Here is a 57,671-nt window from a genome sequence, read left to right on the forward strand (position 1 = left end):
ATGGAGGTTACAGAGGAGAAGTCATAGAACAGGTAAAAAATAAGTTTGGTTATCTAATAAATGTGGTGATGAGAAACGATGGAAAGAAAAAAGATTTTAAGCCTATTTCCAAAAGATGGATTATTGAGAGAACTTTCGCTTGGTTTGATAATGATAGAAGATTGTGTCGGAATTATGAACTCCTGATGGAAAATTCAGAAAACATGGTCAAATTATCCGCTTTAAAAAATTTATTGAATAAAATTTAAACAGGCTCTTAGTTTTTTTCTGTTTTTTTCCAAGTCTCTGGGATAATCTACGTTTTCCTTTTTTTTCCTTTCGTAGTATTCTGTTGTACTGCAGATGTATTTTGCAGGAACACCTCCATATACCGAATTATCCGGTACAGAACTACTTACTACGGCGCCTACAGCTATGATGCAATTGTTGCCAATAGTGACATTGTGGGTGATGGTAGAGTTGGCTCCAATAAACGTATTATTACCCACTTTTATCCGTCCGAAAACCCGTACATCGTCGTAGCCTTCTATTTTTTTCATTATCGTAGATCCGCCGATATGTGTAATAAATAAAACAGAAGAAGAAATCCTGGAGTAATCACCAATTTCTACTAAAAAAGGTTCACTTCCAAAATTGACACCATTCTGGAGAGAGACTCCGGTTCCCAATTTCAGTCCTTTCTTCTTGCAGGTTTTATAATAGCTTTGCCATTTTAGCTTTTCTATCCCTGAAAAAAGTTTTGTTAACAAGCGATTGTGCATAAGGTGTGTTTTTTAATTAAGTTTTGTCAGTATTTCAAACAATATAAAAATAAGAGAGCTTTTTAGATTTTTTTACGAGGTTTGTCTGTTTTAGATAAGGTCTCCGTAAAATGCGTCTGTAAAGTTTTCATTTTTTTCACTCATCATTCTTTTGTCTTACAAGAATGCTTTAGGTTTTGTATTCTCCATTGTAAACAAGAAAAGGAAAATTAATTGATTTGTGGATTCGTTTTTTTATATAAATAGATGTTTATTGGTGTTAATTTTTCAGTATTTCTTCTTGTGAGACCATCATATAAGTGAGGTCAGATGTGCTTTTTTAAGCGGTTTTACAAATCAAAAAAAAGCGTTTTTCTGTTGCATCCCTTTCTATCAGTCTTTTTGTGCTGATCCTTTTTTTCTTTTCATACATTTGTATGCATATTTAAAAAAAAATATGAAAAAACAAATATAGCGTAGTTTGTTGAGTTATGTTGTGTTTTTTAACCGTAAAACAGTTTTTAATGAGTGTATTTTCAGAAATTACCATTAAACACGTAGTTTATCTAAGACGATCAGACCTTGCATGATCCATTATGAGAAGGAAAATTAAGAGATTCATTGTGAATCCTTCTTAATGATGTCTTATGGAAGATGTTTAAAAAATAATTTTTACAGCTTTCGAAAAGAGGTTAATCGACATTTTGGAACAGCCCTACAGATCTGGAAAGTCGCTTGCCAGAATTGTGCATTTTTTTTGAATTTGAAAGGAATAATTTCGTAAAGATGACTTAGATATCAATAGAGATTTGTGTTTTTTACCGTGTAATTTTTTACTTATTTACGGAATAATTTTCTAATGATTTTCGATACCAAGGTATTCTGTTTCCTATTTATAAATTCTGGAAGGTGATCTATAGTTTCTATTTTTTCACCATAAAGCAAGCTGATATTTCTTCTCTTTAGTGTTTCCAGAAGAACCTGATGCCAGTTTTGCTTTTTTATGTTTTCTTTTTGAGGATCGTGAGACAGTCCTTTTTTGTGGACTCTGTAGAAATATAAAGGGGAGGAGATGTAATCAATTTTTCCAATGTCGTACAGCTGAAGGTACAAATCCATATCCTCGGCCACATTCAGCTCAGGATTAATGCCTCGGATCTTTTTGTAGGCTTCTTTCCGGAAGGTGAAAAAGTGTGAAATTTCAAATCTAATATTAAAGAAAAGTGGATTGCCGCTTTTGATGTGCCGCGTGTTTTCGAAAATCTTCTGCGGCCTGAGCGATTCATCACAGATGTTAATTTGAGAATAAGTGGCGATGGTCTCTGGATTATGGTATTTTTCCGTGCAGATTTCCAGTGCATTGGGTGTTATCGCATCATCTGGATCTACAAAACCGCAGATCTCACCAGTTGCCAGTGTGACACATTTCTTTTTGGTAAAACCAACCCCTTTGTTCTCTTCATTTTGAAATAATTTGACCTTTGGATTGTTCATCACCTCGGTTTTGATTTTTTCAAATGAACCATCTGTGGAACAATCGTCCAAAATAATAACTTCAAAATCTTGGTATGACTGCTTAAGAATAGAGGCATAACAGGCTCTGAAATAGTCATAGTTATTATAATGCGCAATAAGAATGGAAAACATCATTGTTTTAAGTTTTTGAGAGCGTTAGCAATCGTGTATTTTTTTGAGGCGAGTTTTTTGACTACACGTTCAGTATTTTGTGATTTTGATTGTTGATGATGATGGCATTGTCCGGAACATCTTTGTGGATCACACATCCTGCACCCAAAATCACATTGTTGCCGATGGTGACATCTTTTAGAATGATCACATTGGCTCCGGTCCAAACGTTGTTGCCCATCTTTACTTTTCCAATGTTAAAATTGGTTTTAGAAACCGAGAACGGATCTTTTGTATACTGGTGGTTATGGTCAAAAATCTTCATCCCTTCTCCCAAAATACAGTTTTTACCAATTTCTATTTCTCCAAGACAGGAAATGGTAGCTCTGGTAATGTAGGTGTCATCACCTATCGTGAGCTTCGCATTTGGTTTGACGGTGATATAATTGGATTGGTTGATAAGCACATTTTTACCTATCTGGAATTGCGCAGCGGGCGATATGTCTAAAAAATTATGAGCGCCTATGCGGAAAGATGAATGGATGTTGCTCTTGTCTGTGAAAAAAATAGCTCTGTTTTTTTCTGCAATACATTGGTCAGCGATTTTTTTGAGTTGCAGGATAAAATAACCTAATATCTTTTTCATCTAAAATTTTTTTTCATTCAAAAGTATTAAATATTCTTTATAAGTTTGCAAATTATTATCATTAAAAATAACTTGATGACTGTCAGCATGGATCCTCTAGTAAGTATAAACATTCCGGTTTATAAATGTGAAAAATATTTTGCCAGATGTCTAGATTCTGTAAAAAAACAGACGTATAAGAATCTGGAAATCATCTTGGTGAATGACTGTACCCCGGATCACAGTGTGGGTATTGCGGAGGGATTTATGCTGGAAAATCCAGAGCTGGATATCAAATTGATCCACCACGACAGCAATCAGGGTCTTTCTATCACTAGAAACTCTGGCATAGAGGCGTCATCAGGAGAGTATATTTATATGCTGGACAGTGATGATTATATTCCTGAAAAATGCATCGAGACGCTATTGAATCTAGCCTTGGAGACCGGTGCTGATGTCACCATCGGACAGACGATGTGTTTCGATTCCAAAACCAACGAGGAAAAACTTATCTTCCCCATCAGTACGAATAAAAAAGTCATAGAAAATGCAGCGGTTTTTGAATCATTTGTAAGAGGAGAGTGGCCTATTATTGCGCCTAACAAATTGTACAAGAAAAGCTTCATCAATGGAAACCGAGTCCGCTTTGTAAAGGATCTCTTTTCCCAAGATGAACTTTGGGCGTTCCACTGGTCGCTAAAAGCCAATAGAATAGCACTCACTTTAGATACAACCTATATCTATTATCTACACGGCGAATCAATTATTTTTAACAGAACCAAAGTTAATTTTGAAAATTATATGACCATTTTGGAGCATTTTTCTTCAGAGTTTGATCAGAATGTATCAGCAGAAAAAAAACCTTTGCTGAAAGAAAAAATTATCAAATTCAAAGAAATGGTTCTGGCTGTACAATGGAAAACTATTAAAGACAAGGATTACCTGGAGCAGAATATTGCGAGAATGGGCACCATGCCGAAACTCTCATTGCTGGACTACTTTTCCAACCGGTATACGACAGATCTCAAGAAGAAAAACTTTTTTCAGAATCTACCTGTAAGCCTTAGCTCCAGATTGTTTATCTGGCGTTTTGAAAGATAATACTACTTGTTTTTGTACTGATAAAAAGTGATCAATGCAGAAAAATGAGAAAGCAAAAATGTATTGTAGATTTTTGTGATGCCTTTGTACTGAGAAAGAACCATTTTTTTATCAAGCTCAGCATAGGAGTCGAGGAGCCTTTTGCGCTGAGACATTTGTTCTTCGGCTGTCATCTTGCCAGAAAAAAGGTGAAAGATCTTGATGGCGTTTACCAGATTCTTGTAGGCCGTCAATTCAAAGATGTATTTTCTGTTCTCATAGATCCGTTTTTCTTTGAAAAGCTGTCTGAGAATGACGTCTGTTCTCACCACATCTATGATCTTGGGAGATGGTAACTTGGCGGAAGAATCTGGGTGGATGTAGTGCGTGTAGACGGCATTGCAAGTCCCAATATATTTGGCGTTTTCAAAAATAAGACGTTCAACGATCTCGTCTGCGTTCAGAAGAGGTTCTGAGAATTGGAAAGAGTGGGACTTAAAAACATGACTTTTATAGAGCCCTCTGATGTGGATATCATACCTGCCAACCGTTTTCTCTATCGCTTCTTTTCCTGATATTTTTCTTAAAGAATAATCTGAAATGTTATTGATGTAATGGTCTAGATTTGCTGTGTACTTTGGTTTGCCGTTGGTAAATTTCGTATCAACAATTGGGGCTACAATATCTAAAGACGGATCTGTCGCAAAGGCTTGTAAGCACTTCTGTATTGTTTCGAGATCGATCGTATCATCATGGTCAAAAAGAAAGATGAATTCCCCGCTACTTTTCTCCTGCCCATAAGCTTTGGAATACTGCGCGTATTTCTGATTTTCTTTCGTGTAGATTCTGATTCTGGAATCGATCTTTGCAAATTCTTCCAATTCCTGCAGGGTGGAGTCTGTAGAACCGTCGTTGACACAGATGAATTCGATATTTCTATACGTCTGATTCAGCAGGCACTCCATAGATGATTTTACGAAGCCGCCCAGCTGTACAGAATTGTAATAAGTTGTGATGATAGAAACTAAAGGATTTGCAGCCATCTTTATAATCTTGTCACACAGTGATCTTGATCCAAAATTCCTTTTACATCATAGATGATGCCGTTTTCAGAGAGCAGATTTTTGATGTTTAATGTTTCAAATTCTTTGTGGGAAACCGCTAATACCACCGCTTCGTATTTTTTGAAAGGCATTTTTGTAGAGGTCTCAAGGCCATATTCGTGCATTACCTCTTCAGGATTGGCCCAAGGGTCAAAAATGCTAACATGGATACCATAATCTTCAAGATTTTTCACAACATCTACCACTTTTGTATTTCTTACATCAGGACAGTTTTCTTTGAAGGTGAAGCCCAAAACCAATACTTCTGATCCATTTACTTTTAGATCTTTCTTCAGCATCTGTTTTACTGTTTGGCTTGCCACATATTGTCCCATAGAGTCATTCATTCTTCGGCCAGCCAGGATGATCTCTGGATGATAACCAAATTCCTGTGCTTTCTGAGCAAGATAATAAGGGTCGACACCAATGCAATGACCGCCAACCAAACCTGGTTTGAAGGGTAAGAAATTCCATTTGGTGCCTGCCGCTTTCAGAACTTCGTGCGTATCAATATTCATCAGGTTGAAAATCTTTGCCAGCTCATTGACGAAGGCAATATTAATATCACGCTGAGAATTCTCAATCACTTTTGCCGCTTCTGCTACTTTGATGGTTGGCGCAAGATAAGTACCTGCTTCAATCACAGAATTATATAGATCATCAACTATTTTTCCGATTTCAGGATTGGAACCGGCAGTTACTTTCAGGATTTTTTCAACGGTATGCAACTTATCGCCCGGATTGATTCTTTCCGGGGAGTAGCCTGCAAAAAAATCCACATTGAATTTCATTCCTGTGTTTTTTTCCAAAACAGGAACACACTCTTCTTCTGTTACACCTGGGTAAACTGTTGATTCATAGATGACAATATCGCCTTTTTTCAAAACTTTCGCAACCGTTTCGCTGGCTTTGTAAAGTGGAGTAAGATCCGGACGGTTATTTTTATCAACTGGCGTTGGCACAGTTACGACATAAATCGTTGAGTCTGCAATATCTTCTAATTGATTGGAACAGAAAAGTCCTGTTTCTCCTTGTTTTGGATTAGTGGCAACCAAAGCAGATTTTAGGAGTTCGTCTGAAACTTCTAAAGTATCATCTTTTCCTGAATTGAGTTCAGCAATTCTTTTTTCATTAATATCAAATCCGACAACAGGATATTTGGTCGAGAATAATCTGGCGAGTGGCAAACCCACATAACCCAATCCGATGATTGTAATTTTATGATTCATTTTTTTTATTTTAAATTTTCCCAATACCAATTAACCGCTTGTTTCAGGCCTTCTTTCATAGAGTGTTTTGGCTCATAGTTCAAAAGATGTTTGGCTTTCTCAATGCTTGCAAGAGAATGTGGAACGTCTCCTTTTCTATAATCGCCATAGATGATTTCTACATCTGCAATTTTAGGGTCAAAATCTGACAAATACTGTTTCAGGTATTTTACGAGATCGTTAAGTGTTGTTCTTTCGCCAAAGGCTGTATTGTAAACCTGATTCAAAGAGTCTGTATGATCTGAAGTTAATGCCAGAAGATTCATTAGAATCACATTATCTATGTAGGTGAAGTCTCTAGAGTACTCTCCACCACCGTTGATGACAGGCGATTCGTGATTCATTAGCTGCATCACGAATTTTGGAATGACTGCTGCATAAGCACCATTTGGGTTCTGCTTTCTTCCAAATACATTAAAATACCGAAGCCCTACGGTGTCAAAATCATAAGTTCTTTTGAATACATCAGCATAGAGCTCATTCACGTATTTTGTAATGGCATAAGGCGAAAGGGGTTTTCCGATCACATCCTCCACTTTTGGCAAATTTTCGGAGTCACCATAAGTAGAAGAACTTGCCGCATATACCAATCTTTTGACTTTGCAATCTCTTGCTGCAACTAGCATATTAAGAAAGCCGCCCACATTGACGTCATTGCTTGTTATGGGATCATTGATAGATCTTGGAACAGATCCTAGAGCGGCCTCGTGCAGTACAAAATCCTGATTTTCACAGGCTTTTTGACAGGTGTCAAGATCGCGGATGTCGCCTTCTATCAGTCTGAAGTTTGGATGGTCTTTGATGGCCTCCAGGTTTTCTCTTAAACCAGTAGAAAAGTTATCAAGACAGGTAACATTAGCGCCGAGACCAATCAGTTCTTCGCAAAGGTTGGAGCCGATAAAGCCAGCTCCGCCAGTGACCAATATGTTTTTGTTATTCAGTTTTTCTTTGATGTTGCTCATATGTTTAAGAGTAATATTTCTCTAAGATGTTACAAAGATAAGATTCTTTGTTTGTAAGACCATTATTTCTGAAATAATCTTCTACATCCGGTACGTTGATGTCGTATCCTGAGCCACTTTTTATTAAATTGAGATCAAGCTTTGTTTTATAAAAACGCTCTATGATTTCTAGAATTTCTATGATCGCATAATTGTGAATGTAGGCAACATTGACAATCTTATTAAAGATCTTATTCTCTAAAAGCATAAAGGTGATCTGCCTGATGTCATCTGCGTCTATAAGGTTTCTGGTTGCTTTTGTATGAACATTGATTGTCTCCTTACTTTTGATAGAGCGTACCAGGTAGTTCATCAGCAAGTTAGGATTTCCACCTTTTCCAACTGCATTGCTGACCCGTAGGATCAAATACTTTTCGCATAGATTCTTGATCAGCTGCTCCATTTTCAGTTTATGAAGAACATAATCACTGGCTGTTTTGGATGAGTCGTAAATGCTACACGTGGAAAAGTAGATAAAGATCTTATCCGGATTTTCTGAGATTGTCTTTCTAATGAGCGTTTCTTCCCTGAGAAATTCTTCCGGTCTGTTTTCTAAAGAATTAGAAACGCCGGACGCAAAGAAGACCGTATCTTCTCTATCGCTGTCTATGAATAATGATGCTAAAAGTCCTCTACCTATTATCATTTTCTATGGTTTTAATTATTTCTTTTGAGATGAGTTCACTTGCCAAGGCATTCCAATGAGAGTCATCATAGTGATACAACATTCTACGATCCATTTTTCTGAAATGATTATAAAACTCAATCGTTGGATAATAAGGAATGTTTTTTTGTTTCAGAATATGTCCTAATTTGAAGAGATAATCTGGCTGTTTTTCTATAGGAATTTTGTCAAAATAAACAGTTTCTTTGTTCGGCATTGGAAGATAGATGAACTTTGAACCTATAGAGTCGCAGTATTTTTTATAAGACACAAGGGAGTTGATGTTCATATTCATCCACTGGTCAGAAGGATTCAGATGATTGGGGTCATAAAAAAATAACTTTTCATCTACCTTTGATTGGGTCCCTACCATCTTAACTTTTTTTAAGTTTGCTTTGGCATAGTTGTTAACATAAGCACGGAAAATTTTATCTAAAAATACATTCGCATTCCCCACATTCCATAGATTGTTATATTTATACTTCAATCTATTTGAGAAAGAGTTTTCAAAATAATCAAATTTCGGGATGTCACCTCTCTCCACACGTTCGTAGATGATGTATTTCGGTTTTATAATCACATTCATTTTCAGAAGCTTGTCCAATAATGAGAAATCTACAGGAGCCATTCCGTAAACCGAATATTTGTAACCAGAATTTTTCATGATTTGATTCGCCAGAAGCTGTGACTGGTTAAGGGCTGCACCCATTGTATAAGAGTCTCCGATGATAAGTATGTCGGGATTTTCTATAAATTTGTCGTTTCGAAATCCCAACTCGTCTGTGATATAACTTTCATCCTTTGGGATCTGATATTTTGTTTTATAACAAAGCTCACCGTAGCCTGTCAGGTTTCCTTTTTGGTTGGCGTAGATAGGATAGTTATGAGGTATGATACTGCTTTTGTAAAGTGGTGATTCATAAAACTTATGCGTGTATGCATCTATCGGCTGAAAACCCTGTAATGTGTAAATCAACAGAAACGGGCTCAGAAATAAAAGTGTTCTTGTAATAAATTTTTTCATCGCTCTAAAATTGAAAGTAAATAAACTCGGCCTGCTCCCCTGCAAACAGAATAACCAAAATTACCAATAAGAAATAAATGATCCACCTTGCAAAAGTAGGCAAATTGGTAAACGGTTTTCTAAGTGGATGAAGTTGTTCTCTCATAAACCATTCGAATATCAGCATGATTAATATGAAAACCAATACTTTCAAATCGCCGTTCAGCAATTTGTACGGATAACCAATTCCTGTTCCCAAAGTAGAAAACATGCGGCCTATGTATGCAAAAGCATCAGTGACAGAATTTGAGCGGAAAAAGATCCACGCAAAACACGCTAAGGAAAAAGTGATCATCACCTGGAAAATCTCTTTGATGTTTGGGAATAGTCTACCTTCTGCAACGATGTCTAGATTATTTCTGTTCGTCTTTAAAACAATCGACGGCATAATAAATAATGCATTCAGAAATCCCCAAATAATAAATGTCCAGTTGGATCCGTGCCAGAAACCACTGACAATGAAAATGATAAAGGTGTTCCGGATGCGCATCCAGTTGCCTCCCTTGCTGCCACCTAGCGGGATGTACAAATAATCCCGAAACCAGGACGACAGAGAAATATGCCATCTTCTCCAAAACTCCGCAATATCACGGGAAAAATAGGGATAAGCAAAATTCCTCAAAAGATCAAAACCGAATAATCTGGCAGTTCCCAAAGCGATATCAGAATAGCCGGAAAAATCACCGTAGATCTGGAAAGCAAACAAGATTGCCCCAAATACCAGTGTTGTTCCCGTGTACTGATGGTAATCGTTAAAGATCATATTGGCATAATAGGCACAATTATCTGCGACCACCATTTTTTTGAAAAGTCCCCAAAGGATTTGCCTCAAACCATCTACAGCATTATCGTAATTGAAAGTTCTGTTCTTCTTGATCTGAGGAAGCAGGTGAGTAGCCCTTTCGATAGGTCCAGCGACCAATAATGGGAAGAAACTCACGAATAATGTATAGTCGATCCATGATCTTTCTGCTTTGATGCGCTCTTTGTATATATCAATAACATACGATAAACCATGGAAGGTATAAAAGGAAATCCCCACCGGCAAAATAATCTGCAAAACCCAAGGGCTTGTATGGAATCCGAAACCGCCTACAAATTCTGCAAATGATTCTGCAAAGAAATTATAGTATTTGAAAAATCCCAGGAACCCCAGATTCACGCTGATGCTGAGCCAAAACCAAAACTTCTTAGAGGATTTTTTTTCAGAATTTTCTATTTTAAGACCGGTGTAATAATCCAGAAATGTAGAAAAAGCCAATAGAAACAGAAACCGCCAATCCCAGCAGGCGTAGAAATAATAACTCGCCAGCATCAGAAGAATATTCTGATTTCTTTTTGTTTTTATCATCCAGTATAATGCAAAAACAATTGGCAGAAATATCGCAAAACTAATAGAGTTGAACAGCATATACTATATTTTTACATTATAAAATTTTGCGACGGTAGGGTGTCCAACATGCAAAATGACTTCATTGCCCAAGCCTTCATTCCCGCGGCAAACGCAAAACTCCTTTGGTATAAAATATGGGTAAACACCGCTTTTCCAAGCAGCTTTCCACATGACTATAGAGGCACGGGAGGGTTCTTTTTCCATGATTTCACAACATTTTTCAAAGAATAGCTTTCCGGCTTCAGATTTTTTGGAAAGAGTCATTGGTGTAATATTGGATGTCGTTCCAAAACCGTTACTCTCATCTGTTACAGGTATCGCATCTAGAGAAGTTTCAACTTCAAAATTCATACTTTGGGCAGAACTGTTTGGTACACAAAAACCAAACTTCTCTGTAAGATAGATCAGGCTATAGACATTCTCATTTAAAACAAACATATCAGAATCAATGGAAATGGAAATGTCGGCCTCGGACTCCAGCATTCCTTTGAATTTATAATAATCCGCTAGATGGTAAAAATGTCTTTTTAGATTTTTTTTGTCTTGTAAAATAGGGGTATCTATTTTTTTTAAATCTACACCGTCTATCCTTAGGTCAAAATCGGAATAAACGGTATACTTTGCATTTGGAAAATATTTTCTTAAAGTGCTGAGACTCGGATCTAATCTTAAATGAAGACTAAGATCTGCGCCGCCAGCATTGACTCTTTCTTCATTGAACTCACTAAAGATAAATTCAATAGACAAACTGGACAAAAAAGAATTAAGTTTTTCGTCTTTTGAATGAAAGGGTGTCATGTTTTTTATATTCTTTTGCGGGAAGTTTTGTTTTGGAAGCTCTCTTTGGGTTTTCTTTTTCCCCAATAAAACAGCGGTTGCTTCTTGTATTCTCCAGATAAGTGTTCCTAGCATTGATGTGTTTTTTAGCTAAATAAAATTTTTAAATTTTTGATGGAAATTTCATTGTCCAAAACTTTCAAATAATCTTGTTTTATTTTTTCAGAGAATGATTTCAAAAGTGCGCGATCGTCATAGAGTCTGATGATCGCGTTTTTCATTTCGTTAATATCCCGGTTGATTAAAAGGCCATTTTTTCCATCCACAACAACCATTTTTGGGAAGCCAATTTTAGTCGAGATTGCAGGAACTTTTGACAAACTTGCTTCCGCAAATAGAGAAGGACCCGTATCTGCATCAGACGCAATAGCGATGAGATCCACATCGGTATAAAAACTGAGAAGGTCGTGATATGGTCCGGAGAATGTTGTTTTCAAAACCACTGTCCTTCCGGTTTTGTTTACTTCTTCCACAGCAGGTTCTATTACTTCCCGGAAGCCTTTCATCGGGCGATTAGGGTTTCCTGTCCAACCAATCGTAAGATAGTCACGGTCTCCAATGTTTTTGTTTTCTGCAAAATCATCTTGAAGATAAATGCCGTTTGCAAACGTAATATGATCTGTAAGATGTTTATAATCGTTATATAAACCAGAGCTTCCAACAATAACGCCGGTGTAAGATCTCAGATATTGATTGAAGAATTCCTTTCTTGAAAGCTGTTTTAAATCAGTTTTTGTTTTCTCATCATAACTAGGGCCTTCGTGCGGAAAAGAATCTGTATAAATCCCAACAAATTTTTTGTCGGCTGTGAATGGTAAAACCGACATGAACTGAAAATAAAAGGCGCATTCATAGATTACATCAAAATGTGTTTTCTTTGTTTTTGTTCCAGCAATAACCTCATAAACGGGCGGTATATTATATTTGGGATAAGAAAACCGAGAAGAAGCGTCTATGACAAATTTTTTCTCCTTATTTTTAAAGAAATTGATTGTTCTGGTAATCACTTTTTCCGATGAAGTAAATGCCTTCGCTTTGATGTTAAAATCCTCTTCGAAAGCAACATAACAATCAAAATCTGTTAAACCATTTGCCCAGGTTTTGATCAGATTATGATAGGCCCACTCCGGTCTGTCGGCGATAAATAGTATCGATTTTTTCCTCAATTTCATATTGTTTTTTTTATAGTGGCAGGAACACCTGCTGCCATTGCATTTTCTGGAATGTGATTTCTTACGACCGCTCCAGAAGCAATCACCGCATGATCTCCAATGTTCACGTCTGGGAAAATAATTGCGCCAGCGCCTATGCTTACAAAGTTTCCGACCCTGCATCGTCCCAAAAGTGTTGCGCCAGGTGATATTTCACAAAACTCTCCGATAGAAACATCGTGAGTCACAATGGCGTTGTAGTAAATAATTGTTCCTCTGCCAACTTTCACATCGTTGCTTATTTTCACGCCACTGAGAATGTTGCAACCATCTCCAATTTCAACCCCGAAACTCCCAATTTCTGCAAAACGACTGATGGACGAAGTGAACTTCCCATTTAAATTAATGAATTTCTGGGATAATTTATTTCTCAGTTTTGGATTCCCAATTCCTAAGGTGAATTCCTTTGAGATGGTTTCGAAGATCGTTTGTGCTTGCTTTTCGCTTTTTACGACTTCAAATTGATCATAAAGACAATCAGCAATTTCAGGAGAGATATCATCATAGAAGAATAAGTTTTCTGTTTCATCTTTCTGATGAAAAATTTCTAAAACTTCTTTCGCAAAACCTTTTGCACCGATAATCAGCATAGTTTAGTTATTTTGGATTCTCAACATTAATCTTGAAATCATATCGACTTCTTCCAAGGTGAGATCGTAGTAAAGAGGGAGACAAAGCACACGTCTAGCAATGTCTTCTGTTATTGCAAGATGAGCTGCGCCGGACTTTACATAAGGCAAAGAGGTAGCGAGCGACGGGTAAAAGTAGCGCCTCGTGTAGATCTCATGAAGCTTTAGATTTGCAATGATGTTCAGCATCAGCTCTTCACTATCGAAAACGATGGGGTAATACGAGAAATTGTTTTCCGAAGCTGAATGCCAGAGTGGTCTGGATGCTTTCAGATTTTTGAGTTTCTCATCGTATCTTTCCGTAATTTCTTTTCTTTTTCTGTGAATCGAGTCTATGTATTTGAGATTGGCAAGTCCCATGGCAGCGTGGAATTCGGAATTTTTCCCGTTGAGTCCAAGTTCTGCAAAACTTTCAGGACCATCAAATCCAAAATTGCGGATGTAAGCTAATTTTTTAAGAAGGTTCGCATCTTTCGTAAAAATTAATCCACCTTCTGTAGAATGATAAAGTTTGGTAGCATGCAGAGAACAAGTAGAAATGTCGCCATATTCAAAAACAGACTTTCCGTTTATTTCTACACCGAAAGCGTGCGCTGCATCATAGATTACCTTTAGATTGTGTCTTTTTGCAATGTCCTCTATTTTTTCTACATCACACGGGTTTCCATAAACGTGTGTTGCAAGAATTGCGGAGGTCTTATCGCTAATTGAAGCTTCAATTTTGTCCGCATCAATATTCAAAGTATTTTTATCAATATCCACAAAAACAGGCTCGCAATTTTCCCAGACAATAGAGCTTGTAGTAGCGACAAAAGAAAAAGGCGTTGTAATGATTTCTCCTTTGAGTTGTAATGCTTTGATGGCCATCTGAATTGCTATCGTACCGTTTGTGACAAACAACAAATGGTCTACTTTTAGATGCTCCTTCAACTTCATTTCCAGATCATTGGCAAGCGGGCCCATATTTGTAAGCCATTGTCTTTTCCAGATTCCTTCAAGATAATGTTGATAAACTTGCTGCGGAGGCAAAAATGGTTTTGTTACTGGGATCATGGTGTTTTTTTGGTTAAATTATTTAAAAAGACCTTTTGCTTTCATTTCTTCCAATGATTCATTCAGTTTGTTTTCCTGGATGTCTTGTTGAAGAACCCAATCTGTAAATCTCTTGATGCCTTGGGTGAAATCAAATTTCGGTTCAAAACCAAGTTTTGATTTGATTTTAGTAATGTCAGCAAAATTATGTCTGATATCTCCCAATCGGAAATTACCGGTAATGCTTACGGGGACGTCTATTCCGTAGGACGAGATCAATGTTTTTGCTACAGTTAGTACATCTGTTGCAACACCAGTTCCTACGTTGAAAACTTCTCCGTCGGCCGCACTGTTCTCGATGCCGGCAATAGTAGCATCCACCACATCATCAATGTAAACAAAATCACGAGATTCTTTTCCGTCTTCAAAAATTTTGATGCCGTCGTTGTTTCTGATCTGATTGGAAAATATGGACAAAATCCCCGTATAAGGATTGGATAAAGATTGTCCCGGGCCATAAACATTCTGATACCGGAACGCAACAGGTGCAATGTTGATAGTAGGGCAGACAGCCATTATCATCTGCTCCTGATTTTGTTTAGTAATCCCATAAACAGAAGAAGGATGGATTTTAGAATCCTCTGATGTCGGCAGTAATTTTAAGATTTGATGGTCATTGAATTTAACATTAAAATCTCCCGCCAGCATGTCGTCTTCCTTTCTGTGGGACGGATAAACCAAACCTAATTCCGGATGTTCGTATTTACCTTCTCCATAAATTGATCTTGAAGAGGCGATGATCACTTTTTTGACATTGTTTTTTTGATTGACCAAGATATCCAGCATCAAAGCGGTTCCTTGGACATTTACTTCCGCATATTTTTCGATACAGTACATAGATTGTCCTGTGCCGGTTTCCGCAGCATAATGAACAATCACATCTTGATCTTTGATCGATTTTTCAAGATCTTCACGAGAAGTCACAGTGCCGTGTATGAATCTGACTTTATCTTTGATGCTCTGGTAGAGCGGTGAAGTGTTTTCGGGATCAGAGCCGTGGATCTGTGTTGACAGATTGTCGAGAACGGTTATTTGGTAGCCTTTATCAATGAGCTTAAGAGCCATATTGCTGCCTATAAAACCAGCGCCGCCTGTGATGAGTATTTTTTTTATCATTTGTGAAAGTTTCCTTAATAAAGAGCGTATTTCAATTTGTAAAAGTACAAAAAAAGCATAATTTAGCGCTTAATATTATCAATGCCCTGTTAAATTTGTTTAATGAAGCTATTATACATCAATAAAAATATTAATCTTTCCCAACCTATCGTTGCTCAGCTACAAAAGATGGGTTTTGAAGTGGATGTCCTGATAGATTCTTTGCCTCCGGGTGTCGATAGTTCATCTGTGATTCATCGAGTTAAGAATATATTGTATCGTCTTTTTCTGAAAGATAAAAATTACTTTCTCAAAAAAGAAAAGCAACTTTTTCAGACATTTGCAGAGAAAAGACTGAAGGACAAAAAATATGACATTGCCTTTTTTATCCGCGCCGATATGTTTTCTGAAGATCTTATCAAAAAAGTCAGGAAGCAAAGCGAAAAAATGGTCAGTTACCAGTGGGACGGACTGGAGATGTACCCAAGGATTTTTGATTATTACAAATATTTTGACAGAAAACTGGTTTTTGATGGCAATGATATCCGGAAGTTTCCTCAATATGATCTGCTACCTTTGCCAATTTATCATTATACAGAAGGCATCTTGCACGATCCTTCAAAAGAAGAGTTCGATCTTTTCTACATCGGTGTAGGTTTGGAAGAGCGTATTGCGATGTCTTACAATATTGAGAAATATTCTAAAGAAAACCACCTTACGTTAAAGGCTATTTTGACAATACCAGTATTCCGGGAGGAGAAAAAAACTGATTTTGTAAGTCTTCAGCATCAAGGTATTTCATTGGACGAAAATGAAAAATACACCTCGAAAGCCAAAGCTGTTGTCGATTTTAAAATGAATACCCATAACGGTGTTGCTTTCCGCTTTTTTGAGTGTCTGAATCAGGAGCAAAAATTTGTGTCTAATAATTTTAATCTCAAAAACTACGATTTCTACCATCCGGATAATATTTTCTTAACAGATTTTGAGGATCTTTCTGGCTTGAAAGAATTTCTGCAAAAACCCTATCAGAAAATTGACAGAAAACTGGTTGAAAAATATGGCATCAAAAACTGGCTGAATTATGCCTTGGATTATGGTGATTATGAACCGTTAAATTTGCCCTAATGCAGAAATTCATTACCATTTGTACACCAACTTACAATAGGGCGTACATCTTGCCGAAGTTGTATGAAAGCCTTGTTAAACAGTCAGATAAAAACTTTATTTGGTTGGTTATAGACGATGGTTCCTCAGATAATACAAAAAATGTGATTGATGTTTTTAAGAAAGAAAACAAGCTAGAGATCCAGTATATTTTTCAGGAAAATAAGGGGAAACACTTTGCCGTCAATAACGGACTTAGAAATACGAAAACAGCTTTTTTCTCTGTGATAGACAGTGATGATTTTCTTGCAGAGCGCGCCATTGCGGAAATGCAGATTCTTTCAGAAAAAATAAAGGAGAAGCCGGAAGTTGCAGGTTTTACTTTTATTAGGTTTTCAGAAAAAACAGAGTTTGACAGAGAAAAATACGGAATGAAAGAATGGTTGGTTTCAGGAAGTGCAACTTATGACTGGGAGTTTCCAGGAGAAATGGTATATTGTTTAAAAACAGAAATTCACAAAAAGTTTCTTTTTCCAGAATTTGATGGTGAGAAATTCTGTCCAGAATCTTTGGTTTTCAGAAGAATAGAAAGACAATTCAAAATTCTGTTTACAGACAAGGTTTTGGCTTTTGGTGATTATCTGCCAGATGGTTTGATGAGCAATTATTACCATTTACTGATCAAAAATCCTAAAAGTAGCTTACTTAATATCAAAGAAAAACTTCAGGATAAATTGACACCTGATCAGAAAATGGATCTGGCGAAAACTTATTGGGATATTGCTTCCAAATCTCAATTGCCGGTCAAAGAAAAAATTTTCGGAATTGGTCCTTTTTTGATTCTGAAAGTTTTGATTAATAAATACACAAAATGAAAAAAATATCAATCATCATCCCGCTCTATAATGCGGAGAAATATATCGTAAAATGTCTGGATTCTATCAAAGATCAGTCTTATAAAAATTTTGAGATCATTGTGATCAATGATCAAAGTAAAGATGATTCCTGGAATATTTTGAATCAATATGTGGCGGAAAATCTGAAGATTAATTTCATTGTCATTAGTAATGAAGTTAATCTGGGACTCAGCAAAACCAGAAATAAGGGAATAGATCGTGCTACAGGCGACTATATTCTTTTTATGGATAATGATGATACTCTGGTAGATAATCTGTCTTTGCAGCATTTTATAGAGGCCACAGAGAATGATCCGGATATTGTGATCGGGAAAACGCACTTTCTGCAAAATGATGTACCAAAGGAAAGCAGGTATCACCAACTGAAAAATACAAAAAAGACCTACTCAAACGCAGAAATTTTGGAAGGGTTTTTGGCCGGACAATGGGCCGTGACGGCTTGGAATAAGCTGTACAAAACATCTTTCTTGATAGATAATAAACTCAGGTTTTTGGATGATCTTCTTCACGAGGACGAACTGTGGGCTTTCGAAACGGCCATTCCTGCAAAGACAGTTAATTTTTTGGATTTTGAAACCTATAATTATTACTCCCTTTCTAATCCGGAATCTATGACGGCAACGATGGGTCTGAAAAATATCGAACATTATCTCATCATCCTTACCAAAAAACTGGAAATAGCAAAGAAAAAAGATCTTTACAGCAACACAGGTTTGATTGAAAAATACCTCAAAAATTTTGCAAATATGGTGATACTGAGTCAGGTTTGTAAAATGGATCAGCAGATCTTCCAACGGTTTTATGAAAAAATAAAGTTAGAATTTGATGCTAATTATCCACAGAAAGCTGGGTTTAATCTGAACCCGATGATTGCTTTTTACCTTTATAAAATGAAATATGATGAAGGTTTTTTCTTATACAGAAAACTGCCCAAGTACGTGAATCAAATCATCAAAGCTTAATCGACAAATTTGCGTTCATAATTTCTTTTTCGGTAAATCATCCTGTAGATCCTGTCCTTAAAATTCCTCAGCATCGTTCCCGGTTTCCCGTTATAGAACTGGGCATATTGGTCAAAGTTTTTTGCCATTCTCTGCAGTTCATCAGAAACATTCTCGGTTAGGTATTTTTTTTGTTCTGCGAAACTGAGATCGGTATTGGTATTACTGATGCCGGTTTTCTCAAAAATACTGATAAACTCGTTGACATATGTTTGAGAGAGATTATGATGGATAAAAAGATCCATCATAAAAGTCCAGTCAGAAGCTATTTTATTAGCCTCGTCATACATCCCAAATTTGGTAAACAGGTCCTTTTTAAAAAAAGCAGATTGGTGACAGATGGGTTCTTTCAGCAGAGAACCGATGGTGATTTTTGAAGGGATTCTGTATTCGTATTTCTTTCGGTTTTCCAGCTCATAGTATGCATTTCCGTAGATGATATCGTCATCACCAAAAGCGGGACTTATTTTTTCTAAAATCTGTGAAGATGAGAAGCGGTCTCCACTGTTCATAAAGATGAGGTATTTTCCACTGGCCTTTGCAATGCCTTTATTCATCGCATTGTAGATCCCTTTATCCGGCTCGCTTACCCAATAATCAATTTTTGAGGAATAACCTTCCAGCAATTCCCTGCTGCCATCACTAGAACCGCCGTCGATAATGATAAACTCAAAGTCTCTGTAAGATTGGCTGGTAACACTTTTGATGGTTTCTTCCAAACCAAACCTGTTGTTGTAGGCGACGGTGATAATAGAAATAAGAGGTCGTTTTTTCATAGAATTAATTAGAATGTTTCAGAACATCATTAGAGAAGGGAATGCTCTGTGTAATTCTTAATTTTTTAAATCAATTTAAGATCTTCCTGTACCATTTCTTTTACAAGAGCAGGTAAGTCATATTCCGGCTTCCAGCCTAGTTGTGTTTTGGATTTTGTAGGATCCCCTATCAACACATCCACTTCCGTAGGTCTGTAATATTGCGGATCTATTTTGACTACTGTTTTTCCGATTTCCAACTGGTAATCCGGATGGTTACATTTTGCCACTGTTGCCACTTCATTTTCATTTTCACCGGTGAACGTCAATTCTATACCTGCTTCTTCAAAAGCCATTCTTACAAAATCTCTGATGTATGTGGTTTTTCCTGTAGCGATGACATAATCTTCTGCAACATCCTGCTGCAAGATTCGCCACATGGCTTCTACATAATCTTTGGCGTGGCCCCAATCTCTTTGAGAATTAAGATTTCCTAAGTACAGAACGTCTTGTTTTCCTTTGGCGATGGCTGCAGTGGCCATTGTTATTTTTCTGGTGACGAATGTTTCCCCTCTTCTTGGGGATTCGTGGTTGAAAAGGATCCCGTTGCAGGCATACATATTGTAAGCTTCACGGTAATTCTTCGTGATCCAGAATCCGTAGATTTTTGCTACGCCATACGGAGATCTTGGATAGAAAGGTGACTGCTCATCGTAAAAACCTGCCGCATTTTTATTTTCTTCCAATCCACCATACAGTTCTGATGTAGAAGCCTGATAGATTCTGGTTTTCTTTTCCAAACCAAGGATTCTCACAGCCTCAAGAATCCTAAGAGTTCCTATACCGTCAACGTTGGCAACATATTCCGGAGAGTCAAAACTAACTTTCACGTGGGACATAGCGCCAAGATTATAGATCTCATCCGGCTGTACTTCCTGGATGATTCTGATGATATTGGTAGAATCTGTCAAATCACCATAATGCAATTTGAAATTAACGTGATTCTCGTGCTGATCTACATATAAATGATCAATTCTTTGTGTATTGAAAGAAGATGCTCTTCTCTTAATCCCATGTACTTGATAGCCTTTTTCTAAAAGTAATTCTGCCAGATATGAGCCGTCTTGTCCTGTAACTCCTGTTATTAATGCCGTTTTCATCTTATTTTTGTTTGTATTTGTAACCTCTTATTTCTTTGATTATTTTGTCTTCAGTAATCGTTTCTTCTGGTTTGTAAATATGATAGTAAGGTACTTCTCCCATCACACTTGCCCATTGTGAAAATGTTGAAGGAGCACCCAGAAGATAATTGGTTTGAGAAATCAGATATTGATCTTCCACTGGTCCTTCTTCTGACTGTATCACCTCCCCGAATTCTTTCTTATACCTTTCCAAATCTAGATTGTCATCATTGGTACAGATCAGGAATTTGTAATTGCCTTTCGGAATTGATTTTAAGAATTCTTTTATTTTTTTGATATAAAGATCATCATCGAAGAAATATTTACCGTTCATAAATTCTCTGTAATCGCCTCTTCTGATGTGAACGCTAATGATTTTTTCATCCGCGTTGTGTTGAAGGTATTTGTTTTTTAAAGCTTCTTTATCAACTTTTGGTTCAAACAGTTTTTGATAATGTCTGATATCTTCTTCTCTGTAAAGATCATTATTGAAAAACCAGCCATAACAGAAATTGACCAAGTAATCTTTTTTAATTTGTGCTCTGTATTTCGGGATCTCATTCTCATCCGTAAAACCAATGATACAATTTGGATTCAGTTTTTTGTAATATCTATTATACAAAAATTTCTTTGCTAGATAGGGCGTTTTTGGAGATTCCGGAAGGTTGGGAAAATCTTTGGTGTATTTTTCAGTAAAAGTCGGGGAATAATAGCGCACTCCATTTCTTCTGCAGAATGCATCTGCATGCATAAATTGGAAAAGATCATTACCACGACCACCACCTAATATTGAGAGACAGATCAGCATTTAGTTTTTGAATTTTTTTTCATAAACATCTCTAATGCCTTCTTCCAGTCCTATTTTCGCTTTCCAGCCTAGGTCATTGATTTTGGTAACATCCATCAGTTTTCTCGGTGTTCCGTCTGGTTTTGAGGTGTCCCAGATCAAGTTGCCTTCATAGCCAACTATTTTCTTAACTAATAGTGCCAAGTCTTTGATACTTAGGTCTTCACCAATGCCAACATTCACGTGGCCAAAATCATCATAGTTCTGCATCAGGAAAATGCAGGCTTCTGCCAAATCATCGGAATGAAGAAATTCTCTTAAAGGTGTTCCTGTTCCCCAAACGGTCACATCCGGCAGATTCTGCTCTTTCGCCTCGTGGAATTTTCTTAGTAAAGCAGGTAAAACGTGAGAATTATTAAGGTCATAGTTATCGTTAGGGCCATACATATTGGTAGGCATTGCCGAAATAAAATTGGAATTGTACTGGCTTCTGTACGCATCGCACATTTTGATCCCTGCTATTTTTGCAATGGCATAAGGTTCGTTTGTCGGTTCCAGAGTACCTGTCAGCAGAGAATCTTCTTTCAAAGGCTGAGGCGCCATTTTTGGGTAGATGCAGCTGGATCCCAGGAACAAAAGTTTTTTGACATCATTGGTATGAGCCTGATGGATCACGTTGTTCTGGATCATCATATTGTCATAAAGAAACTCTGCTCTGTAAGTGTTATTGGCCTGTATGCCGCCTACTTTTGCTGCCGCAAGAAAGACATACTCCGGCTTTTCTTCTGCGAAAAATTCTGCGGTCTGTCTGTAATCCCGAAGGTCTACCTGGTCAGAAGTTTTTGTGATAAGATTTGTGAAGCCCTGTTTTTCCAAAGCTCTCAGAATGGCACTTCCCACAAGACCTCTGTGGCCGGCTACGTATATTTTGGAGTTTTTATCCATTATTTTTTTATTTTGTAATAGGTCTTTTTTAAAAAAGATTTAATCGTATTTTTTTCTGATTTATCTACTCTTCTGGTGGCTTTTACGATCTGACCGAGATAGTCTCCTTCGCTCTCCTCATCACTGATTTCTATGTTGATTTTCTTATCATAATATCTTACGATTGCTGATAAGAGCGTCTGATCATAGCGGTGAGATGCGAAACCTTCGATTTGATCATCTTTTTCAAAAATCAAAGGATCTGTTACCAGATCTGGTCTGTAGATCATTACATCCAGCCAGTCTTTTACAAGCTGCGCGATTTCCGGCGTCTTCTTCAGAATGATAAAGCCCGCCCAAAGTTTATTTTTTCCCAGCCATTCATTATCATCTTCAAATAGATTCTGAAACGTGTCTATGACTGATTTTTTTGTCCAGTACTTCAGTTTCGGATCGTCTGTCAAATTAGGATTGAATGTTTTCCATCCATAGTCCTTATCATCGCGGTACTGGAAAAAAAGAGCGTCAGAATGTTTTAATCTTTCCAACTGCAGTTGCCATCCCGATGGGTTTTTGACTTCGCTGCCACAATCTACATAGACTAAAATGTCGCCATTATCAAGCTTTGACAGGCTTTCATAAATTACGTAAGCTTTCCAGATCCAATGTCCACCTTTCTTTTTGTCCAAGAAAAGGGGAGAAGATTTCAAGGCATACGGTAAATCTGAATACTCGTAACGCTGTGTTTCGTCAAAAATATTCAAAGATTTTGCTTCCTCAATAATCCTTTTGGCAGATTGAAGAAAGGCATTGCTTCCGTATGTGATGAATTTTTTTTTCAAGATTTATTTCAAATAAATGATTCCTTCTCCATCTATATGGAACACCCAGCCAGTTTGCATCCTAGTCCCTTCAAAATCGATTTTTATTTTGTTTTTGAAATCTGTGTACATTTTCTTCCCAGGATCTGCAAGATAAGCGTGCATGTAAAGGTTTCCTTTATTGATTCCTTTTGGTAATGTGATTGTTCTTTCTAAAACAAATTTTCCTTTAGGGAATTTTTTAGGACCATCATAATGCCCAGGTGCATAAAATATCATTGGGATATCAAAATTATTGAATAGTCGTGCTTCTAATTCAAATTCTGCTTCTTGAGTTAATTTTCCTTCAATTCTTACATTGAGTTTGTTGTCGTCAAAATCCATTGGAATGGTAGATCCGTCTATTCCGTTGACAGAAAAATGAGATATGCTTAGATTAGGAGATTTTACATTAGTATTCTCCAGAATAGATGCGTCGGAAGATATATTATCATTTGAATAAAGATTAATGCATTTATCGATATTTCCATCATATCTTACTGTTCCTTTTTCTAAAAAAATACCTTTGTTACAAAGCTGCTTGATGGATGCCATATTGTGACTAACGAAAAGAACTGTTCTTCCTTCTCCATTACTTACATCGCCCATTTTTCCAAGACATTTCTTTTGGAATTCCAAATCTCCAACTGCAAGGACTTCGTCCACAATTAATATTTCCGATTCCAAATGTGCAGCAACTGCAAATGCCAAACGAACGTACATTCCAGAACTGTAACGTTTTACAGGAGTATCAATGTATTTTTCAACACCGGAAAAATCAACTATTTCATCAAATTTTCTTGTGATTTCTTTTCTTGTCATTCCAAGGATAGCTCCATTCAGAAAAACGTTTTCACGTCCTGTCATTTCTGGGTGGAAACCTGTTCCTACTTCCAGTAATGATGCAATTCTTCCCTGTGTACGGATTGTTCCGGTTGTTGGTTTTGTAACCTTGCTTAGTAATTTTAATAACGTAGATTTACCAGCGCCGTTTCTTCCAATGATACCTACTGCATCGCCTTGTTCTACTTCAAAGTTTATGTCTTTAAGTGACCAGACATAATCACTCTGGCCTTTGGCTGTTCTGTCGTTTACTTCGCCAATTCTAAGATATGGATCTTCTTTACCTCTCATTCTGTGCCAAAAGCGGTTGAGATCGTGAGATAAAGTTCCTGTACCTACTTGTCCTAGTCGGTATTGTTTAGAAATATCTTCTGCTTTAATTACGATGGGTTTCGTCATTCTTTGTGTTTAAATGATTTGCCGGAATCCCAGCATTTTTAGATTTTAATCAATAGGATGATTGGGTAATCATTGTGATTATATTCCGTTGATCTAATTTATGTGTCGGATTATACTGTATCCATAAAGCCTTTCTCCACTTTGTTGAAAATCACAGTTCCGATGGCTAATATTGCCAGAATAATAGCAGTACTGATACCTAACATCATCGGACTGAAATCACCAACGCCTAACCATGCATATTTGAAACATTCAAAAATTCCAGTTAATGGATTATAAAAAGCAATGGTTTTGAATATTCCCTTCAAGCTGGATGCTGGATAAATTACTGGTGTTGCATACATATACAAACTGATTCCGAATGATAAAAGCATCTGAAGATCACGGTACTTTGTAGTAAGAGATGAGAAAATCATTCCTAGTCCCAATGCGAAAATAGCCATTAAAGCAATCAAAAAAGGAGTTGCCAAAATCCACCAGTTGGGTTGTACTTCTCCTTTGAAAAGATAATAGAAAAATACAACTAAAAACAAAAGCATCTGTACACCAAGCTTCATCAGATTTGAAAATACAATTGAGATTGGCATAATCAATCTTGGAAAATAGACTTTTCCAAATATACTTGCATTCGCCGTAAAAACATTGGATGTTGAATTAAGACAAGTAGAGAAATAATTCCATAATGTGATTCCTGCCAAATAGAACAATATTTTTGGAGCACCATCAGTAGATAATTTGGCAATATTTCCAAAAACAACAATGTAAACAACAGTTGTAAAAATGGGATTGATAAAAAACCAGATAGGTCCTAAAATGGTTTGTTTGAAACTGGAGACAAAGTCCCGCTTTACAAACATATAGACCAGATCCTTATAACGCCAAACCTCTTTCAGATTAAGATCGAGAAGGGAATGGCTGGCGCCTATGGTTTCTGTCCATTGATGATCTTTGGAATCACTCATTTGTGTTTGTGTTTTTGATTTTATTTGATAAGATTTTTCAGGTATTGTCCATAGCCACTTTTGCCATATTTAGCAGCGGTTTCAAGAAGTTTTTCCTCATTGATAAATCCGTTTCTGAAAGCAATTTCCTCGATACATCCGATTTTGAAGCCCTGCCTTTTTTCGATGACACTTACAAATTCTGAAGCGTCCTGCAGAGAGTCAAAAGTTCCGGTATCCAACCAAGCTGTTCCTCTGTCAAGAACACCAACTTCGAGTTTTCCTTTGCTAAGATAAACATTATTAATATCCGTAATTTCCAATTCGCCTCTTGGAGATGGTTTTATATTTTTTGCGATTTCCACGACTTCGTTATCATAGAAGTACAGACCAGGAACGGCATAATTTGATTTTGGTTCAGCAGGCTTTTCTTCAATAGAAAGCGCTTTGAAATCTTTATCAAATTCTACAACGCCATATCTCTCCGGATCAGAAACGTGGTAAGCGAATACAACACCACCGTCTGGACTGGTTTTATTCTTTAGTAAAGTTCCCATTTCGGAACCATAGAAGATATTGTCACCCAACACCAAAGCGGCAGAATCATCTCCGATGAATTGATCACCCAAAATGAAAGCCTGTGCTAATCCATCAGGACTTGGCTGTACAACATATTCTATATGACAGCCCAGTTGAGATCCATCACCCAAAAGTTTGATAAATCCGGCCTGATCGTGAGGCGTTGTGATGATCAAAATATCTTTGATCCCGGCCAATAGTAATGTTGACAGTGGATAATAGATCATTGGCTTGTCATAGACTGGCATCAACTGTTTGCTGACAGCTATCGTCAATGGGAATAGTCTGGTTCCGGATCCTCCGGCTAATATAATTCCTTTCATAATGGGTTTTTAGTTTGTGTTTTTATGAATATTGACCGTCGTAATATTTTTGATAATCACCAGAAGTGACATTCTCCAGCCATTCTTTATTTTCCAGGAACCAGTCGATGGTTTTGCCCAAACCTTGTTCGAAAGTCACAGATGGTTTCCATCCCAGATCTTGGTTCAGCTTTGTAGCATCAATGGCGTAACGTTTGTCGTGGCCCGGTCTGTCTTTCACATAAGTGATCAGTTTTTCAGAATGTCCGGCAGGATTTCCTAATTTCTCATCCATTTGTTTGATGAGTTCTTTCACAAGATCAATGTTTTGCCATTCGTTGAAACCGCCGATGTTGTACGTTTCTCCCGTTTTAGACTCGTTGAAGATCTGATGAATCGCTTTAGCATGATCAATGACGAATAACCAGTCTCTGGTATATTTACCGTCACCATAGATTGGTAAAGGTTTTTCATTGATGATATTAGAAATACAAAGCGGGATCAATTTCTCCGGGAAATGATTGGGTCCGTAATTGTTGGAACAGTTTGATAAAATGAATGGCATTCCGTAAGTGTTTCCGTAAGCTCTTACCAAATGGTCAGAAGCTGCTTTGCTTGCAGAATAGGGCGATTGTGGATCGTAAGGTGTGGTTTCCAGAAAGAAGCCTGTTTCTCCCAAACTTCCGTAGACTTCGTCCGTAGAAACGTGATAAAACAAATTTTGTCTCGGTTCATTCGGGAATCTGCCGTGTGTGTGATCTGGGTTCAAGGTCCAAAATTCGATACAAAGATTAAGAAGATTGGCTGTGCCGTTTACATTCGTATTAATGAAGGCATTAGGATCTGTTATGCTTCTGTCAACATGGCTTTCTGCAGCCAGATGGACGATAGCATCCGGATTATATTTTTCAAAAACTTTTCTAAGTTCTTCAGGTTTTGTGATGTCGGCTTTTTCGAATACGTAGTTTGGTTCGTTTTCGATGTCTTTTAGGTTTTCAAGATTTCCGGCGTAAGTCAAAGCATCCAGATTGATGATTTTTGAATCTGGGTTGTTTTTTACAAATTCTCTCACAACGTGAGAACCGATGAATCCGGCACCGCCGGTGATGATGATATTTTTCATTTGTGTTATATTAATTGATTAGTTTACGTCCGATACTTTTATAGAAAAATTTATTTTGCTCTGCCAATTCCAGAGGGAACATATTTCGACCATCAAAAATAGCTTTGTTGTTCATTTTTTCTGCCATCAATCCAAAATTGGGATTTTTGAATTCTGGCCATTCTGTAGCGATCAACAGTGCGTCTGCGCCGTCTAAGGCAGAGTACATGTCTTTTGCGTAGGTAATTTTGTCGCCCAAAATTTTCTTCACATTTTCTTCAGCAATGGTATCATAAGCCACAATTTCTGCTCCTTTTTCTAAAAGCAATATGATATTATCAAGAGAAGATGCTTCGCGGATATCATCTGTATTAGCTTTGAAAGCCAATCCCCAGACGGCAATCTTTTTACCCTGAAGGTTGCCTGCGAAATATTTTTCCAGTTCCGGGACCAAGATGACTTTCTGAGTTTTATTAACATTCTCTGTTGCATCAAGCAATTGGAAATCATAGCCTTCCTGTTTTCCGCTGTTTAGTAGAGCTTTTACATCTTTCGGGAAACAGCTTCCGCCGTATCCGATTCCTGGGAAAAGGAATCTGTGACCTATTCTATCATCACTGCCCATTCCTAGTCTCACAAGATCTACATCTGCGCCCACTTTTTCACAGAAGTTAGCAATCTCGTTCATGAAAGTAATTTTTACTGCAAGGAAAGAGTTGGCAGCATATTTTGTAAGCTCAGAAGATCTTTCGTCCATATTGATAATAGGAACACCGATATTTGTAAATGGCTGATAAAGTTTGGCCATTATATGTCTGGCTTTTTCAGAGGAAGAACCAATAATCACTCTGCTTGGATTCATACAATCTTCGACTGCAAAACCTTCTCTTAGGAATTCTGGGTTAGAGACCACATCAAAAGGAATGTCCGTTTTTGCGGCAATCGTGTCTCTTACTCTGTCAGCTGTTCCTACGGGTACGGTACTTTTATTGACAATGACTTTATAATCCGTCATCAGTTCACCAATGTCATTAGCAACCTTCAGTACATAGGAAAGGTCAGCGGAGCCGTCTTCCCCAGGAGGCGTAGGCAATGCCAGAAAGATGACTTCACTTTTTTCTAAAGCTTCCTTCAGATTGGTCGTGAAAAAGATGCGCTCTGCTTGGATGTTTCTAAGAAACATTTCCTCCAAACCTGGTTCGTAGATAGGGACTACGCCATTTTTCATTGCTTCTACCTTCTTTTCATCTATATCCACACAGAATACAGAGTTTCCTATTTCTGCAAGTGTAGTTCCAGTAACTAGGCCGACGTAGCCGGTGCCAACAATTGTAATATTCACAAAGAATAATTTTAAAATTCAGGCAAAAATAAGAAAATTTACTTGAAGTAGATGTAAATGAATTGTTAGGTTTTTGTTTGTTAGAATAAATTTGATTATCTTTGCAAGAGATTTACGGGAAAATGGGAAGGCTTTCGCAAGAATGCCTTTTTTCGTAGATGTAATTACGAGGTAATATTATGGAATTTAAAACAGAATTAAGTCGATTGCTTAATGAGTTTCTAGTAACAAGACCAGATCTTTTTTTAGTAGAGCTGAAAGTTTCTGCAACGTCTGATGTGACGGTGATTCTGGATGGTGACAATGGTGTTACGCTTCAGGATTGTCTGGATGCAAGCAGAGCGATAGAGTTTAATATGGATCGTGAGATTCATGACTTTAGTTTGCAGGTGATGTCATCTGGGCTGAGTGAGCCGCTAGGATATCCAAGACAGTTCAGGAAAAACATTGGAAGAGAGATTGAGGTGATGTTCGGAGATTCTACAAAGGTTGAAGGCGAACTTTTATCGGTTGACGATGAAAAAATCGTTCTGAAATTGGAGTACAGACAGCCAAAATCAGTCGGAAAAGGAAAAGAAGATGTAGTGGAAGAGAGAGGGATTTCTTACGCTGATATCAAAAAAGCATTAGTAGTAATAAAATTTTAACATAACGATGGATTGGTGTTTTTGTCAATCATCATTTACAATTATATAATAGGATATGGATAATTTAGCTTTAATAGAAGCCTTTGGTGATTTTAAAGAAATAAAGAATATCAGCAAAATAGACTTAATGGCTATTATCGAAGATTCTCTTAAGACTCTTCTTAGAAAAAGATATGATTCTGATGACCATTTTGATGTGATCGTGAATCCTGATAAAGGGGATTTTCAAATCTTCTTGAACAAAGTAATTGTTGAAGACGATATGTCAGAAGATGATGATTTGGAAATCGAAATTTCTGAGGTTAGAAAAATAGATTCTACTTTTGAAGTAGGTGAAGAGTACACGCAAGAGATTCCGGTTGCTAAACTGGGAAGAAGAAGTATCCTGACACTGAAGCAGATCTTGGCTACAAAAATCCAAGAGCATTTTAATGCTTCCTTGTATGAGCAGTTCAAAGACAGAATTGGAGAGATCATCATTGGTGAAGTGCACCACATCCGTCACAAACATGTGATCCTTTTGGATGACGAAGATAACGAATTCATCTTGCCGAAAGAAAATCAAATTCCTTCCGATTTCTTCAAAAAAGGAGAAACGGTGAAAGGTATCGTAGAAAGCGTTGACTTCCGAGGTTCCAAACCACAGATCATCGTTTCCAGAACAGCACCTAAGTTTTTGGAAGAATTATTGGAACTTGAAATTCCTGAGATCCAGGACGGAACTATTATCCTTAAAAAAGTGGTAAGAATTCCCGGAGAGAAAGCGAAGATTGCTGTGGACGCTTATGATGACAGAATAGATCCAGTTGGAGCTTGTGTAGGTGTGAAAGGTTCCAGAATCCACGGTGTGGTAAGAGAGCTTAAAAATGAAAATATTGATGTGATCCAATGGTCAAAAAATCCGGAGATTTTTGTGAAAAGAGCTTTAGGAAATATCATCATCAATAAAATAGAAATCAACGAGGAGTCCAACTACGCATTGGTCTACACACCAGTAGAAGAGATTTCTAAAGTGATTGGTAAACAAGGACAAAATATCAAGTTGGCATCATGGTTGACGGGTTATGAGATAGACGTTTACAGAGAAACTTCTGATGACGATGATGTTGAATTGAGAGAATTCTCAGATGAGATCGAAGCTTGGATCATCGATGAGTTCAAAAAAGTGGGCCTTACCACAGCAAGAAGCGTCTTGGATAAAGACACAGAAGCATTACTGAAAATCGTAGATCTCGAAGAAGAGACGATTGATGATGTGAAAAATATCTTGAGAGAAGAGCTGGAAGGCTAATAAAAATGAAAGACAATTGTGCGGATGATTTCCGGACAATCTAAAATTTAATAAAAAGAAAAAATAAAGCAAAAGCTTAACACGCTAAAGCCAAAAGCAAATTTATATTTATGCCAAAAATAAGATTAAATAAAGCCGTTAAAGAACTTAACATTTCTATACCAAGAGCTGTGGAATATCTCCAAGGCAAAGGAATAGAAGTGGATAGTAATCCTAACGCTCTATTAGAAGAACAGGCATTTTCTGCATTGGAAGCTGAGTTCCGAAAAGATGGAGAACAGAGAAAAGCTTCTCATGAGGTGGTGATTTCTAAAGTTCCTGACGAAAAATTAGCGATCGAAGAAAAAGCACCTGAGGTTATAAGAGCCAAATCAAGCACAAGACCCGAAACAAGGATCTTGGGCAAAATCGACCTTAATCCAACAGCTAAGCCTGTGGAAGAAGTTGCCCCTGTTGCCCCTCCAGTCGTAGCAGAGGAAAAGAAAGAAGTGCAGCCAGAGGTTGTAAAAAAGGAGGAAAAACAAGAGTTCAAAGTTTTAGATAAAATCGATCTTTCTACGATTGATAAAGGCAGATCAAAAGTTTCCGAGAAACCTAAAGAGGAACCAAAACCTGTCGTTAAAGAAGAACCGAAACCAGAACCGACACCAGAGCCAAAGGTACAAGAGCCGCCAGTGAAAGCAATGGAGATAGTCCAAGGACCAGATTCTGAAGATTCTCAAAAAATAGAAACCGTTTACCAAAAATTAGACGGTCCTAAAATAGTTGGCGAAAAAATTGACCTGACGCAGTTCAATAAAAAACCATCATCCAACTCAAACAACGCTGCCAAAAAGAAAAGAAAACGTATTACCAAAGATGTGCCTGGCCAAACCAATACCAACCAAGGTAATAATACCACAGGTGGAGCCAACAGACCAGCGGGACAGGGTAATAATACGGGCAATCGCCCACCAGGACAAGGCGGCAACCGTCCTGGAGGTAACAACAACCGCCCTGGAGGCAACAACAACCGTCCTGGAGGTAACAACAGAGGTGGACAGGGACAAGCCCGTACCATGCCAGTTGAACTGACAGACGAGCAGGTAAAAAATCAAATTAAAGAAACTCTTGAAAAACTGACCAACAAAGGAGGTAAGTCTAAAGGGTCTAAACACAGAAAAGATAAAAGGTCTTGGAGAAGAGAGCAGGATGAGATCCAGCAGGAAATCGACGCTCAAGACAGAACTCTTAAAGTGACCGAGTTCATTACTGTTAGCGACTTAGCTAGTTTGATGAACGTAAGTGCAACAGAGGTGATCTCTGCTTGTTTCTCTTTAGGTGTTATGGTAACGATGAACCAGCGTCTGGAAGCCGATACATTGATGTTGGTAGCTGATGAATTTGGTTTTAAAATCGAATTCTCTGACGCCGACGTAGAAGAAGCTGCAGCAGACGATGTAGAAGATTTGGCAGAAGATCTATTACCAAGAGCACCTATCGTGACCGTAATGGGGCACGTAGATCACGGTAAAACATCATTGCTGGATTATATTAGAAAAACCAATGTCATCGCAGGTGAATCCGGAGGGATCACACAGCACATTGGCGCGTACAATGTGAAACTGGAAAGCGGACAGAGAATTACATTCCTGGATACACCGGGTCACGAGGCATTTACCGCAATGAGAGCCAGAGGGGCACAGGTGACAGATATCGCAATTATCGTGGTAGCAGCAGATGATGATGTAATGCCACAGACGAAGGAAGCCATTGCTCACGCACAGGCGGCCGGCGTTCCAATGATCATTGCCATCAATAAAGTAGATAAAGTAGGTGCTAATCCTGATAAAATCAGAGAGCAGCTTTCCGCAATGAACATTCTTGTAGAAGAATGGGGTGGAAATGTACAGGCTCAGGAGATCTCGGCTAAGTTTGGTAACAACGTAGAATTGCTATTAGAAAAAGTATTGCTGCAGGCAGAGATGTTGGAGTTGAAATCCAATCCTAACAAGCAGGCAAGCGGAGTAGTGATAGAAGCAGCCTTGGATAAAGGCCGTGGATACGTTGCAACAATGTTGGTTCAAAACGGAACCCTATCCGTTGGAGACTATGTTCTTGCGGGTAAAAATCACGGTAAAGTCAAAGCAATGCTGGACGAACGTGGTAAAGCTATGGAAAAAGCAGGACCATCAATCCCAGTTACTATTCTTGGTTTGGACGGTGCCCCAACAGCTGGAGATAAATTCAGAGTTTTTGCTGATGAAAAAGAAGCGAAAACGATCGCAAATAAAAGAGAACAGCTGCAAAGAGAGCAGTCTATCAGAACTAAGAAACATTTGACACTTGATGAGATCGGACGTCGTATCGCTTTAGGTGATTTCAAAGAACTTAATATCATCCTGAAAGGTGACGTGGATGGATCTGTGGAAGCATTGGCAGATCAGTTGCAGAGATTGTCTACAGAAGAGATCCAGGTCAACATTCTTCACAAAGGTGTTGGTCAGATTACGGAATCCGATGTATTGCTAGCTGCAGCTTCTGACGCAATTATGATTGGTTTCAACGTAAGAGCTAGTGTGAATGCAAAAGATATCGCGGACAAAGAAGAAGTAGAGATCAGAACTTATTCTATCATTTACCGAGCTATCGATGAAGTGAAAGAAGCGATGGAGGGAATGCTTTCTCCGGAGATCCAGGAGCAGGTGATCGGTAATGTGGAGATCAGAGAAGTATTCAGGATTTCTAAAGTGGGCTCCATTGCAGGTTGTATGGTTCTTACAGGTAAAGTGACCAGAAACTCCAAAATCAGATTGCTGAGAGATGGCATTGTGAAATTTGATGGAGAACTGGAAAGTCTTAAGCGTTTCAAAGACGACGTGAAAGAAGTGACCAAAGGTTACGAATGTGGTCTTAATATCAGAGGTTACAATGATATTGAAGAAAGAGATATTCTTGAAGTCTACGAAGAAGTAGCTGTTAAGAAGAAATTAAAATAATCTTTTAGATACTAATAAGTTAAGCCGTCCCATAGTGACGGCTTTTTTATGGTTTCGTTTATTATTTGTAATGATTCTAAATAAATAAATCACAATTATTTATTTTTGTCACACTTGGCTTATTACTATTGTGGTATATGTAATTATATGGTTTAATTTTGGTTTAATTGTAAAAAAAAAGATTTATTTACTATTGAATATTTAAACATTCTCTTATATTGATTATAATGTGTTATTGCGTTTTTTGCTGTGTTAAAATTTTTTAACATATTTGCAGATTATAATTAAATAGTGTTAATATGAATGTAAAATTACGATTGTTATCCGTTGGCGTATTGTTCTTTACGGGACAGGCATTAATGGCACAAAAAACAAAGAAAACTGATACCACATCTAAAACCAAAGAGATTGAAGAGGTGGTATTAATTGGAGGTGTGAAATTAGATCCTGCACAGAAAGTAGGTTCTTATAGTGTTGTTTCAAAAGCCAATTTTGAATCTACTCCGTTTTCGACTATTGACGAAGTTCTTAACGGTAGAGTTGCGGGTCTTAACTTTTCTTCTGCAAGTGGCGATCCTGGATCTTCAAATATGGTTATTGTAAGGGGGGTTAGTTCATTGATTGGAACTCCAAATCCTCTTTATGTTATCGATGGTATTGTTATCGGTAAAGGAGCAGATAATGCCCAGATGATGGAGTCTTGGAATCCATTGGCTTCGTTAGATCCTAATTCAATAGAGTCTGTAAACGTACTAAAAGATGCCTCTTCTACTGCGTTATATGGTTCTAGAGGAGCTAATGGAGTTATCATTATTAAAACCAAAAAGGGGAAATTTAATCAAAAAACAAGGTTTGAGTTCTCTTCAGAAACAGGTATTCAGGATCGAGCTTACGACAAACTAAAATTGATGAATGGTGACGAGTATATCAAATACGGAGGTATTTTGATGTGGAATAGCCAAGGCATTGGTGCAATTCCTACTTTTCCGAGTCTAGAATTAGCGACGCAGTACTATCTTAATACTTACATTCCTACTTTAACTACTGCTGAAAACATTAAAGATACAAGAAACTATACCAATTGGACAGATGTTGTAAACAGAAATTCTTCCATTGTTAATACTTATAATTTTGGAGCATCTGGAGGGGGTGAGAATACCTCGTTTAGATTAGGCGGATCTTATTATCAGAATGAGCCTTTAGTAAAGTCTGCGAAGTTTGACAGGATAAGTTTAAATGCTGCAATAGATCACAAAGCATCAGATAAATTAAAGTTCGGTGTTAACTTGAACTATTCCAATGTAAAAAGAAATACATATCTGGGAGGACGAGCTTCCGCAAATCCTGTTACCAATTCCATTATGTTGTCTCCTTTACGTCCCGTGTATAATAATGATGGGACATTTAACCAGGAGGCTTGGGAAGAGACTGATATGACGACAGGATTCAATCCGGCATCTATCTTAGAAAATGCAAGTCAGACCTCTTGGATCAATACGTTCTTAGCATCTGCTAATATGGATTATCAGTTTATGAAAAATGTTTCTTTCAATTCATTATTTGGTACTCAGTATCAAACTATGAGAGAGTTACAGGTCATTGCTCCTGATCATCCAATTTATACTGCTATGGCACCTGGTTACGGTATGTTGCAAGATGCAAGAACTAATATATGGGATTATAACTGGTCAAACAGTTTTTCATATCGAAATGTTTTCGCTGAAAAACATAATTTGGAGGTTCTTGCAGGAATGGAATACCAAAACCACAGTTACAGTAATACCACTAATCTTTCATACCGTATGACAGATATAAGACCTTATTTCCAATTTGCAGAAGAAGGGTCTCTTTTAAACTATGGAGATGACTACTACTGGACTCAGATAGGTTACTTTGGTAGGGTGAATTATACCTATGATAACAAATATACAATATCAGGTCAATTGAGAAGAGATGGTAACTCTACCTTAGGAACAGAAAAATTTGGAAATTTCTGGTCTGTCGGAGGCTCATGGAATGTTAAAAACGAATCATTTGCGCCAGACCTTTTTTCATCTCTGACACTTCGCGCAAGCTATGGTGTGTTAGGGAATATTCCTTACGCAGATCAGTGGGGATTGCAGTATAATGCTTATGCTCTAGTTGGCTACAACTCTGCTCAAGGAGGTTGGGGAGGAAACGGTGGTTACGGTGGGATTATTAATCCAGGTAATCCAGCATTACAATGGGAAGAAGCAAAGCATTTGGACATTGGTACAGACATGGGATTCTTTAACGATCGTCTAAAATTAACAGCTGCATACTATCATAAAATTACAGATAAGGCAATTGATGAAAATTTTCCAGCATCTGAAAGTGGTGGTCCAACTTCTTTCTATGACAATGTTGGAACCATTGACAATAAAGGTTTCGAATTGACAATTGAGGCGACCCCAGTTCAAACAAAAGACTTCAGATGGTCAATTAATGCTAATGGAGCATATTCTAGAACAATGTTGGATAAATATAATCTAGAGTTGAAGCAGTATGGATCGGACGATCCTGGAGATGCGGATAATGCATTTGTTGCATTGTCCCCAGGTCATATTTTTGGTGAATATTATTCGGTTTTATGGGCAGGAATTGCTCAGGTCGATGATCCTACAAAAGGTATTAAGGCAGGTGATGCTTTATTTTATACAGACGGATCTAAAACAGACGTAACAAATGATAGAACAGCAGCTCTGCCAGCTTGGATGGGGAAAAGTGCTTTTCCTGTTTATAACATTGGAATTACCAATGAATTTAAATACAAAAATTTAACTTTAAGTTTTATGCTTTCCGGTCAGTTTGATTTCTATGTACAGAATGGAGTACACTCTTACACACTTCACGATGGTGCATTCCCAACGAGAAATCAAGTCAATGATGCGTTGTATGATAGTTGGACTGATGCACCCGGAGCAGAGAATTTTGGTGCGTCAAACCCCAAAGCAATTGTAGGGAATCCAAGTACTTCTAGATTAGAATCTTCTCGATTTATTAATAAAGGAGATCATATTCGTTTGAAAGAGATGAAAATTGCTTACTCATTTGGAAGTCAATTTAAAGAAAGTGTGGGAATTAATAATTTGACAATATACCTAAGGGGAACTAACCTTCTAACATATGTATTTGATAAAGATTTGGATTATGATCCAGAGTCTAATTCTAATGCTTGGTCATGGCTAGGAAAAGGCAGATATTGGTACGCGTCTCCAGTATTGAGAACAATGTCAATGGGTATTCAAATTGGTTTTTAATTGATAAACAAATAATTAGAATGAAAAAATTTTTTATAATATTATCATCTTTATTGGTTATTACAGCAAATAATTCTTGTAGTGATAAAGAATTGGAACTGTACCCAACAAGTCTAGATGATATACAAGATATAGATACAGAGGATAAGCTTCAAAAATTCCTAAATGCAGGTTATTTAACGATAGGTTCGGTGAATGTTTTTGGAACAGATGCTATGGCAATTGCTGATGTTTTATCAGACAATGCTTATATAACTAGTGCCAAAGCGTATAATTTTACTTCTAACATGAATTATAGCGCGCTCAATAATGATACCGGTGGTCTTTATCGTTCATTATATGATGCTATTATGAACTGTAATATGGTGATCAATAACACGAAAGTTGCTAATAGCGCAAATGTTAGCCGTATCAAAGGAGAAGCGAAGATCATGAGAGCATTTTCCTATTTTACGCTGCTTAACTATTTCTCGCCAGCACCTACTTCTGGAATAAATCAGGAGTATGGAGTTCCATTAGTTTTAGAAAATTATGATTCTTCAATCCAGCCAGCTAGAGCAACGGTTGCTGAGGTGTATGCTCAGATTATTTCTGATTTGAATGCAGGATTAGCAGATGCAGATGCAGAACCTGCAGGTCCAGATGGTCCAAATAAAGTTTTCATGAGTAAGGCTGCGGCTAAGTTGATTCTTTCGCGAGTGTATCTTACGAGAAGAGCTCCTGGAGATGCGCAATTAGCACTTCAATATTCTACAGAAATCGTAAATTTGAAAAATACAACGGGTTCTAATTTTGCTCCAATATCAAAAGATAACTATGTTGCATACTTTGCAGGATCGCCAGAGGAAGGAGCTGAAAATCAGCCAGAAACAATCTGGGAGTTAGATATGAACCCAAGCTCAAACCTAATAACAGGAGTTGGTTCAAATTTGGCTTTGCCAACACTTTACAATAGAGTGACAACTGATCGCCGTGCAATTCTTTTCACAAAGGCTTTCTTTGATAGTTTTCCACATATAGATTTGACACCTTTGGCAAATGGGACACCTCAAAGTACATCCCCTGATGTTAGAAGGGGAAATACCAAAACTAGTGCACCTACTTTACCGGCTGGGTTAATGTCAACACTTACGCTTCCAGCAGTAGACAATCCGGTTGGTGCATGGACAAACAAATATCCTAGATTAACAGGAGAGGGTAACTTCTTTAGAAATATCAAAATATTTAGATTTGCAGAAGCACAGCTAAATAGAATAGAAGCGTTATTTCTTACTGGACAATCGGCCACTGCGCTTGCAGAATTAAATGCATTTGCATTATCCAGAGGGGGGGCTACTTACACAGGAACGAATCTTCTAAACGATATTCTTACAGAAAAAGCAAAAGAATTCTATGGGGAAGGGCAAAGGTTTTATGATCTGAAGCGTCATAATTTGCCTCTTATAAAAGGGCCAAATTGTGTGATGAATTGTAATGTTCCTGCGAATGACAAATTGTTTGTAATGCCGATAAGCCAAAGTGCTTTAAATTATAATCCAAACCTCAAACAATATCCTGGCTATTAATAACTTAATTAGAAAGACGGCAAACGCGTCGTCTTTCTAATCTTAATTTCAAATATCATGTTAAAATAGGAATATTGTTTTTATATTCGTATAAATTTCCTTAGTTTAGCATTAATTATTAATTCAATAAAATTTATTATTATGAAAAAAGTTTTACTTTCATTAAGTTTGATTACGCTTTCTATAAGTGCTTTTGCTCAATATTCTTGGGTGCCACAGGGTGTAAAACTAGCAACTAGTTTTGGACCAAGAGAAATTTCAATTACAGACGCTAATACTGTATGGGTTACTGCTTATGATGGCTCTGGTGCTGCAACATATCCTAAAACATTCTCTAAAACTACAGATGGAGCTAACTGGACTGCCGGTACAATTACAGGTCCTGTAGCTGCGGCTTTGGTAGGTGATATCTCTGCATTGGATGCTAATACGGCTTGGGTTGTTACTGCACCTTCTGCTGGAACTAGTGGTAATGGGATTTGGAAAACTACCAATGGCGGTGCTGCTTGGGCAAGACAGGGTACAACTGCTGCTCCGTATTCCAGTGCTTCTTTTGCTAACGTTATTCATTTCTGGGATGCAAACGAAGGTTTCACAGCAGGTGATCCAGTAGGTTCTGCTTTTCAAATTTTCAGAACTACAAATGGTGGTACTACCTGGACAGCTGTAGCAAGTGCTCCTGCTCCTTTGGCAGGTGTCGAGTACGGATTGACAGGTGTGAAATATGTGACAGGAAACAACATCTGGTTGGGTACAACCAAAGGAAGAATTCTTCGTTCATCTGATAGAGGTGTAACCTGGACTGCTAATTCCACGCCTGCTCTTGATTTTGGTGGTGGTGCTGCTGGAGGCGGTGTAGACGGATCTTCTGCTAAAATGGCTTTTAAAGATGGTAACAATGGATTACTTATCGCAATTGATAACGATGTAGATGCAATAATGTATTCTACTGCAGATGGGGGAACTACTTGGGATCCTATCGAGGCAGCAGGAACTTGGTTCTTTGGTGACTTAACATTTGTACCGGGTACAGCTAATACTTATGTTTCCACAGGAATCAACTCAGACGCAGCACAGGGAACAGGTTCTTCTTTTACAAAAGATGGCGGTCTTACTTGGACTATTATCGATAATATTGCAGGCGTAGACGGTGGTCAAAGAGGGTCTGTTAAATTCTTAAATGCTACAACAGGTTGGGCTGGATTCTTCAGTGATGGTCCTGCTGGTGTAGAAGGTATCTTCAAATTCAGCGGAGATTTGTCACTTGCAGTTAATGAGGCTTCTGCGAAATCAGGTCTTAAGGTTTTCCCTAACCCGGTTGCAGACGTTGTAAATCTTACTGCTAACAAAGAAATTAAATCTGTTAATATCTACGATCTTTCTGGTAAAAAAGTTAAATCTACTACAGATACAAAACAGATCAACGTTTCTACTTTAGCTAAAGGAACTTATATTCTGCAGGCTTACTACGGTAACGGTTCTGTGGAGAACACAAAAATTATCAAAAAATAATTCCAATTATTTTTATAATATCAATCCCGCACATTGCGGGATTTTTTATTTCAGTATAATTAGTATTTTTGTACTCAAATTTCCTTGATGAAATATTTATTATTACTGTCGTTTATCTTTACAGTTTTTGTAAAGGGACAACAGGTCAAAAAAACAGACTCCAACACCATAGCTTCAGATACACTCAAAGTAGACTCTGGAGAGAAAGATTCTTTGGAGATATACAAACCTACAATCAATGATTATCTGGTCAAAACAAGGTTCTCAGAAAAGAAGATCTATGATACCACTTTCAACATTGAGAGGTCATACATCGCCACCCAATACAATAAAAAAGATAACTTCGGCAAGATAGCATCGTCTAATATCGGATCCGGCTTCCAGAATTTGGTCTACGACAAAAATGCCGAGCAGAACCTAAACCTGCTCCCGGAAACCAAATCTTTCTACATCAAAGGCGAAAATGACATCAACTATTACGATGTGAAAACCCCAACCACCACATTTTTCTACAACAATGCGATGAAGAATGGCGGGCAGCTACAAACGACCTACACACAGAATGTCGGCAAAAATTTCAACTTTGCCATAGAATATATGGGGCTTAGATCTCAGGGACTTTACAGAAATAGTTTGGCATCCAGCAACAACACGATCTTTAGTGGCCATTATATCTCCAAAAATGGCAAATACGAAGCCTATGCCCATTACATCCACCAGAATGTCAACAACCAGGAAAATGGAGGAATTGCAGATATGGATGTCTTCCTCAGTGGAGATTCCAGATTCAGCAACAGACAGAATATAGAGACCAATCTGGAAGGGGTAGAATCCCGCTATTCCTACAGACGCTATTATTTCAGTCAGGAGTTTTCACCTTTTGACCCTGCCAAATATCCTTTCAAACTGAGACACACGATTTTTCACCAGGGAAACAAGTATTATTTCTCGGAAACAGCAGCCAATACTGATTTCTTCGGATCAACGGATATTACTAACTTTCCGCTTTACAACAAAAAATTCTCCAATAATCTCAGCAACACTTTCAGCTTGGTTTGGGACAATGAGAAATTCAAATTGGACGCAGGTTTCCGCCATCAATATTTGGTATTCGGGAACAAAAATGCTTACCCGATCCTCAATATTCCCGGCTCTTTCAAAGAGCAGAGAATTGGTGCCGTTGGCAATTTGCAGATCAAATTGTTGGACAAGATCCAGCTCAAATCTTTTCTGGAAATTTCCAAAGGTTCAGAATTTGGAGACTATATCAAAACAACCAACCAGTTGGTGTTCGAACCCATCAAAGATTATCTGGTAGAAGGTAGGATCAATTTCCAGTCCGCTTACCCGAGTTTCAATTACCTCGTAAACTCATCACACTACCTGGATTACAATTACTACCTTCAGAATCCTAATAACGAGGTGGTGACCCAGATTGGAGGAACCGTCAGATTGGCTAAATGGTTTGATACAAGGGTTTTCGTAGACTTCTTCAAGATCGATAATTACACTTATTTCGACAATACTTCAAAACCACAGCAAAGTGCTTCGTCACTCAATATTTCACAAATTGGCGGCGAAAGCACCGTGAAATACGGCAAATTCAATTTGAACGGCAAAGTCCTTTTTCAAAAAGCTTTGAGCAATCAGGCACTTTTACCAATGCCCGATTTCATTGGCCGTATCAATCTGTTTTACCAGGCGCCCGCATTCAAAAAAGCAGCTGAGATCCAGGCAGGAATCAAATTGTATTATTTTACCAAGTTCGATTCAAGAGAATATTCACCAATTCTTAATGAATATATTTTGCCGGGCAATAGTACTTACGCCATTGGTGGCCAGCCAATTGCTGATGTTTATGTGAATATGAGGGTCAAGCGGATGTTCTTTTATATCGAGGCACAGCACCTGAACGAGACTTTTATGCAGAACAAATCCTTCACCTCACCCAATTATCCGATTTATGATTTTAGGCTCAATCTGGGCGTGGTCTGGTATCTTTTCCATTAATTTAATGATGGCAGCTATTTCCGCCTTCCACTCCCGCTTTTTTTGTTATTGCGAACCGCGTGTGGCAATCAAAAGGACTTGCCAACAATCGCAATAACAAAAAAGAGCTCCGTTCAAGTCGGGCTGCAGATTCTGCAAGGAAACAAAATTTGTCTATGATTTGATGCTTGTTTTCTTTGATGAATTTTACGTCTTTGCGAGCCTCCAAAACAAATAGTAGTTAAAAAACCTTGCGCGTTGTGCGTTCAATATTAAGTAAAAAACCACCAACCAAAATGACGATTGATTTCGAAAATATCACCAGCATACCAAAACTCATCAAAGATTTTTTAGGAAAAAAACTGGACGGATTTCAAAGCAAAGTTTTTGACTTAAAAAACTTCGAAAACCAAATCACAGCGAAACAAGATTCATATACAGACGACAAAAGAGAGCGTCTTCACGATGCTGTTTTCGCTCAGAATCAGCAAGAGCCACTGTCCACCAAACAGCTGGAGCACCTCTTCCTTCTGAAGGAGAGAACCACCTTTACCATCACAACCGGTCATCAGCTCAATCTTTTTACAGGTCCCGTTTTCTTTGTTTACAAGATCCTGCAAACCATAAAAACAGCAGAATTCCTAAAATCGAATTTTCCTGATCATCATTTCGTTCCCCTGTTTTGGATGGCGACAGAAGATCACGATTTCGAGGAAATAGATCATTTCAAAACAAAGGACCATTTTTACGAGATCAAAGGCAATGCTGGAGGCGATGTTGGGAATATTAAGATAGAAGATCACTATTTCATTCAGGAATTTGAAAAAGAATTCAAAGACCATCTTTACGGCACCGAACTTATTCTTTGGATAAAAAACGCTTACAGAAAAGGCAATTCCCATACACAGGCCATTCGGTATTTGGTCAATCAACTGTTTGCAGAGTACGGTTTGCTGACTATTGATGGCAACGAAAAACAACTGAAAACCCAAGTCAAGGATCTTTTCAAAAAAGAATTACTGTCGAACCAACTTTTCAAAACCACACAAAAACAGAGAGAATTCCTTGAGAAAGAGTACCACAAAGTTCAAGTCAATCCAAGAGAGATCAATCTGTTTTATCTTTCAGAAACGAGAAACCGTATTGAAAAAATCAGTGATGGATATCAGATTATCGACACAGAACTCAAGTTTTCTGAAGACGAAATACTTAAGGAGTTAGAAGATCATCCCGAGAGATTCAGTCCCAATGCCGTGCTCCGCCCTGCTTATCAGGAATCGATCTTACCGAATCTGGCATATGTGGGCGGTAATGCAGAAGTGATGTATTGGATCGAGTTGAAGGATTATTTCGATTCCATCGCGCTTCCGTTCCCCATTTTGATTCCAAGGAATTCCATGTTGTTCCTAGAAGAAAAAACCTTAAGAAAAATTGAAAATTCTGGATTGAAAATTGAACATTTTTTTGAAAATTTCGCCGAGGTTTTGAATCATCAAATTCTTGAGAACAACGGTATCAAATTACTTCTCGCAGAAAAAGAACGGCAATTGATCAGTTCATTTTCAGAACTTAAAAACAAAGCCTCGGAAACAGAAAAGACATTCTACAATCTCGTAGAAGCGGAAGAAACCCGACAACTGAAATCTTTCCATAGAATGCAGAAACGCCTTCTGAAAGCCGAAAAAACAAAACAATCTGAAAAATTTGATCAGATGCAAAGTTTATTTCTAAAAGTTCATCCTGGTGGAAACTGGCAGGAAAGGGTTTTCAATTTCAGCGTGTTCTACGCAGATCTTGGCAAACAATGGATAGACGATTGCTACCAAAAAATGAATGTTGAACAATCAGAATTAATAATTTCCTCATGAGATAGCTATTGATTTGATGAATTAATAGCTCAAAAATTATTTAATATTATGTTAAATGGCTTTTTTATTTTTATTTTCAAGGTGTTAAACAAATAAAATATAACACGAGGAAAAAATTATTGTTTAGTGCAGCTTTAGGGATTGCAGGAGTTATGAGTGCAAGTACTGGTAACCAAGGATTAAAATCAGTAAAAGTACTGAAGATGCAAAATCGACTATCGGTACTTGTACCAGATGTGTTACTTACTATCCTGATGGAACAAGTACAACAGTGCAATATTGTTATATCATTAATTGTTATCCGATATAATCGTATTTAAATTACAGTTTAGCTGATTTTTTTAAACAGGCCATCATCTATGTTATTGCCTAATTTGTTTAATATTATGAAGATTTTATCAATAATTTTTATTTTTACAATAACTACAAATGGACAGTTTCTAAAAGTAGATTATGAGCTTGAAAGACATAGGACTTTAGGGAATGATTTTTCACAAGAATTCAAGGATAAAGTAAAAGAAAACGACAAGAAAACGGAAAAATATATTCTTACTATGCCGATGGAAATTCTTTTTTCAAAAGCCTCCCTGCACCAATTGTAAGGCACGAGAATGCACCGGTCACTATGTTATGACAAAACCAAACCTGCCTTCACAACCAATATGACCAATTATGGAAACTTTTCCAAGATAGAAAATATCATCGGGAGCTTTAATGACCGGTTGTTCTTGTTCTTGTCGAATGACTATAAATTAAATAAAGTCCTGATATTAAAATCAAAATTATCAGGAATGCTGAATAGAAATTCTAATTTCATTGATGACAATCCCAACTTATCTACAATAAAAAATATCGAATGATCTCAACAACTTTCAACCGATTTTAAAAACAGACCCCTCCAATTTGATTTGGGATACACGTATATTAAAACAATTTTTGAACAAAGTTTTTATCCCTTGGCCTCGATTCAGGAAAATTTGAAACTGTCTTTAGGGATGAGGGCAAATGTCACAAAAGGATTGGTAACAAATTTATTGAGTGATTACTTGATTCAAAATACTGAACTTAATACACTGAAAAATTTTTTATTAGGAGCTCAAGTTTTCTACAGAAAAGAAAAATCCAATTTAGAATATGATCTATTATTCAATAATATCTTTAACATAAATTCTTTCAATTCTATCAATAATTCTACAAATCAGTTAGGAACAGATGAACTTTTAATAATGTCATTAAGAGGTTACGTTTTAGGAGGACTCAAGTTATATTTTTAAAGAGACATTTTAAATGTGCCAAAAAAAATGAATGTTCAAAAATCAGAATTAATAATTTCGCCCATTTAATCTGAAAGCATTATTTTTGTATCATTATTAAAAAAGAATGATAAAGAAAATTTTCATTTTATCGGCATTAGCGGCCTTTTTAGGCTTGTCTGCACAGAAAACGCACACCGTTGCTCCAAAAGAAACACCTTATGGGATATCCAGACAGTACGGCTTGTCCATCGATGAACTGTATCAACTTAATCCATCCAAAAAAGATGGTGGTCTAAAAATAGGAGATGTTTTGGTAGTTGCAAAAACAGGAAATTCAGTAAAAGCGGTAACGCCAGTCAAAGCGACACCAGCAACTTCTGGACCTGTTTCTGGAAAAACAGGAACGATTACCTTGCAGCCAAAGCAAACCGTTTACGGCATCACCAAACAATATAAGATCTCAGAAGCTGATCTCAGAAAACTAAACCCCGAATTGGATTCTCATCTGAAAATAGGGGACAAGATTACTTTGCCCTTGGACAGGGTCCAGAAATATGCAGATTCTGCAGCCACAACAACTGTTTTAGAAAAAACAGCGGAAGAAAAAACAGTGACAACAACCGAAACGGTCACAACTGAACCGGCAAAAGGGATGTACATCACCCAGGAAAGAGACAATTACTATAAAATTTCTAAGCAGTTTAATCTGACACAGAAGCAATTATTTGCGCTCAATCCAGGCCTGGAAACGACTGGTTTGAAACCCGGAGAAGCCATCAAAGTTTCTGGCTCTGACCTCATCAATGTAGAAGATAATTCGCAGAACAGTAGCACTTCTGCTCCTGTTACCAAAACTGTTTCAACGCCTTTGGCTTCGGCGCCCAGTGCAACGTCTTCGGCCTCAGGAAACACCTCAACTTCGGAGGATGATTATGTGACGTACACGGTTCAAAGCGGTGATACGATGTTCAGCATTATGAATCATTTCAACGTGACGCTGGATCAGTTGATCTCACTCAATCCAAATCTTGTGGATGGTTTGAAAGCCGGAATGACCTTGAAAATCAAGAAACAGGACCCAATGTATTCTAAAAAAGCGGGCGATGTTTTGAGTGTCGTTCTGATGCTGCCGTTTGGCTTTGATGCCAACGACGCCAAATACAGAACCATGTCTATGGATTTTCTGACCGGTGCTAAGCTAGCAGCCGAAAGAAATGCGAACGCAGGACAAAAATTAGACATCAAAGTCGTAGATGCCGGCAACGAAATTACTTTTAAAAACAGCCTTTCGCAGATCAATCAGGATAATACGGATCTTATTGTTGGACCTTTTTTCAAATCCAGTGTTTTGGAAGTTCTTAATTATGTCAAACAAAAGAATATCCCTGTAGTTGCACCTTTTGCCAACTCTCAGGATCTTTTTGATTATAAGAATTTGATCATCATAGAAACAGAAAGCTCTGTTTATTCAGATAGGATTGTGAAAGAAGTGTCTCAGGTTTATCAGGATCAGAAGATATACATCGTTGCAGATCATTCCAAAGCAAACGCCAACGCCATCAAAACTGGCTTGGAAAAATCTTTGTCAAAGGCCAATGTTGTCATTGTCAGCTCTTCAGCAGAGATCCAGTTGGAGAATAATATGATGACAGGACAGTCTGTTCCTGTGATCGCCGTTTTGGCAGATGATGATGATGCGGCGGGTAGCGCTTTTGCTTCAAAAATAATAGCGCTGGGAAAACAGACAGAAGGTATCAAAGCTTTCAGTATGTTCTACAGCCCAAGTTTTGAAAAAAATGCAGATGATCTTTCCAAAGCGAGTTTGGTATACCTGATGGACAGAAAGATCAACTACGATGGTGATTTTGAAAAAGAGATCCTTGCGGCTTACAAAGCCAAATATTGTAAAGCACCATCCAAATACGCTGTCATCGGTTTTGATGTGATGAATGATATGCTGACAAGAGAAAATAAAAAAGGCGAGATCTTCAAGCAGATTGGCAAGTCACAAACACAGCTTGCTACCAAATTCGAATTTGTAAAAGCAAAACCAAATGGTGCGTACATCAACAATGGCTACAGAGTTGTCAGATTGATGCAGTAATTACCTTAAAAATAACGATGGATAGATCAATTGTCATTCATCAATTATCATTTATAAAAAAATATGAAAGCACTTGTATTTCCTGGTCAGGGTTCACAGTATGTAGGAATGGGAAAAGAATTGTACGATTCCCGAAAAGATGTGAAAGACTTGATGGATTCTGCCAATGATATCCTTGGTTTTGACCTCGTTTCCATTATGTTCAATGGGAAAGACGAAGACCTTAAAAAAACCAGCGTTACCCAGCCTGCTATTTTTCTCCATTCTGTTGCTGCTGTAAAAGTGGCCAACGGTTTGGGCGCAGAGATGGTTGCCGGCCACTCCTTGGGAGAGTTTTCTGCTTTGGTGGCTAACGGCGTTTTATCTTTTGAAGATGGTTTCAAGTTGGTTTATGAAAGAGCTCAGGCGATGCAGATGGCTTGCGATATGAATCCTAGCTCTATGGCTGCAATTCTTGGTCTGGAAGATGCCAAAGTGGAAGAGATCTGTGCAGGCATAGAAGGTGTCGTAGTACCGGCAAATTATAACTGCCCGGGACAATTAGTCATTTCCGGAGAAACAGCTTCCGTGGAAAAAGCTTGCGAAGCTTTGAAAGCCGCGGGTGCAAAAAGAGCTTTGCTATTACCTGTCAACGGTGCTTTTCATTCGCCTTTGATGATGCCAGCGCAGGAAAGATTGGCCTCAGCTATAGAGAATACAAAATTCCGAAAAGCAATGATTCCGGTTTATCAGAATATAACGACAACTGCCGTTTCTGATCCGGAAGAGATCAAAAAAAATCTCATTGCACAACTCACTGGTCCTGTAAAATGGACGCAGAGTGTTCAGAATATGATAAAAGATGGTGCTGATAATTTTATAGAAGTAGGACCGGGCAAAACACTTCAGGGTTTGATCAAAAAGATTAACTCAGAAGTTTCTGCAGCTTCTGCCATGTAATGTTTCATCGGTTTGATATTTATTAAATAAAAGTTTCCCTTAATGAACAGGATATTTTCACCCGGAAAGCTGATGCTGACCTCAGAATATGTTGCTGTAGATGGTGCTCTTGTCCTTGCTGTTCCCACAAAGCTAGGACAAGAGTTTTTTTTTACAGAAAAGAATGACGAGAAATCGTTGATCTACTGGAGCGCTTACATTAAGGATCAGTTATGGCTGGAAACCGTCATTGATTATAAAACCTGGACAATTCTGGAGACCAATGATCAAAAAGCTGCCGCATTTATTCTCAAAGCTCTCAAAAACGTTCAGGACCTTTCTGAGATTAAATTGAAAACCAAGCAGTCTTATCACCTGAAGACCAACCTGCAGTTTCCGGCGGATTACGGATTGGGAAGCAGTTCTACTTTGATGAGCAACCTCGGAGAATGGGCGGAAATCGATCCTTTTGTTTTAAACGAAATAAGTCTTGGCGGAAGTGGATACGATGTGGCAGTGGCGAAGGAAAAGTCCGCAGTTCTCTACAGCCGTTTTCCGGAAAGGGTGTATGAGAAAGTTACTTTTGATCCGCCTTTTAAAGAGGACTTGATTTTGATTCATCTCAATCAAAAACAGGATACGCGAGAAGGCATCAGCCATTACAGATCAAAACCGAAATCTTTGGCTTTGATTGAGGAATGTTCTGAATTGACGAAAACCATTGTCATTACCAAAGATTTAGAAGGATTTTCCGAATTGATGACCATTCACGAGCAAAAACTTTCCGATTTTCTCTCAACACCAACGGTGAAAGAAAAATATTTCAAAAATTGCCCCAGCTTTGTCAAAAGTTTGGGCGCTTGGGGCGGAGATTTCGTTCTCACGTCCAAATTTGGAGATTATGAAGCCTATTTCAAAAAGCAAGGTTTTAGCAAAATTTTCAACTGGCAAGATTTAATTAATTGATTGTTAATTAATTATGAATTTTAATTCAACTGATGAAAGTCAGTTAATTAAAACTTTGATAATTCGCTGATATTTTTACATTTGTCCCAACACCTTTAATCTTCAAAAAAAATTATCATGGACAAGCTAAAATCCTATCTTGAACGTCAGGGTATTTCCAATCCCAAAGAAATCTTCCACAATCCGAGTTACGAAGAAATTTTCCAGGCAGAAATGGATCCAAAGAATTCTGGTTTCGCCAAAGGCGTTCTTACAAAATCTGGAGCCGTTGCAGTAAAAACAGGGATTTTTACAGGCCGATCGCCAAAGGACAGATACATCGTCAATGACGAGATTACAAAAGATACGATCTGGTGGGACGGGACAATCAACCGGCCGACATCTGTGGCGGTTTTCGATGAACTGAAAGACATCGTTACCAAAGATCTTTCTGGAGAACGCATTTATGTCGTAGATACCTATTGCGGATCTAATGAAGATACAAGACTGAAAGTAAGATTCGTGACCAAAGTGGCTTGGCAGGCCCATTTTGTGATGAATATGTTCATAAGACCTTCTCATTATGATCTTCAGAATTATGGAGAGCCCGATTTTGTGGTCATCAATTCTTCAGATTCTGTCAATCCGAATTGGGAACAGCAAGGACTCAACTCTGAGGTCTTCGTGATGTTTGATTTGACAAAAAAAATGCAGATTATTGGTGGCACTTGGTACGGTGGCGAAATGAAAAAAGGCATGTTTTCTATTATGAATTATTACCTGCCACTTAAAGGAATGGCCTCTATGCACTGTTCTGCAAATGTGGGTGCAAAAGGTGATGTTGCCGTTTTCTTCGGACTTTCCGGAACCGGAAAAACGACGCTTTCTGCAGATCCTAAAAGATTTCTCATCGGTGATGATGAGCATGGCTGGGATGATAATGGCGTTTTCAATTACGAAGGTGGCTGTTATGCAAAAGTGATAGACCTTAGTAAAGAAAAAGAACCGGACATTTATGCCGCGATAAGAAGAGATGCACTTTTGGAAAATGTGATCACGGACGAGGAAGGCAATGTAGATTATGCAGATGGTTCTATCACAGAAAACACCCGTGTTTCTTACCCGATTTATCATATCAGCAAGATCGTTTTGCCATCCAAAGCGGGCCACGCCAACAAGATCATTTACCTTTCTGCAGATGCTTTTGGGGTTTTGCCTCCGGTTTCTATCCTGACAGATTGCCAGGCGCAGTACCATTTCCTTTGTGGATACACTTCCAAATTAGCAGGAACAGAGCGTGGGATTACAGAACCAACGCCATCTTTTTCTCCGGCATTTGGTGAGGCATTTTTGACATTACATCCAACGATGTATTCCAAGACCTTGATCGGCAAGATGAAGGAGCATAATGCAAAAGCTTATCTGGTAAATACTGGCTGGAACGGAACTGGCAAAAGAATTTCTTTGAAAGATACAAGAGCAATCATTGATGCGATCATTGATGGAAGTATTGATACAGCAGAAACAGATCACGTTCCAATTATGAATCTGGAATTTCCGGTTGCTCTTCCAAATGTTTCCGAACATATTTTGGATCCAAGAGATACTTATGAAAATAGTTCTGATTGGGAAAAGAAAGCAAAAGATCTGGCTGCGAGATATATCAAATATTTTGAGCAGTTTGCGGATAACGATGAAGCCAGAAGCCTGATCCCTTCCGGACCTGTTTTATCAGAAATTCATCAGCATTAAAATCCAATCATTATAATGAATCAAAAATCCCGAAGATCGTCTTCGGGATTTTCTTTTTGAAAAAATTGGACTTGATTATAATGATTTGTTATCTGGTTCGGTTTTTTATCTCTTTGTCGGCGCTGTCTATGTCTCTTATTTTCTGAACTTTTTTGTTCCCAAAGTTGTAAGTGATACTGAAGTTCACGCTTTGGTTGTACTGGTTTTGATTGATGTAATTGAAGTTCCCGTTTTCCTGCTGGTCTGTGATGACTACCTTATTCGTTTTAAGAATATCAAATAGTTCCAGATTAAATGTCCAGTCATTCCAGACTTTTTTGATACTTGTGTCAAGGCTCATCAATGATTTCAGATATCCGATTTCGATCTGCTGATTGTCCACATACCAATAGTTGACACCAAGGAACCAGGTTTTCTTTTTGTCCAGCCTTATGGTGTTATTGGTTTGGATTAATAAGCTGTTTGATTTGATTTTGTTTACATAATCGGGGAAAATATCGTCGGTGATTGGATCTGTATTCAGGAATCCATTGTTCACATTTCTTTGTATTCCAATGTTGAAATTGGTTGTCAGATATTGTTTGAAGAAGTTTTTCTGCATTCCCAACATTGCGGACATTTCCTGTCTGTCGCCAAAGTTGGTTCTGATATATCGCAATTCTCTAACTGTCATAGGTTTACCGTTTGTGTCAAGTATGGGTTGATTGTTTTGATCTACTCTTATTTTTTCTCTCTGCAAAGGAACCTGCGTGATTACGTCTTTTGATAATGAGTGATTTATGATCAGGAAATAGGAACTTTTGAACATATAGGTCAACTCATTTGTATAAACGGAGGCCGCTTTTACAAAAGGATTATTTTGTGTGTAGTTGACATCTGTCAGGTAATTCTTCACCGGATTCAGCTCCCAGAAGCTAGGTCTCCTCATTCTGCTGGAGAAGGCGTAGGAGATGTTATTTGTATCGTTGATGGCATAATTCACACTGGCGTATGGTAGAAAGTTGTTGTAGTTTTGCTCGATTGTTCCCAGTGACGCTTTTTCCGGATTGTCAGATGTTCCCACGCTGTTCGTGATCTCATATCTGGAACCTAGTTTTCCGGAGAATTTGTCGGAGAATTTCTTTTCCAGGGTCAGGTAGGCGCCGTAGATGTTCTCTTCATAAATGAAATGATTAGGATTCGGGCTTAGGATTATTTCTTTCAGAGTCGTGTCATTACCATTTGTATCTTGATTGTACAGATAATTGTGGGTGTCATTTTTTGTGTCGTTGTCAGTTTTGGTGTTGTTGTAATTCCCACCTACAGAAACTGTGAAATCATTTTTTAATTTCTTGATGTAGTCTCCCAAGAAAGAAAAGTTGTTGATAACCTGTGGTGTACTTTGGGTAATCTGCACCATTCTGTTTCCTAAATTTTGAGCAAAATCAGAATTATAAGTAATATTATCAGCATTCTGAAATCTTTTATAATTAAGATAAGCTGCATTCAAATTTAATTTACTTCCAAGCGTGTCGGTTTTCCATTCGTAATTCAAATTCAAAGAATTGTTGTAAGAACGCGAGTTTTCAAGATTTTTGGTGTAGTTGTATTTCGTCTCTTGATCTCCATCTTCATTAGGGCCAGTTACTGTATTGAAGAGATTAGAAGTAGAACCATAACTTTTGTTTGCCCAGGAATTATATGTCAAAGCCAGATTACTGTTGTCACTCAATTGGTAATCAATATTGAAGTAGCCTCCCAGGTTTTTATTAGGATCGGTTACTCGTCCTACAGATTGATTGCTGGAATTGGCAGTTCCGTTTCTAAGGATATAAAATTGCTCCTGGATGTTTTGGCTGGTATTGATGTTGGAACTGATTCCCAGTTTATCTTTTCTGTAATTGAGGGAAAGTCCGGCGGAGGAAGCGTTGTAGTAACTTTGAGAATTTCCCATTCTCATATTGCCGTTCAGTCCGTCGGTCATTTTTTTCTTCAGAACGATGTTGATGATCCCGTCAGAAGATTCCACCTGATATTCACTTCCCGGCAAGGTAATCACCTCGATTTTCTGAATGTTTTCCGCTGGTGTATTTTTCAGAAACTGCGTGAGCGATTCAGCATCCATATTGGTCTTTCTTCCATTGATGAAAATCACAGCGTTGTTTTTTCCGATGATTTTCAACGTTTTATCATCTGTTGAAGAAACCAAAGGCGTTTGTTTCAGGATATTAAAAGCGGTATTACCTTTTGCAACCGGCGATGCGGCAACATCATAGACGAAACGGTCACTTTCTTTTTTGAAAACTTGTTTTGTGATCGTCACAGCTTCTATATTTTTCGTGGCGGCAGAATCTGTTTTAGCTTGTTCCTGAGCGTGCAGACAGATGCCTGAGACGAGACTTAATCCTAAGACTAGTTTGGTGTTGAGCGTTTTCATGAGTAGATTAATTTGAGGGTTAAAGTTTTGATAATGATTAAGTTCTGGACTTGATGGCATCGTTGGCAGATTTCACCTCTCTGGCTTTTTTTAGTTTTTGATTTCCGAAGTTGTAAGTCACATTGATGTTCAGTTCTCGTCCATATTTGAAGCTTCTCACACTGTTGTAACTTCCGTTGTCTTGTGTCGTTCGGATGTCATCGATGTTGGAATTAAAAACGTCGTTGACTTCTACCAGGAAAGTAAAATTTCCCATGATCTTCTTGATGTTTAGGTCCAGACTCTGCTGGGTGTGAAGCTTTCCGATTTCCAATTCTCTGGACGGCATCAGCCAGTAATTAACTCCCAAGTACCAATCTTTTTTCGATGATAATCTGATCATATTGTTGGCCTGGAAGAAGGTGTTTAATGTTTTGATGTTGATCACAAAAGGCAGCAAATCTTCTGTGTCTCCTGGTAGAAGTTGCGAAGTCGGATCCTTTGTTACACCACCTGAGATTGTTGCGTATTCAAAATTGGCAGAATAATTGGTAGTCCAGATGTCGCTGAACCATGATTTGTTCATTCCCAAAGTCAATCCCAGCTGTTTGTTGTTGCCGTAATTGGTTCGGATGTATCTCAGGAATTTGGATGTTACTGTTATCGGTTGTCCATTCTCATCAAGCAAAGGATTTCCGTTTTCGTCTCGCTGGATTTTTGTTTCAATCCCTTGTAAAGGCAATTGGCTGTAAGCGTTTTCCGCAAAGTTGAAACTCAAATTAGCATAGAAAGCATTTTTGTACATATAATTGATCTCCTGATTATAATTCCTGGAAGCCTGCATAAAAGGATTGTTCTGGATGTAATTACTTGGTGTGAAGTAAGTTCTGGAAGGATTCAGCTGTCCGAAACCCGGTCTTCTCACTCTGCTGGAAAAACTATAACTCATGTTGTTGTTTTCATTGATGGCATAATTCAAAGTGGCGTAAGGCAATAGATTGTTGTAATTTCTTTCAAAACCGATACCCGGTTTTCCAACAACGTCACCCGTGCTGATCGTAGCTTCGAATCTCGTTCCTACTTTCCCTGTGAATTTTTCAGAAAATTTTCTCTCGTAAGTGGCATAAGCACCTATGATGTTTTCTTTGTAAATGAAGTGGTTGGAAAGATTGGTATTGGTCACGAAACTGTTTTTGATATAATCATTTTGTCTCGTATCACTATCTGTATTGGTGAAATTGTAGCTTGTTCCGACGGCGAAAGTACTTTCATTTCTGAATTTTTTAATATAATCAATGTTCGCTGCGTAATTGTTAATAATTTGAGGAACAGCTTGTTGGAAGGCTTTGTATGTGTTTTCCTCATCAACCACGAAAGGAAATGTCTCACCAAGACTCACTTTATCTCTGTTAAACCACAAGTAAGAAATGTTGGAACTCAATTTGCTTCCAAGGGTATCCGTTTTGATTTCATAATTAAGATTAAAATTATGGTTTCTCGTTTGTGCATCTTCCTGATTGATGGTTCTGTTTGATAGTTGTCCATTTTCAAAATTCGTCATATCTAATACAGAACCGAAACTCTTGTTGTAACGCACATTATAACTGAATCCAAGATTCTGATTTTTATTAATCTCATAATCGATATTGATATTCCCACCGTAGTTTTTGTTTGGATCATCCATCGTCCCAACAGACTCATTTCTGAAAGTAGAATCACCATTGGTAAGCGCGTATTTCTCTCTCTCTCTGTAACTTCCCATATTGAAATTGGAGCTAAAAGACCATTTGTTCTGTCTCGCATTGAAGGCAATTCCGGAAGAAGGATTGTTATAAAAACTTTGGCTGTCATTCATTTTCAGAGTTCCGTTGTAGCCATTGGTTTTTGATTTTTTCATCACGATGTTGATCACCCCTTCATTAGCTTCGACCTGGAACTCACTTCCCGGAACCGTCACCACTTCTATTCTCTGGATGTTTTCTGATGGTGTATTTTTCAACATTTCTGTTATTGCTTCAGCATCCATCAGTGTTCTTTTACCATTGATGTAAAAAACGACGTTCGATTTTCCCATGATTTTGAAAGTCTTGCCATCTGTACTAGACAACATTGGCGTCTGCTGCAAAAGATTGAAAGAATTGCTGCCTTTGGCGATAGGAGAGGAAGCAACATCGTAAACAAACCGGTCAGATTTTTTCACAAAAACTTTTTTATTAAGTTTCACTTCTTCAATGGTCTTTACCTGATCTGCGTTTTTTTGAGTCTGTTGTGCAGAGATCATTCCTGAGAAAAATAGAACTGCGATGAGAATCTTGGCTTTCATAATTGTTTTCGTTTAAAGTAGTTGGCTTTTTTTACTATTTGATATTGCAAAGATATATTATAATATTAGTATTATGCAATACAAAGTAGTAAATAAAAATTGATTTTAGTTTTAACCAATTGATTGTCAATTATAAAAACTTCGTGCCGGTTTATAGATGAGACATGTGAAGATCAGATTTCATTACATCAAAATTGAAGAAAAATTAAAAAGCCTCTGCAAATTTTTGCAAAGGCTTAAGTTCCTGATGGTTTGGATCGAACTGTTTTTTTTCGGATTTGAATTAAAATGTTAGTGATGGCCCGCAATTCATAATCGATTGCAAGCACTTTATATTTCTTAGTGAAGTGGATGCCTTTTGTATATCCTAAAACGGTTAATTAGTCATATTCTTTATTTCACCTTGCGTTACATTAAACAAGATGAAGAATAGCAGATATTCCTTAAAATTTTAAATTAGAACCGCATTCTGATTTTCAAATGCCTCATTCTTTTCGAAGTGAGAAAGACTGGAAAGGGTAGAAGTCGCAATCTGATGCAAAGCTTCTTCCGTGAAAAATGCCTGATGCGCCGTTACCAAAACATTGGGGAAACTCATCAGTCTTTGGATCGTATCGTCCTCAATAATCGTATGAGAAAGATCGCGGAAAAATAATTTTTCTTCCTGTTCATAGACATCAATACCAAGATAACCGATGTGTTTGGATTTCAGGCCATCAATGACCGCTTTGGTATCTATCAAGCCGCCACGGCTGGTGTTGATAATCATTACATTTTCTTTCATTTTTGAGATAGATTCTCGGTTGATCAGATGATGCGTAGCATCCATTAGCGGACAATGGAGCGAGATAATATCAGACGCAGAAAGGAGTTTGTTCAACGTAACATATTCGATTCCGAGATCTTTAAGTTCTTGATTTTCTGTAATATCGTGAGCCAAAATTTTCGTTCCGAAACCTTTTGCAATTTTCGCAAATGCAGTTCCAATATTTCCAGTTCCAATCACACCAATTGTTTTCTGAAAAAGGTTGAAACCCATCAGTCCGTTCAGAGAAAAATTCTGTTCACGAACTCTATTGTAGGCTTTATGCGTTTTTCGGTTGAGTGTCAGGATCATGGCCATGGCGTGTTCTGCAACCGCTTCCGGAGAATAGGCGGGAACTCTGCAAACGCGCATTCCAAGTCGTTTTGCGACTTCCAGATCGACATTGTTGAAACCGGCGCACCTCAAAGCAATATATTTCACACCTTTTTTGGAAAGCGACTCCAGAACTTCAGCGTTCAAAGTGTCATTCACAAAAGCGCAAACGGCGTCGCAATGGTCAATCACATTCAGAATATGCGGGCCGAGATGGGTTTCGAAATAATCGAGTTCAAAATTAAAATCCTGATTGACTTTGTCAAAGAATTCCTTATCGTAAGGTTTGCTGGAGAAGAAGGTCACTTTCATTCCTTAAAGTTAAGCAAATCAGTCACACAAAGATGTTTTTATGGATTGATTTTCATCATTCCTCCCGATTTTTTCGGAGTAGTTTTTTCTCTACCCAGATCGTTGCGAAAGGAAAAAAGGCAGCGCATAGAGCAAAAATAGAATCCTCATCATCCCAAGCATATATTTTTCTGACAGCAGGTAGAAAGATAAGGTAAAGCGTGAAAAAAAATCCGTGGATGCTCCCAATAGTACTGATATACACGATGGCGAAAATACTTTCCGGCTCAAGGCGAATCCAAACCATTGCTGTGAAAAGAAAAAACCACGAAATAGCTTCTGCCACGCAGATTTGTTTAAACCATTTGATGGTTTTTTCTTCGGGATATTTTAAGAAATATTTTTCGATGATGTTCATTAGAGCAAAGATAAAAGAATAAATAGTAAAGAAATAGGATTACTGATCAAACTCAGTTATTTATAAAAACTACTCCCATCCAGATATTCAAAAACTTCCGGTGGTAACATTGGTCTTGTGTTTTTGCCTTCTTTGATCATATTTCGGATCTCTGTGGCAGACAGTTCTATGATTGGCGCATTGATCTGATGAATATTCTCATGTTTCAAATAATCTGCTTTTTTCTCTTCACCGAAAATTCTAGGATAAACGATAATCTGATATTTCTCAAGCAACAATTCGTGGTTTTTCCACTTATGAAGACTTCCCAGATTGTCTTCGCCCATGATTAATGAAAAAACAAAATCTGGATGTTTTTCTTTGAGATACGTCAAGGTATCAATTGTGTAACTAGGGACAGGAAGAGAAAATTCGACATTGGAAGCGCGCATTTTTGGGTAATTTTTAATCGCCAACTGAACCATGTCCAAACGGTTGTGATCCTTGAGCAAAGATTTTTTGTCCTTAAAGGGATTCTGCGGACTCACCACAAA

General features: G+C 37.8%; 49 protein-coding genes (1 of these 49 running past the window's edge). 20 read left to right on the forward strand and 29 right to left on the reverse strand.

All coding sequences use genetic code 11. From position 1 onward, the window contains the following. Positions 1-248 (forward strand): transposase (locus F564_RS0100850; RefSeq protein WP_028120925.1); only part of this gene is annotated, 248 nt, incomplete at its 5' end. Here the strand turns inward: F564_RS0100850 and F564_RS0100855 are convergent. The 3 genes from F564_RS0100855 to F564_RS0100870 all read right to left on the reverse strand — a co-directional run bounded on the left by F564_RS0100855 (position 231) and on the right by F564_RS0100870 (position 3,012). Further along, positions 231-761, reverse strand: coding sequence for an acyltransferase (locus tag F564_RS0100855; protein ID WP_028120926.1), 531 nt, complete (start codon positions 759-761; stop codon positions 231-233). The two genes, F564_RS0100850 and F564_RS0100855, sit on opposite strands and share 18 nt — an antisense overlap. An 816-nt stretch (positions 762-1,577) precedes the next feature. Next, the gene (locus tag F564_RS0100865) at positions 1,578-2,390 is read right to left on the reverse strand and encodes a glycosyltransferase family 2 protein (protein WP_028120927.1); all 813 of its coding nucleotides are present in this window, start codon (positions 2,388-2,390) and stop codon (positions 1,578-1,580) included. Positions 2,391-2,448: 58 nt separating this feature from the next. Continuing rightward, positions 2,449-3,012, reverse strand: coding sequence for an acyltransferase (locus tag F564_RS0100870; protein ID WP_051259514.1), 564 nt, complete (start codon positions 3,010-3,012; stop codon positions 2,449-2,451). Positions 3,013-3,087: 75 nt separating this feature from the next. On the opposite strand from F564_RS0100870, the gene F564_RS0100875 reads away from it, so the two are divergent. After that, entirely contained in the window at positions 3,088-4,092 is a 1,005-nt protein-coding gene (locus F564_RS0100875) for a glycosyltransferase family 2 protein (RefSeq protein WP_228373820.1), read from the forward strand. A gap of 2 nt (positions 4,093-4,094) precedes the next feature. Here F564_RS0100875 and F564_RS0100880 read toward each other — a convergent pair whose 3' ends face one another. The 11 genes from F564_RS0100880 to F564_RS0100930 are packed head-to-tail and all read right to left on the reverse strand — an operon-like array spanning position 4,095 to position 15,448. After that, complete coding sequence (locus tag F564_RS0100880) at positions 4,095-5,114, reverse strand: glycosyltransferase family 2 protein (RefSeq protein ID WP_028120930.1); 1,020 nt, start codon at positions 5,112-5,114, stop codon at positions 4,095-4,097. Between the two features lie 2 nt (positions 5,115-5,116). Next, on the reverse strand, positions 5,117-6,403 hold the full coding sequence (locus F564_RS0100885; protein WP_028120931.1) for a nucleotide sugar dehydrogenase: 1,287 nt from the start codon (positions 6,401-6,403) through the stop codon (positions 5,117-5,119). Between the two features lie 5 nt (positions 6,404-6,408). Then, entirely contained in the window at positions 6,409-7,404 is a 996-nt protein-coding gene (locus F564_RS0100890; RefSeq protein ID WP_028120932.1) for an SDR family oxidoreductase, read from the reverse strand. A 4-nt stretch (positions 7,405-7,408) separates the two neighbouring features. Then, positions 7,409-8,089, reverse strand: coding sequence for an NAD-dependent epimerase/dehydratase family protein (locus F564_RS0100895; RefSeq protein WP_028120933.1), 681 nt, complete (start codon positions 8,087-8,089; stop codon positions 7,409-7,411). Further along, entirely contained in the window at positions 8,076-9,131 is a 1,056-nt protein-coding gene (locus F564_RS0100900; protein WP_028120934.1) for a hypothetical protein, read from the reverse strand. Before F564_RS0100900 ends, F564_RS0100895 begins: the two co-directional genes overlap by 14 nt. Before the next feature lie 4 nt (positions 9,132-9,135). After that, positions 9,136-10,581: an MBOAT family O-acyltransferase gene (locus F564_RS0100905; RefSeq protein WP_028120935.1), complete on the reverse strand. Its 1,446-nt coding sequence runs from the start codon at positions 10,579-10,581 to the stop codon at positions 9,136-9,138. A 3-nt stretch (positions 10,582-10,584) separates the two neighbouring features. Next, complete coding sequence (locus tag F564_RS0100910) at positions 10,585-11,427, reverse strand: hypothetical protein (protein ID WP_228373821.1); 843 nt, start codon at positions 11,425-11,427, stop codon at positions 10,585-10,587. Positions 11,428-11,486: 59 nt separating this feature from the next. Then, positions 11,487-12,572: a glycosyltransferase gene (locus F564_RS0100915; protein ID WP_028120937.1), complete on the reverse strand. Its 1,086-nt coding sequence runs from the start codon at positions 12,570-12,572 to the stop codon at positions 11,487-11,489. Then, positions 12,569-13,201, reverse strand: a complete 633-nt coding sequence (locus F564_RS0100920) for an acetyltransferase (protein ID WP_028120938.1) — start codon at positions 13,199-13,201, stop codon at positions 12,569-12,571. Before F564_RS0100920 ends, F564_RS0100915 begins: the two co-directional genes overlap by 4 nt. 3 nt (positions 13,202-13,204) lie before the next feature. After that, the gene (locus tag F564_RS0100925; RefSeq protein WP_028120939.1) at positions 13,205-14,293 is read right to left on the reverse strand and encodes a DegT/DnrJ/EryC1/StrS family aminotransferase; all 1,089 of its coding nucleotides are present in this window, start codon (positions 14,291-14,293) and stop codon (positions 13,205-13,207) included. 18 nt (positions 14,294-14,311) lie between these two features. Next, complete coding sequence (locus F564_RS0100930) at positions 14,312-15,448, reverse strand: NAD-dependent epimerase/dehydratase family protein (protein ID WP_034980399.1); 1,137 nt, start codon at positions 15,446-15,448, stop codon at positions 14,312-14,314. A 102-nt stretch (positions 15,449-15,550) separates the two neighbouring features. Here F564_RS0100930 and F564_RS0100935 point away from each other — a divergent pair, with 102 nt between their 5' ends. The 3 genes from F564_RS0100935 to F564_RS0100945 are packed head-to-tail and all read left to right on the forward strand — an operon-like array spanning position 15,551 to position 18,413. Then, on the forward strand, positions 15,551-16,555 hold the full coding sequence (locus F564_RS0100935) for a hypothetical protein (protein WP_028120941.1): 1,005 nt from the start codon (positions 15,551-15,553) through the stop codon (positions 16,553-16,555). Next, positions 16,555-17,409, forward strand: a complete 855-nt coding sequence (locus tag F564_RS0100940) for a glycosyltransferase family A protein (protein WP_028120942.1) — start codon at positions 16,555-16,557, stop codon at positions 17,407-17,409. The genes F564_RS0100935 and F564_RS0100940 overlap by 1 nt, the downstream gene beginning before the upstream one ends. Next, on the forward strand, positions 17,406-18,413 hold the full coding sequence (locus F564_RS0100945; protein WP_028120943.1) for a glycosyltransferase family 2 protein: 1,008 nt from the start codon (positions 17,406-17,408) through the stop codon (positions 18,411-18,413). The genes F564_RS0100940 and F564_RS0100945 overlap by 4 nt, the downstream gene beginning before the upstream one ends. Here the strand turns inward: F564_RS0100945 and F564_RS18480 are convergent. The 10 genes from F564_RS18480 to F564_RS0100995 form a co-directional block, all read right to left on the reverse strand. Then, positions 18,410-19,228, reverse strand: coding sequence for a glycosyltransferase family 2 protein (locus tag F564_RS18480; protein WP_051259515.1), 819 nt, complete (start codon positions 19,226-19,228; stop codon positions 18,410-18,412). The genes F564_RS0100945 and F564_RS18480 overlap by 4 nt on opposite strands. Before the next feature lie 65 nt (positions 19,229-19,293). After that, positions 19,294-20,367, reverse strand: a complete 1,074-nt coding sequence (gmd, locus tag F564_RS0100955) for a GDP-mannose 4,6-dehydratase (RefSeq protein WP_028120944.1) — start codon at positions 20,365-20,367, stop codon at positions 19,294-19,296. 1 nt (position 20,368) lies between these two features. Continuing rightward, positions 20,369-21,196, reverse strand: a complete 828-nt coding sequence (locus F564_RS0100960; protein WP_028120945.1) for an alpha-1,2-fucosyltransferase — start codon at positions 21,194-21,196, stop codon at positions 20,369-20,371. Continuing rightward, entirely contained in the window at positions 21,197-22,120 is a 924-nt protein-coding gene (gene fcl / locus F564_RS0100965) for a GDP-L-fucose synthase (RefSeq protein WP_028120946.1), read from the reverse strand. It lies immediately after the preceding gene. Beyond that, a complete protein-coding gene (locus F564_RS0100970; protein WP_028120947.1) occupies positions 22,120-22,941 on the reverse strand; it encodes a hypothetical protein in 822 nt (273 codons plus the stop codon). Before F564_RS0100970 ends, fcl begins: the two co-directional genes overlap by 1 nt. Positions 22,942-22,944: 3 nt before the next feature. Next, the gene (locus F564_RS18485; protein WP_084406757.1) at positions 22,945-24,201 is read right to left on the reverse strand and encodes an ABC transporter ATP-binding protein; all 1,257 of its coding nucleotides are present in this window, start codon (positions 24,199-24,201) and stop codon (positions 22,945-22,947) included. Between the two features lie 110 nt (positions 24,202-24,311). Then, entirely contained in the window at positions 24,312-25,163 is an 852-nt protein-coding gene (locus tag F564_RS0100980) for an ABC transporter permease (protein ID WP_028120948.1), read from the reverse strand. A gap of 20 nt (positions 25,164-25,183) precedes the next feature. Continuing rightward, positions 25,184-26,044, reverse strand: coding sequence for a glucose-1-phosphate thymidylyltransferase RfbA (gene rfbA / locus F564_RS0100985; protein ID WP_028120949.1), 861 nt, complete (start codon positions 26,042-26,044; stop codon positions 25,184-25,186). Between the two features lie 22 nt (positions 26,045-26,066). After that, on the reverse strand, positions 26,067-27,146 hold the full coding sequence (rfbB, locus tag F564_RS0100990; protein ID WP_028120950.1) for a dTDP-glucose 4,6-dehydratase: 1,080 nt from the start codon (positions 27,144-27,146) through the stop codon (positions 26,067-26,069). Positions 27,147-27,156: 10 nt separating this feature from the next. After that, entirely contained in the window at positions 27,157-28,467 is a 1,311-nt protein-coding gene (locus F564_RS0100995) for a UDP-glucose dehydrogenase family protein (RefSeq protein ID WP_028120951.1), read from the reverse strand. A gap of 179 nt (positions 28,468-28,646) precedes the next feature. On the opposite strand from F564_RS0100995, the gene rimP reads away from it, so the two are divergent. The 15 genes from rimP (at position 28,647) to pckA (ending at position 50,573) form a co-directional block, all read left to right on the forward strand. Then, positions 28,647-29,114 carry a ribosome assembly cofactor RimP gene (gene rimP / locus F564_RS0101000; protein ID WP_028120952.1) on the forward strand — a complete coding sequence of 156 codons (468 nt, stop codon included), beginning with the start codon at positions 28,647-28,649 and terminating at the stop codon, positions 29,112-29,114. 55 nt (positions 29,115-29,169) lie between these two features. Beyond that, a complete protein-coding gene (gene nusA, locus F564_RS0101005) occupies positions 29,170-30,405 on the forward strand; it encodes a transcription termination factor NusA (protein ID WP_028120953.1) in 1,236 nt (411 codons plus the stop codon). 110 nt (positions 30,406-30,515) lie between these two features. Further along, positions 30,516-33,383: a translation initiation factor IF-2 gene (infB, locus tag F564_RS0101010; protein WP_028120954.1), complete on the forward strand. Its 2,868-nt coding sequence runs from the start codon at positions 30,516-30,518 to the stop codon at positions 33,381-33,383. Between the two features lie 299 nt (positions 33,384-33,682). Then, positions 33,683-36,664, forward strand: coding sequence for a SusC/RagA family TonB-linked outer membrane protein (locus tag F564_RS18490; RefSeq protein WP_051259516.1), 2,982 nt, complete (start codon positions 33,683-33,685; stop codon positions 36,662-36,664). Positions 36,665-36,684: 20 nt separating this feature from the next. Continuing rightward, positions 36,685-38,229: a RagB/SusD family nutrient uptake outer membrane protein gene (locus tag F564_RS0101020; RefSeq protein WP_028120955.1), complete on the forward strand. Its 1,545-nt coding sequence runs from the start codon at positions 36,685-36,687 to the stop codon at positions 38,227-38,229. A gap of 141 nt (positions 38,230-38,370) precedes the next feature. After that, positions 38,371-39,741 (forward strand): T9SS type A sorting domain-containing protein, encoded by a 1,371-nt coding sequence (locus F564_RS0101025; protein WP_028120956.1) that lies wholly within the window; start codon positions 38,371-38,373, stop codon positions 39,739-39,741. Between the two features lie 87 nt (positions 39,742-39,828). Then, on the forward strand, positions 39,829-41,751 hold the full coding sequence (locus tag F564_RS0101030; protein ID WP_028120957.1) for a putative porin: 1,923 nt from the start codon (positions 39,829-39,831) through the stop codon (positions 41,749-41,751). Between the two features lie 239 nt (positions 41,752-41,990). Beyond that, positions 41,991-43,598, forward strand: a complete 1,608-nt coding sequence (gene bshC / locus F564_RS0101040) for a bacillithiol biosynthesis cysteine-adding enzyme BshC (protein ID WP_316928783.1) — start codon at positions 41,991-41,993, stop codon at positions 43,596-43,598. Positions 43,599-43,984: 386 nt separating this feature from the next. Then, positions 43,985-44,200 carry a hypothetical protein gene (locus tag F564_RS0101045; protein WP_154656773.1) on the forward strand — a complete coding sequence of 72 codons (216 nt, stop codon included), beginning with the start codon at positions 43,985-43,987 and terminating at the stop codon, positions 44,198-44,200. 9 nt (positions 44,201-44,209) lie between these two features. Next, positions 44,210-44,458 (forward strand): hypothetical protein, encoded by a 249-nt coding sequence (locus tag F564_RS0101050; RefSeq protein ID WP_028120961.1) that lies wholly within the window; start codon positions 44,210-44,212, stop codon positions 44,456-44,458. A gap of 135 nt (positions 44,459-44,593) precedes the next feature. Then, positions 44,594-44,872 (forward strand): hypothetical protein, encoded by a 279-nt coding sequence (locus F564_RS0101055; protein ID WP_154656774.1) that lies wholly within the window; start codon positions 44,594-44,596, stop codon positions 44,870-44,872. 106 nt (positions 44,873-44,978) lie between these two features. Beyond that, the gene (locus F564_RS0101060; protein WP_051259517.1) at positions 44,979-46,958 is read left to right on the forward strand and encodes a LysM peptidoglycan-binding domain-containing protein; all 1,980 of its coding nucleotides are present in this window, start codon (positions 44,979-44,981) and stop codon (positions 46,956-46,958) included. A 63-nt stretch (positions 46,959-47,021) separates the two neighbouring features. Next, positions 47,022-47,897: an ACP S-malonyltransferase gene (gene fabD, locus F564_RS0101065; RefSeq protein WP_028120964.1), complete on the forward strand. Its 876-nt coding sequence runs from the start codon at positions 47,022-47,024 to the stop codon at positions 47,895-47,897. A gap of 42 nt (positions 47,898-47,939) precedes the next feature. After that, positions 47,940-48,842 carry a GYDIA family GHMP kinase gene (locus F564_RS0101070; RefSeq protein ID WP_028120965.1) on the forward strand — a complete coding sequence of 301 codons (903 nt, stop codon included), beginning with the start codon at positions 47,940-47,942 and terminating at the stop codon, positions 48,840-48,842. A gap of 117 nt (positions 48,843-48,959) precedes the next feature. Then, the gene (gene pckA / locus F564_RS0101075) at positions 48,960-50,573 is read left to right on the forward strand and encodes a phosphoenolpyruvate carboxykinase (ATP) (protein ID WP_028120966.1); all 1,614 of its coding nucleotides are present in this window, start codon (positions 48,960-48,962) and stop codon (positions 50,571-50,573) included. Positions 50,574-50,661: 88 nt separating this feature from the next. Here the strand turns inward: pckA and F564_RS0101080 are convergent, their stop codons facing one another. The 5 genes from F564_RS0101080 to nadD form a co-directional block, all read right to left on the reverse strand. After that, on the reverse strand, positions 50,662-52,989 hold the full coding sequence (locus F564_RS0101080) for a TonB-dependent receptor domain-containing protein (protein ID WP_028120967.1): 2,328 nt from the start codon (positions 52,987-52,989) through the stop codon (positions 50,662-50,664). A 37-nt stretch (positions 52,990-53,026) separates the two neighbouring features. Then, positions 53,027-55,291 carry a TonB-dependent receptor domain-containing protein gene (locus F564_RS0101085; RefSeq protein ID WP_028120968.1) on the reverse strand — a complete coding sequence of 755 codons (2,265 nt, stop codon included), beginning with the start codon at positions 55,289-55,291 and terminating at the stop codon, positions 53,027-53,029. A gap of 451 nt (positions 55,292-55,742) precedes the next feature. Then, the gene (locus F564_RS0101095) at positions 55,743-56,741 is read right to left on the reverse strand and encodes a 2-hydroxyacid dehydrogenase (RefSeq protein WP_028120969.1); all 999 of its coding nucleotides are present in this window, start codon (positions 56,739-56,741) and stop codon (positions 55,743-55,745) included. Positions 56,742-56,796: 55 nt separating this feature from the next. Next, entirely contained in the window at positions 56,797-57,138 is a 342-nt protein-coding gene (locus F564_RS0101100) for a DUF3817 domain-containing protein (RefSeq protein ID WP_028120970.1), read from the reverse strand. 56 nt (positions 57,139-57,194) lie between these two features. Continuing rightward, positions 57,195-57,671, reverse strand: the 3' portion of a protein-coding gene (gene nadD / locus F564_RS0101105) for a nicotinate (nicotinamide) nucleotide adenylyltransferase (RefSeq protein ID WP_228373824.1). It continues 138 nt past the right edge of the window; only the last 477 of its 615 coding nucleotides appear in the window; its start codon lies off the right edge, out of view; the stop codon is at positions 57,195-57,197.

The sequence above is a fragment of the Epilithonimonas tenax DSM 16811 genome, from assembly GCF_000428485.1.
Taxonomy (GTDB): Bacteria; Bacteroidota; Bacteroidia; order Flavobacteriales; family Weeksellaceae; genus Epilithonimonas; species Epilithonimonas tenax.

Bases quoted from the DNA above. Each gene is read 5' to 3' on its own strand.
- F564_RS0101020 (WP_028120955.1), top strand. From the start codon at position 36,685: ATGAAAAAATTTTTTATAATATTATCATCTTTATTGGTTATTACAGCA.
- F564_RS18480 (WP_051259515.1), bottom strand. From the start codon at position 19,228: ATGAAAAAACGACCTCTTATTTCTATTATCACCGTCGCCTACAACAAC.
- F564_RS0101050 (WP_028120961.1), top strand. From the start codon at position 44,210: ATGCACCGGTCACTATGTTATGACAAAACCAAACCTGCCTTCACAACC.
- F564_RS0100890 (WP_028120932.1), bottom strand. From the start codon at position 7,404: ATGAGCAACATCAAAGAAAAACTGAATAACAAAAACATATTGGTCACT.
- F564_RS0100900 (WP_028120934.1), bottom strand. From the start codon at position 9,131: ATGAAAAAATTTATTACAAGAACACTTTTATTTCTGAGCCCGTTTCTG.
- F564_RS0100870 (WP_051259514.1), bottom strand. From the start codon at position 3,012: ATGAAAAAGATATTAGGTTATTTTATCCTGCAACTCAAAAAAATCGCT.
- F564_RS0101100 (WP_028120970.1), bottom strand. From the start codon at position 57,138: ATGAACATCATCGAAAAATATTTCTTAAAATATCCCGAAGAAAAAACC.
- F564_RS0101030 (WP_028120957.1), top strand. From the start codon at position 39,829: ATGAAATATTTATTATTACTGTCGTTTATCTTTACAGTTTTTGTAAAG.
- F564_RS0101070 (WP_028120965.1), top strand. From the start codon at position 47,940: ATGAACAGGATATTTTCACCCGGAAAGCTGATGCTGACCTCAGAATAT.
- infB (WP_028120954.1), top strand. From the start codon at position 30,516: ATGCCAAAAATAAGATTAAATAAAGCCGTTAAAGAACTTAACATTTCT.
- F564_RS0100895 (WP_028120933.1), bottom strand. From the start codon at position 8,089: ATGATAATAGGTAGAGGACTTTTAGCATCATTATTCATAGACAGCGAT.
- F564_RS0101025 (WP_028120956.1), top strand. From the start codon at position 38,371: ATGAAAAAAGTTTTACTTTCATTAAGTTTGATTACGCTTTCTATAAGT.
- F564_RS0100885 (WP_028120931.1), bottom strand. From the start codon at position 6,403: ATGAATCATAAAATTACAATCATCGGATTGGGTTATGTGGGTTTGCCA.
- F564_RS18485 (WP_084406757.1), bottom strand. From the start codon at position 24,201: ATGACGAAACCCATCGTAATTAAAGCAGAAGATATTTCTAAACAATAC.
- F564_RS0100935 (WP_028120941.1), top strand. From the start codon at position 15,551: ATGAAGCTATTATACATCAATAAAAATATTAATCTTTCCCAACCTATC.
- F564_RS0100875 (WP_228373820.1), top strand. From the start codon at position 3,088: ATGACTGTCAGCATGGATCCTCTAGTAAGTATAAACATTCCGGTTTAT.
- F564_RS0101095 (WP_028120969.1), bottom strand. From the start codon at position 56,741: ATGAAAGTGACCTTCTTCTCCAGCAAACCTTACGATAAGGAATTCTTT.
- F564_RS0100880 (WP_028120930.1), bottom strand. From the start codon at position 5,114: ATGGCTGCAAATCCTTTAGTTTCTATCATCACAACTTATTACAATTCT.
- nusA (WP_028120953.1), top strand. From the start codon at position 29,170: ATGGATAATTTAGCTTTAATAGAAGCCTTTGGTGATTTTAAAGAAATA.
- F564_RS0101045 (WP_154656773.1), top strand. From the start codon at position 43,985: ATGAAGATTTTATCAATAATTTTTATTTTTACAATAACTACAAATGGA.
- F564_RS0100945 (WP_028120943.1), top strand. From the start codon at position 17,406: ATGAAAAAAATATCAATCATCATCCCGCTCTATAATGCGGAGAAATAT.
- F564_RS18490 (WP_051259516.1), top strand. From the start codon at position 33,683: ATGAATGTAAAATTACGATTGTTATCCGTTGGCGTATTGTTCTTTACG.
- F564_RS0100920 (WP_028120938.1), bottom strand. From the start codon at position 13,201: ATGCTGATTATCGGTGCAAAAGGTTTTGCGAAAGAAGTTTTAGAAATT.
- F564_RS0100960 (WP_028120945.1), bottom strand. From the start codon at position 21,196: ATGCTGATCTGTCTCTCAATATTAGGTGGTGGTCGTGGTAATGATCTT.
- F564_RS0100940 (WP_028120942.1), top strand. From the start codon at position 16,555: ATGCAGAAATTCATTACCATTTGTACACCAACTTACAATAGGGCGTAC.
- fcl (WP_028120946.1), bottom strand. From the start codon at position 22,120: ATGGATAAAAACTCCAAAATATACGTAGCCGGCCACAGAGGTCTTGTG.
- pckA (WP_028120966.1), top strand. From the start codon at position 48,960: ATGGACAAGCTAAAATCCTATCTTGAACGTCAGGGTATTTCCAATCCC.
- gmd (WP_028120944.1), bottom strand. From the start codon at position 20,367: ATGAAAACGGCATTAATAACAGGAGTTACAGGACAAGACGGCTCATAT.
- F564_RS0100915 (WP_028120937.1), bottom strand. From the start codon at position 12,572: ATGAAATTGAGGAAAAAATCGATACTATTTATCGCCGACAGACCGGAG.
- F564_RS0101085 (WP_028120968.1), bottom strand. From the start codon at position 55,291: ATGAAAGCCAAGATTCTCATCGCAGTTCTATTTTTCTCAGGAATGATC.
- F564_RS0101060 (WP_051259517.1), top strand. From the start codon at position 44,979: ATGATAAAGAAAATTTTCATTTTATCGGCATTAGCGGCCTTTTTAGGC.
- F564_RS0100980 (WP_028120948.1), bottom strand. From the start codon at position 25,163: ATGAGTGATTCCAAAGATCATCAATGGACAGAAACCATAGGCGCCAGC.
- F564_RS0101080 (WP_028120967.1), bottom strand. From the start codon at position 52,989: ATGAAAACGCTCAACACCAAACTAGTCTTAGGATTAAGTCTCGTCTCA.
- F564_RS0101055 (WP_154656774.1), top strand. From the start codon at position 44,594: ATGAGGGCAAATGTCACAAAAGGATTGGTAACAAATTTATTGAGTGAT.
- F564_RS0100930 (WP_034980399.1), bottom strand. From the start codon at position 15,448: ATGATAAAAAAAATACTCATCACAGGCGGCGCTGGTTTTATAGGCAGC.
- F564_RS0100855 (WP_028120926.1), bottom strand. From the start codon at position 761: ATGCACAATCGCTTGTTAACAAAACTTTTTTCAGGGATAGAAAAGCTA.
- rimP (WP_028120952.1), top strand. From the start codon at position 28,647: ATGGAATTTAAAACAGAATTAAGTCGATTGCTTAATGAGTTTCTAGTA.
- rfbA (WP_028120949.1), bottom strand. From the start codon at position 26,044: ATGAAAGGAATTATATTAGCCGGAGGATCCGGAACCAGACTATTCCCA.
- F564_RS0100865 (WP_028120927.1), bottom strand. From the start codon at position 2,390: ATGATGTTTTCCATTCTTATTGCGCATTATAATAACTATGACTATTTC.
- F564_RS0100925 (WP_028120939.1), bottom strand. From the start codon at position 14,293: ATGATCCCAGTAACAAAACCATTTTTGCCTCCGCAGCAAGTTTATCAA.
- fabD (WP_028120964.1), top strand. From the start codon at position 47,022: ATGAAAGCACTTGTATTTCCTGGTCAGGGTTCACAGTATGTAGGAATG.
- rfbB (WP_028120950.1), bottom strand. From the start codon at position 27,146: ATGAAAAATATCATCATCACCGGCGGTGCCGGATTCATCGGTTCTCAC.
- F564_RS0100905 (WP_028120935.1), bottom strand. From the start codon at position 10,581: ATGCTGTTCAACTCTATTAGTTTTGCGATATTTCTGCCAATTGTTTTT.